A 57,445-nucleotide genomic window follows, 5' to 3' on the forward strand; every position below is an offset into this window, starting at 1 on the left:
GGGGATACTTCTTTGAGCCCATCAGGGTCATGTGCTCAAGATAATGCGCCAGACCCGGGTGAGAATCCGGGTCTTCCAGCGAGCCCACCGGCACCACCAGCGCCGACAGTGACTTTACGGCCTGGGGATCGGAAACCAGCAGCACGACCATCCCGTTATCGAGGCGTATCGCCTGATAGTCTCGGGTGTCTTTATCACTTTTGCGGATCGTTTCCTGAACGGGTTGCCAACCGGTATTTGCCTGACTGAGGGGGGCCCAAAGAGCGACGAACAAAACCAACGATTTCAACAAGGTGCTGCCTGGCATTCACTACCTCTTCATCACGGACATCATCATTAACAAGCTTCGTGCCGGGCAAGCCAGCATCTCTTTGTTTTGGTACATCAGTCCATGACAAGATGCGCATCATAAATGAATGCCCATGCCTGCGCAATTTTTATACAGACGTCAGGACTGATTAAATTTATACAGCGGCAAAAGGTAGCGTCGGGCCTCGTCGGTAATCGCCTCAAAGTACTCGGGTTCAAGGGTTCGCCATAAGCGTTGATACCAGACGTCGTCGCCTTCTCCCCGCACCATCATGTTGCCTTCGTAAGCCTGCAAAAATTTACTGCGCGCTTTTTGCAGGGTTGCGTCATCCGTTAACATGGCATCATTTGTGGCGTCGTAACAGGTTTTAATCCACGCCCCCCCACTTTCTGGCAGCAGCAGCAGCGGCTTATTCATCCCCTGCAGATACCCCTCAACCAGCTGCGACAGAGAGTTCATTGCCTGTTCAGCGGGTAACGCCGGGAAACGCCATTCACCGTCTTTGCGTACAAACAACCGGCTCTCACCTTCGCCACCGCTCGCACAGTAGACAAGGTGTTCCAGCCAAAGTTGCAAACCTTGTGAAACGCTGAGCATTGACGGCCGCCAGCGCAGGAGTCCGTCAGGCTGCACATGCTGCAGCCAACCCGTCAGATTTATACCGTTGCAGTTGAGATCGATCTCCATGCTCGTACCTGGCTGACGGCACTCAATCACCCGGTCAGCCAGCGCCTGCATCTCCTGATACTGCGCGTCCCACACGATCTCACCGAAGGCGCCATAGGGCAGTTGCCCCGCCGCGCGGTAGTGACGGAACAGCTTCTGGGCATCTTCCTGTTCGACCAGCGCATTCAGCAGTTGCTGGTTAAGCTGATAGCGGCTTAACCCATCCAGCGTAAAGGGCTCGGCATCCGGGATTTCGCTCTCTTCGGAGCGGAAGTTCACCTGCAAGCGCATCTGGAAAAAGGCCCGCACCGGGTGGGCCCAGAAGCGCTGGAGCTGTTCGAAGGGAACAGTCTCGTGCGCTAACGGCTTCAGGGTCTGGATAAAGTCGCCATGGGCAACCCCTTCTCTCTTCGCGGCAGGCAGCCATTCCCGGGCGTAGCTCTGCTGCTCGTTGTCCTCGTAGTTAACGGCATCAAACGGCATGCGGCTGTGACAGCAGGTGATATGCGCCTTCACGCGCTTTTCGCTTTCATCGCAGTTGAGCTGCTCATCGCCCGGCAGATAATGGCTCTGCCCGATGTAGTCCACCAGCTCCTGCACCAGCACCGAGGGGAACCGTTCGCTGTTATCCTGAATCGAGCGGCCGATATAGCTGATATAGAGCTTCTGTTGCGCGGAGATTAGCGCCTCAAGGAACAGATAGCGGTCATCATCACGACGGCTGCGGTCACCGCGCTGCGCATTCTGACTCATTAAATCAAAGCCCAGCGGCGCCAGCGCGCGCGGGTAAATACCGTCATTCATGCCCAGCAGGCAGACAACTTTAAACGGAATGGAACGCATCGGCATCAGGGTGCAGATGTTCACCGGCCCGGCGAGAAAACGCTGGCTGATACGTTCCTGATCGAGACGCTGGGTGAGTTCATCCCGCAACAGCGACAGGGGTATCGCTTCGCCATAGTGCGAGGAGATACCCTCGTCGATAATGGCCTGCCACTGCTGCTCGATTAACGCCATTGCCGCTTCGGTTTCCTGGTCCGGCAGGAAGAAATCATTGAGCATCTCCCGGCATACCGGCATCCACTCGTCGAGCGGGCGGGCCTTCATCAGCTCCCGACGCCAGCGGTTGAGCTGCATCAAGAGTGAAGCCAGGTGCCCGACCAGCTCGGCGATCAGGCCGCTGGATTCATCATAAGGCAGAACGTCATTCCACTCGCCCTGACTGCTCTCCATGGCGTAGCCGAGCAGCATACGCGTCAGACCAAACTGCCAGGTGTGCTGACCGGTAACAGGCAGCTCAAATTCCTGCACGTTGTCATCGTCGATCCCCCAGCGCACGCCCGATTCATTGACCCACTGGCGCAGATAGCGCAGCGCGTCTTCATCGATTTCAAACCGGGCTGCCAGCACCGGGACATCCAGCAGAGCTAGTACATCTTCAGGAACGAAGCGGCTATCCGGCAGGGAAAGGAGGCTGACAAACGCCTGCAGCGCCGGGTGAGACTGGCGAGCACGACGGTCTGAGATCGCAAATGGCACATAGCGATCGCCCGTCGCGCTGCCAAATACCGCCTGAATATAGGGGCTGTAGCTGTCAATATCCGCCACCATCACCACGATATCGCGCGGCGTCAGGTCAGGGTCCTCTTCCAGCATGGCCAGCAGCTTATCGTGCAGCACTTCCACTTCCCGCTGCGGACTATGGCACAGGTGAACGGTCACGCTGCGATCGTCAGGATCAAGCAGGCGCTTGCTGTCGCTACGGGCAAATTCCGCGGCGGTGATCCCGGTGACCGCGCGGTTTTCCAGCTCCAGAATGTCCCGCTGGACGTTGTGCAGCAGGCTGTCAGAAGTGACATCCGCAAAGGCGTCTACGTCCCCTTCACCGGAGGCGGTCAACTCTGAGAGCATGTAGATGTAGTCACGCCCCAGCTTGCCCCAGGAGGCCAGCAGCGGGTTCGGTAAGTCCTGTATCCCCTGTTCGTCAAAGAGCTCAGACGCCGTCTCGCTGTCTTTAAAGAGCGGCACCGTCCCCTCGTCAAACAGGCGTCGACGCTGGCGCGTCACCATGCGGGCCAGCCAGCGGGCATCCTGAATATCCCCCCAGTAATGGCGGCAGGGATTGGTAAACAGAATATGGATATCAATGTGCCTGCCCAGCGCATTCAGCGCCTTCAGGTAGACCGGCGGCAGGGCTGATATGCCGCAGATAAAGACCCGGGACGGCAACCCGGCGGGCGTCTCGGTGGCGGATTCCAGGGTCGCGATAAAGCGTTCATAGAGGTTCGCACGGTGCCACTGCGGCTGGCCCAGCATTTCAGTGTGCTCAACCAGCGCCTTCCACAGCGGTGCCTGCCAGATTTGCGCCTGGTCGAGGCCGTCGACGAGTTCCCCCGCTTCCCAGCGCGTTAACCACTCCGGCCGGTAAACCAGATACTGGTCGTACAGATCCGCCGTCCTCGACGCCAGCTGGAACAGTTTTCGTTTATCGGTATCGTCATTCAGATAGTGGCGCAGCATGACAAACTCGTCATGGGTCAGCATCTCAGGCAGCAGCGACATCAGCTTCCAGCTCATGCTCTGTTTGGTGAATGCGCTCTGTTTTGGGATCTCCGGCAGCACGCGGACAAACATATCCCAGATAAAGCTGGCCGGCAGCGGGAAATCGATGTTGGCGGCAATACCAAACTTTTGCGAAAGGGACATCTGTAGCCACTGTGCCATACCGGTGCTCTGAACCAGAATCATCTCCGGTTCAAAGGGATCGTCGAGGCGCTGCTGCTCGACAATAAACTCCATCAGTGCTTCCAGCACATCAAGACGGTTTGAGTGGTAGACCCTTAACATCGCTACTCCCAACTACTGGCTAACCGGGCAGTGCAGGCGCGTCATTTGACCCTGCCGACCCAGAGGAGAAATAAGTTTGACCGAGATGCTGACACATCCAGCCTGTGTTGTCTGCATCCTGTTTAGCTGCCAACCGGCGGGAACATCCCCGGCGCTCAGCTGTGACTGGACCTGAATATGACGCCAGAGCTGGCGATACTGCTCAAGGGTGACAAACCGACTGGCTAAAACCCGATGGTAACCCGCCAGCGCGGTGACGACCATGACCATCAGCATCATTGCCAGCAGGACCTCCACCATGCTGAACCCCTTCTGTCTGGCTAGGGTTGCTGACATAGCGCCTTCTCCTTCATGGGACAAAAATCGCTCCAGCCGTGCGGTGAAAAACGCACGCCGTCTGCCGTGATCTCACCCTGCCGCCACAGGGTAATGCTTTCGCTGCTGGCGATCAGCAGCGCGCGTGCACCTGTCAGACGCAGACAGACCCGCCACGGCTGATGCGGATGCTGCTGGCATGCGGTGTCCGCCTGCGTTTGCCAGTGGAGCGTTCTTCCCCACTCCAGCGCGGACTGGGCTATCGCCTGATGTTCTGTCGCCTGGCGCTCTGCGCTGACGATACGCGCCAGTGAATCAAGCTGCTGATTGAGCCCGGCCAGCATCAGGCTGCCCAGAATTAACAGCAGAAGCACCAGCGCCAGCGATGACATTCCCCGCTCACGGCTCACAAATTAAATCCGGTCACGATGTGCTGCACCTCAACGCCGCCGTTACGCTGCCCGTTCAGGGTAGCCGCAAGCGCCAGGCTCAGCTCCGGCGCAAAGCCCGCGCGTGTCATTCGCTGCACCTGAAAGCGCAACACCGTGATCCTGCCGGGATCGGTCATTCTTTCCCATCCCTTTCCCTGGCACTGCGTCGCGCCGCGGAGTGTTTCCAGCGCGCCGCCGTTGAGGCGAAACCCCGTTTGTTCCGCCGCGGCAGCGGGAGCCGTTTCCCAGCGGCCATTGCTGTTTTCGTCCCATTGCACAATGACACATTCGCCACCCTGGCCAATTTTTAACGCCTCACCGGCGCACTCGCCTGCACAATACCCGGCGCGCTGCAGATGTTTACCGATACCGGTGATACGCAGCCAAAGCTCTTCTTTGAGCTCCTGCTGTTTCGTGAGCACAGCGACCGACTGCTGCAGCGCGGGTAGAAAACGCGCGGCGCTCAACAACAGCACGCTGCTTATCGCCATGGCTATCAGCACTTCCGTCAAAGAGAATCCCTGCTGCTTTAGCGACACGCGAACTCCCCCTTACCGTTGCACATGCGGATACGCCCCCAGGAGGAGATGACGATCAGCCACTCGCCCGCCTGGCTTTGCAGCTTTATCCTTCCGGCCCAGGCGGTATCCCGTAACCCATAAAACCCCAGCGCAGGCGTTAACTCGGTGATGCTGATATTTCCCCATTGCGGTATCAGCACGAAGGCGCTGTCTGCCTGACACTCAGCCATGTCCGTCTTTAACAGGCACCACCGTTTCCCGTCCTGTTTGAGGGTAACGACATGGTCACGGTTATTGCGCCAGGCATCATTGCGTAGCACCACCAGATAATCCCGCACCTGCCGCGCCGTCTGCCATAGCTGCTGTTGCTGCTGCCAGCTCCGCCAGCCGTACAACCCTGCGGCGCTCAGCGTCATGATGAGCGAGATGGCGATCAGCATTTCCATGAGGGTGAACCCTTTTGCCTTTTTCATGGCAGCAGTGTGCCGTGAGGGAAAAAGCAATTCGAGGGGCATTTGGGTGATTTGCGAGGCGCTTTCCGCGCTTATTGAAGGGTTGCAACAGGTTGCAATTCCTACGGAAACAGGCTCGCAAAACGCGACAACAGGCATAAAAAAACCGGCGCAGAAAGCGCCGGTTGTGTCAGGATTGCCGCATCAGATGGCGACAGGGGCTTTGATGCCCGGATGCGGGTCGTAACCTTCGATTTCGAAATCTTCAAAGCGATAGTCGAAAATGGAGTCCGGCTTACGTTTGATAACCAGCTTCGGCAGTGCGCGCGGCTCGCGGGTCAGCTGCAGATGGGTCTGCTCCATATGGTTGCTGTACAGGTGGGTATCCCCGCCGGTCCAGACAAAATCACCCACTTCGAGGTCACACTGCTGGGCCATCATATGCACCAGCAACGCATAGCTGGCGATGTTAAACGGCAGTCCGAGGAAAACATCGCAGGAACGCTGATAGAGCTGACAGGAGAGCTTGCCGTCCGCTACGTAGAACTGGAAAAACGCGTGACACGGGGCCAGGGCCATTTTATCCAGTTCGCCCACGTTCCAGGCCGAGACAATAATACGGCGTGAATCGGGATCGTTTTTCAGCTGGTTCATCACGGTGGTGATCTGGTCGATGTGGCGGCCGTCCGGCGTTGGCCAGGCGCGCCACTGTTTGCCGTACACCGGACCCAGGTCGCCGTTTTCGTCTGCCCATTCGTCCCAGATGGAGACATTGTTGTCACGCAGATAGGCAATATTGGTGTCGCCATTCAGGAACCAGAGCAGCTCATGAATAATTGAGCGTAAGTGGCAGCGCTTGGTTGTGACCAGCGGAAAACCTTCCTGCAGGTTGAAGCGCATTTGGTGACCAAAAATAGAGAGGGTACCGGTGCCGGTACGATCGTTTTTTGGCGTGCCCTCATCGAGCACTTTTTGCATCAGTTCAAGATACTGTTTCATGATTCCTCAGGAGACCTGTTGCTGTGGACGACGGTACGCCCAGACCATCATTGCAATACCCGCGACGATCATCGGCACAGAGAGGATCTGCCCCATGCTGATGTACTGCACCCACGCACCGGTAAACTGCGCATCCGGCTGGCGGAAGAATTCAACGATGATGCGGAACGCGCCATACCCAATCAGGAACAGGCCTGAAACGGAGCCCGTAGGACGTGGTTTACGGATGAACAGGTTCAGAATGATAAACAGCACTACCCCTTCCAGCGCCATTTCATACAGCTGCGACATATGGCGCGGCAGGACGCCGTAAGTGTCGAAAATTGACTGCCATTCCGGGTGCGACGGCAGCAGCGCCAGATCTTCGGCACGGGACTGCGGGAACAGCATGGTGAAGGATACGCTCGGATCGACACGGCCCCACAGCTCGCCGTTGATGAAGTTACCGAGACGACCGGCACCCAGACCAAACGGGATCAGCGGCGCGATAAAGTCAGCAACCTGGAAGAAGCTGCGTTTGGTGCGTTTCGCGAAGATGACCATCACAAGGATGACGCCAATCAGACCGCCGTGGAAGGACATCCCGCCGTCCCAGACGCGGAACAGATAGAGCGGATCGCTCAGGAAGACCGGGAAGTTGTAAAACAGCACATAGCCGATACGACCACCGAGGAAAACGCCGAGGAAGCCGGCATACAGCAGGTTTTCCACTTCGTCTTTGGTCCAGCCGCTGCCAGGACGTTTAGCGCGACGGCCAGCCAGCCACATGGCAAAGACGAAACCAACAAGATACATCAGTCCGTACCAGTGAAGCGCAACGGGTCCTACTGAGAAAATGACCGGATCAAACTCCGGAAAATGCAGATAGCCACTGTTCATCTGTCACCACAAGATGTTGTTATTCCGCTGAAAGTGGACAGCGGTAGGGAAGCGCGCAGAGGAATACCCTGCGCTCCAAAGTTGCGAATCATAGCACAAGCGAGCGTGGAGGTTGCGCCCGAGATGTAAAAGATGTGTATAGGGGTTTGTATCCCTCTGCCCGGAGGTCGAGGGATACCCGAGGCTTAACGCCCGCCGCGGATCAGCCCGCCCATGCCGCGACGTTCCATAAAGGCCGCCACCTGATGACGCACCTCCGTCGCCAGTTGTGCTTCAAGGCTGCGCTGCGCCAGCTGCCGGGCCTCTTCATAGTCAATATGGCGTAGCAGATACTTCACGCGGGCCACAGAACGGCCGTTCATGGAGAGATGACGGAAGCCGAGGCCAATCAGGATCGCCACACACATGGAGTCACCGGCCATCTCGCCGCATAAACGCAGATCGATACCGCTCGCCTCCGCCTCACGGGCAATCATCGCCAGCGCACGCAGCATCGCCGGATGCAGACTGTCGTAAATGCTCGCCACCCGGGTGTTGTTGCGATCGACCGCCAGCATGTACTGGGTGAGGTCGTTGGTACCCACCGAAACAAAGTCGACGCGAGCAGCCAGTTGGGGAAGCATAAAGACCATCGACGGAACTTCCAGCATCACGCCGATGCGCGGTTTCGGTATTTCGTAGCCGATCATCTCCTCGACTTCCCGCCCGGCACGTTCAATCAGACGACGGGCCTCATCGATCTCATCAATGCTGGTGACCATCGGCAGCAGGATACTGAGATTGCCCGTCGCCGCATTCGCACGCAGCATGGCGCGCACCTGGATCAGGAAGATCTCCGGCTGATCCAGGGTGATGCGGATCCCACGCCAGCCCAGGCACGGGTTCTCTTCGCTGATGGGCATATAGGGCAACTGTTTATCCGCGCCAACGTCCAGGGTACGCAACGTCACCGGTTTGTCGTTAAACATCTGCAACATGCCCTGATACTGCGCAACCTGCTCCTCCTCAGAGGGGAAGCCGCTTTGCAGCATGAACGGGATCTCCGTGCGATACAGACCGATGCCATCGATACGGCTGCCGAGCTTCTCTTCATGTTCCGGACTTAACCCGGCATTGAGCATCACCTTGATCCGCTCACCGCTTTTCAGGGCGGCGGGCTGGTTAACGTCATCTTCCGCCAGGCGGCTCAGCTCGTTCTCTTCGCTGATAAGCTTTTGATATTCTTGCAGCAGCACCGGTTCAGGATCGACCAGCAGCTCGCCGCGATAGCCGTCAACCACCAGCGTTCGCCGGTGCAGCGCAGAGGGCTGAATATCGGCGCCCATCACGGTCGGGATACCGAGCGCGCGCACCATAATGGCGGCATGGGAGTTAGCGGCACCATCGCGGACGACGATCCCGGCCAGCCTGTCCTGCGGTAATTCCGCGAGCGTTGTCGCAGAGAGCTCATCCGCTACCAGCACAAAGCGCGGCGGCCAGGTATTGGCTCCCTGGATGGTGTCATCAAGATGGAACAGCAGGCGCTGGCCCAGAGTGCGAAGATCTCCGGCACGCTCCTTCAGATAGCCATCGGTCAGGGCGGCAAACTGTTCGGCGAATTTTTCGATGATCTTTTTGACCGCCCACTCTGCCACGGAGCCACGGTCGACCTCGTCAAACAGTTCCCGACGCAGTCGGGCATCGGACAGCAGATGCGAGTAGAGATCGAAGATCGCCGCCGTCTCTTTTTGCGCACCGGCAGCAAAGCGCTTGCTGTAGCGACGAAATTCATTGGCGGCCTCTTCCAGCGCGCCGGTAAGGCGTTCGCGCTCAAGGGCAGTATCCAGCGTTGAGGCTTCGTAAACCTGCTCCATCAGCGGCAGCGTGGCGTCCATCCACCCTTCTGCGATCGCCACACCCGGTGAGGCCGGTAAGGCGCGGATGCGCGTCTGCCGGTACTGACCAAAGAGCGCAGCAAGCTGAGACTGAGAGAGGATCGCCGCCATTTGCGTGGCCAGCGTCACGAGGAATGACTCTTCGCTTTCGTCGTACTGACGCAGTTCGCGCTGCTGGACAACCAGCACGCCCAGCAGTTGACGGCGCTGGATGATCGGCACGCCGAGGAAGGCGCGGAAGCGCTCCTCTTTTACCGAGGGGATATATTTGAAGCTGGGGTGTTTTTGCGCATCGGCAAGGTTGATAGGTTCAGCCAGACGCCCGACCAGACCCACAACGCCTTCATCAAACGCCAGCGCAACGGTACGGCCACGCGGTTTTTTTAATCCGCGCGTGGCCATAAGGTAGTAGCACCTGCGGTCGTGGTCGGCCAGATAGACCGAACATACCTCGGTTTCCATCGCAAGGCAGATATCCGTGACCAGAATATCCAGCGCCTCGTTGAGCCGCGGGGCACTGGCCACCTTCTCGACTATTTCGCGCAGGCGGGTGAGCATAATGTGCGTAGCTTAACCTCTTTTACGTCGCCAGGCAGGTGCGCTCTGCGGCTTAGGAGGAGCCTCCTGAAGCATCATTACGGCACTTGCGAACTCTTTCATTACCCTTCGGTAAACATCGCGCTTAAATGACACGACCTGACGAACGGGATACCAGTAGCTGACCCAGCGCCAGCCATCGAACTCCGGCGTGCTGCTGGTTTGCATATTGATATCCGCATCGCTGCTCACCAATTGCAGGAGAAACCATTTCTGTTTCTGGCCGATACATACCGGCTTTGTGTCCCAACGCACCAAACGCTTCGGTAACTTGTAACGCAACCAGTTGCGGGTCGAAGCCAGAATGCGGACATCCTTGCGGCTTAAGCCAACTTCTTCGAACAGCTCCCGATACATCGCTTGCTCTGCGGACTCTCCAGGGTTAATCCCACCTTGGGGAAATTGCCAGGAGTGCTGACCATATCGCCGGGCCCACATAACCTGCCCCTGGCGATTACAAATTACGATACCTACATTCGGGCGGTAGCCATCGTCATCAATCACCGGACTACCCCAAAACTAAACCTTATATATGAACGATTGTTTCACACTCCAGAGAGGCGGTAAACCACTCTCTTTGTGGCCTGGAGCCGAATAACATTTGAATAACTCACAATTATCATCAGAGTTATAAACAGATGAGCGCTCAAAAGGGCAATTTTATTCACTTTTTCTGTGGATAGAGTTGTGAAGAAGTGTGGAATTACCGATGGACAACCCAGATCACTCTGAATATTGCAGAGATTGACGTTTTTTACAACCCTCTATATTTCATGCAGTTAAATTATGAATTATGTGAAACACAGAGCATAGTGTGATGCAGGTCACCCCAAAGATCTCCGCACTGATGAAAGATCGAGCAACGTTGGTTTTATCCACAGATTGTGCCAATAAGTTAGGCACATTTTGTCTGATTTTTCGATTTTCGTCCCACGTCAAGGCTGTAAATGGAAACAGTAGTAGGGGTTATTCCCAGTTATCCCATTTTTCTGTGGATAACTGGGTGTAAGATCCTGTTCATTGTCAGTGACCAGATTTGGACAACCTGGATATCCCCCTGACAGCACGGCAAAAAAACGGCATAAAAATACATATAAATCATTCACCTGGCACATACAAAAAGAAAAAGATAAACTCTCCCTGTGCGGTGGAAAACCACTGCTCATTTTTTAACCAAAAGGCAATAATCATGTATTCCCTCGTTCCCCTGACTTCTCCCCCGGCATCCGAAGCGGTGTTATTGCAACAGGCGCAGCGCCTGGCGGGATATTCGCTGGGTGAACTCGCCGCGCTGGCTGGCCTGCCTGTTCCACCCGATCTCAAGCGTGATAAAGGATGGACAGGCGTGTTGCTGGAGCTATGGCTGGGGGCCAGCGCGGGCAGCAAGCCTGAACAGGATTTTGCCGCGCTGGGGGTCGAGCTGAAGACCATTCCCATCGACAGCGCGGGCCGTCCGCTGGAGACGACGTTTGTCTGCGTGGCACCCTTAACCGGCAATACGGGCATCACCTGGGAGAGCAGCCACGTGCGGCATAAGCTCAAACGCGTACTATGGATCCCGGTTGAGGGCGATCGTGCGATCCCGCTGGCCGATCGTCGCGTGGGAGCACCCTTGATCTGGAGCCCAAGCGAGGAGGAAGATCGTCAGTTGCGTCTGGACTGGGAAGAGTTGATGGACATGATCGTCCTGGGCCAGGTTGAGCGGATCACCGCCCGTCACGGCGAAGTGCTTCAGCTTCGGCCAAAAGCCGCCAACAGCAAAGCGCTCACCGAGGCCATCGGCGCGCGTGGCGAACCGATCCTGACATTACCCCGGGGCTTTTATTTGAAAAAGAACTTCACTGGCGCATTGCTGGCACGTCACTTTTTACTGAATTCGTGACTTTTTATACGGAATCTTGCCGTTTATCACATATTTGCCTGTTTTTTCAGATTTCACCGCTTTCAGAAAACCCTCTGCGGAGTTATTACTAGACTAAGATGAGATACGAGCCAGGTGGAGGTCATAAAGATGAAAAAATGGGCAGTAATAATCTCGGCTGTTGGTTTAGCGTTTGCCGTTTCAGGTTGTAGCAGTGATTACGTCATGGCGACAAAAGATGGTCGCATGATCCTGACCGACGGCAAACCCGAAGTCGACGACGATACCGGTCTGGTCAGCTACCGCGATCAGCAGGGTAACAATATGCAGATTAACCGCGACGAAGTTTCACAGATTATCGAAAGATAATGATAAAGGTCAGCAGCTTGCTGGCCTTTTGATTTTTTGCTTCCCCTCTGTCATGTTTATAGTCCTTTGTCGGGAGTTTCCTGGCGCAAATAACATGTCAAATAAGGAAGCCGGCTATGCATTATCACCGTATCCCCCATAGCGCTCTTGAGATAAGCCAACTGGGGTTGGGCACGATGACATTTGGTGAACAAAATAGCGAAGCCGATGCCCATGCACAACTCGATTACGCCGTCAGCCAGGGCATTAACCTGATTGACGTGGCAGAGATGTACCCGGTCCCCCCGCGTCCGGAAACCCAGGGATTAACCGAAACCTACGTCGGCAACTGGCTGGCAAAACGCGGTAACCGCGAAAAGCTGGTTGTGGCCTCCAAGGTGAGCGGGCCCTCCCGCAATAACGACAGCGGCATTCGCCCGAATCAGGTCCTCGATCGTAAAAACATCCGCGCCGCGCTGGATGCCAGCCTGACGCGTCTGCAGACCGATTACCTCGACCTTTATCAGGTTCACTGGCCGCAGCGCGCGACAAACTGCTTTGGCAAGCTGGGCTACAGCTGGAGCGACAGCGCGCCCGTCGTCACGCTGCTGGAAACCCTGGAAGCATTAACCGAATGCCAGCGCGCGGGCAAAATCCGCTACATCGGCGTCTCTAACGAAACGGCGTTTGGCGTGATGCGCTACCTGCATCTGGCGGACAAGCACGACCTGCCGCGCATCGTCACCATTCAGAACCCGTACAGCCTGCTGAACCGCAGCTATGAGGTGGGTCTGGCGGAAGTAAGCCAGTATGAGGGCGTTGAGCTGCTGGCGTACTCCTGCCTCGGGTTTGGCACCCTGACCGGTAAGTATCTTAACGGTGCAAAACCGGCGGGCGCGCGTAATACCCTGTTCAGCCGCTTCACCCGATACAGCGGTGAGCAGACGCAGAAAGCAGTGGCGGCGTATGTGGATATCGCAAAACGTCACGGGCTCGATCCGGCTCAGATGGCGCTGTCGTTTGTACGCCGCCAGCCGTTTGTTGCCAGCACCCTGCTGGGCGCGACCACCATGGAGCAGCTGAAAACCAACGTTGAAAGCTTCCACCTTGAGTTAAGCGAAGAGGTGTTAGCGGAGATTGAAGCGGTGCATCAGGTGTATACCTACCCGGCCCCCTAGTAAAAGCAAAAAGGCAACGACAGTTGCCTTTTTTGGTGTTTGCACCCTCTCCCTGTGGGAGAGGGTCGGGGTGAGGGCATCAGGCCGCACCGTTTTTAAATCGCTCAGGCACCGCCTGATTGCCCGGCGGCGCTTCGCTTGAACGGGCCTACAAGGACAAAGGCGGGGTGTTGCAGGCCGGGTAAAGCGTAGCCGCCACCCGGCACTGCATCACCGCCGACGCTGCCACATCCACAGCGCCGCAATCGCCAGCGCGAACAGGCCGCCGAACCCGACGCCAATGCCCACCACCGGCACACCCACTTTTACCGCCAGCGAGTAAAGCCCGAGCATCAGCAGCATGGCGGCATTTTCGCCGAGGTTTTGCACCGCAATGGCGTTCCCTGCCCCGACGGTCTGCTTCCCGCGCTCCTGCAGCAATGCATTCAGCGGTACCACAAAGAAGCCCCCGCAGATCCCCATCAGGAACAGCAGCGCATAGGCCGGCAACAGCGCATGTTGCAGGGCGAAAATCAGCACCACCACGCCAATCAGGATCCCGGCGGGCATGCAGCGGGCAACGGTTTGCAGCGTCACCAGTTTTGCCGCCGCTCCCGCGCCCAACACGATCCCCACCGCCACCATGGCGTTGAGATAGGTTGGCGTGGCGTTATCGGTGATGCCCAGCGCCGTGGGGACCCACAGCACCAGCAGGAAGCGCAGCGTCACCCCCGCCCCCCAGAACATGCTGGTCCCCAGCAGCGAGAAGCGGGTTTCGCCGTTGTGCCACAGCACACGGCAGGCGTTGAAGAAGCTGGCTGTCATTGGCGTAAAGCGCCAGGACTGCCCCGGACGCGCCGCTGGCAGTTTCGGGATAAACAGGTTGGCGATCACCGCCCCGGCATACACCACGGCGCAGACGCCCAGCGCCGCCAGCACGTGCCAGTCGGCCAGCACGCCGCCCGCCATCGAGCCCAGCAGGATCGCCGCAATGGTTGAGGCCTCCATCAGCCCGTTAGCTTTAACCAGCTTATCCCCTGTAGTGAGTTCCCCGAGGATGCCGTACTTGGCCGGGGAGTAGGAGGCTGCCCCGATCCCCACCAGCGTATAGCCAATGAACGGATTGACGCCAAAGCAGATACTGGCCGCCCCCAGCAGTTTCAGGCTGTTGGCAAACATCATCACCCGCCCTTTGGCGAAGCTATCCGCCACCTGACCGACAAAGGGGGCAAAAATGATGTAAGCGCCCACAAACACCATCTGCAGGATCGGCTGGCTCCAGTCCGGGTAAAACTGCGATTTCAGCAGCGCCAGAGTGGCAAACAGCAACGCGTTATCACCAAAGGCAGAAAGGAACTGGGCGGCGATCACCGCCATCATCCCTCTCGACCAGATGGAGGTGTTAGTGGGTACTGACTCACTCATTATGCGGCTCCGCCTGTTCAACCATACCTTTGAGGGTGACAAAATCCGGCTTACCGCTGCCCAACACCGGAAGTTGTTTGAGATAACGAATATCGCGCGGCACGGCCAGCTCAGGAATGCCCTGTTCACGGGCATGCTGCAGAAGCTCCTCGCGTTTCAGCTCGCTGTCGGTGGTAAAGAGCACCAGCGCCTCACCTTTGCTGGCATCGGCTTTCACCGCGGTGGCGTGCATTTTTTCCGGAGATACGGCCAGCGCCAGCTGTTCGACCATCTCCAGCGACACCATTTCACCGGCGATTTTGGCGAAGCGCTTCGCGCGTCCCTGGATCTGCACGTAGCCCTGTTCATCGAAGCGCACGATATCGCCGGTGTCGTACCAGCCGGTTTCCACTTCGCCGTGGATGTTTTCCGCCGTCGGCGCTTCCAGCACGCCCGGGTTTTCTACCCGCAGGTAGCCGTTCATGATGTTCGGCCCTTTGAGTTGCAGGCGCCCGCCCTCTTCAATACCCGGTACGGCCAGCAGACGGGCGTCCATCCCCGGCAGAATGCGCCCGACGGTGCCGGGTTTTGCCGCCATCGGCACGTTAATGGAGACCACCGGCGCACACTCGGTCACGCCGTAGCCCTCCAGAATGCGCAGGCCAAACTTGTCCTGCCACAGCTGGCGGGTGCTCTCCTGCAGTTTTTCCGCCCCGGCCACCACGTAGCGCACGCGGTGGAAATCATACGGATTGGCAAAGCGGGCATAGTTGCCAAGGAAGGTCGAGGTGCCGAAGATCACCGTGCAGTTGCGGTCGTAGGTCAGCTCCGGCACCACGCGATAGTGCAGCGGGCTCGGGTAGAGGAATACTTCGGCACCGGTCAGCAGCGGCGTGAACAGCCCCACCGTCAGACCAAAAGAGTGGAACAGCGGCAGCGCTGACATAAAGCGATCTCGCGCGGTGAAATCGGCGATGGTTTTAATCTGCTCGACGTTAGCCAGCAGGCTTTTATGACTGTGAACCACCCCTTTCGGGTTGCCCTCGGAGCCGGAGGTAAACAGGATCACGGCGGCATCTTCCGGCTGCTGCTTCACCTGCGCCAGGTGCGGTGCCAGCAGGTGGGCAAAAATCCACAGCTTGTCACCGGCTGTCACTTCCGCCTTAAGATCTTCGAGGAATACCCAGCGCACCTGAGTGAGCTGCTCCGGCAGATGCCAGAGTTTGCCTTTATCGAGGAAGGTGCGGGAGGTGAACACCGTCTTGATCTGCGCGGCGGTGATGGCGCTACTCAACCCTTTCACCCCTGCGGTGTAGTTGAGCATCGCCGGAATACGTCCGCGGGAGACAGCGCCAAAGATGACCGCCGCACTGATCCCGGCATTCGGCAGCATCAGTCCGATCTTCTCCCCCTGTTGGCTGTATTTCTCAAGGATACGGCCAACAAACAGGGTTTTGGTCAGCAGCTTGTGATAGCTGTCAGGGGCAAAGTTAATGTCGTCGATGCACGGTTTTTTCGCGCCATAACGGTACATTGCCGACAGCAGCGATTCATACAGTGTTTCGCGCGGACGCACCGCCATCCGGGCTTCCATCATGATCTGATGGAGCATTTCGCCGGCGATTTTACGCCGGTCGCGGGCGCGAGGCGCGTCGGGCATCGGCAAGGTGGTTGGCGGCAGCAGATGCAGGGTGATGCGCGGGAACAGACGCTGTTTCACCAGCCCTTTCAGCCGGCTGAAAAAGGTGAGCTCCGCGCCTTCAATGCGCAGCGGCACTACCGTCGCCCCGGATTTCGCCGCCACAAAGCCAGCACCGTCATAAATTTTCATCAGCGAGCCGGTGATGGAGATACGTCCTTCCGGGAAGATCACCACCGGACGCCCCTGCCCAATCAGACGCACCAGATGTTTGATCATCATCGGTTTGGTAGGGTCGAGCGGGACAAAATCAATCAGCTTCGACAGCCAGCGCATGTACCACTGCTGGCTGACGGAGGTGTAGACCCCAAACACCGGGCGCACGGGTAAAAACAGCGCCAGCAGAATGCCGTCGATAAAGGAGACGTGGTTAGGGGTAATAAGAACGCGCTCAGCGTGCAATGGCTGGGTGTCGCCAGTCAGACGGACGCGAAAAAGGATACGAAAAAGCGTGCGGAAAAACCCAAATAGCATCTCAACTCCCTTTGCCTTTCAATTAGCCGGGTTGCGGTAAATTGTGGCAGATTACACGAGAAGTGCGGCAGGAGCGACAGCCGGATAGAGACAAAAAAAAACCTGCGCATCTGCGCAGGTTGGTGCAAGAGATGAGTACGCAGTACGTACTAAGAATTCTCACCAATCAATACCTCTGGGATCTTGATTGTGGCCCCGGGCCCTCCACTTCACCAGCGTTAAAAAGCAAGCGAATGAGCCGAAGTGCAACCAGGTGTGAATTTATATCGAGGGCTGTTACATATTGAACAACAAGCAAAAAAAACCTGCGTATGAACGCAGGCTGGTGTAAAGCGTGTCAGTTAACCGGGCGGTTAACTTCACCTATCAATACCTCTGGGATCTCAAATGTAGCAACGCCGCCTTAACATCTGCCAGCAGACAATCGCAACAGCCTGAGGCAAAGTGTAACCAAAGATTCAAATTCACCCGCTTCTGTCACGCTTCGCTGTGTAACGATTACACAGTTTTCGGCAACCTTTCTCACCTTTGTGAATTGCCTCACCGCCCTGCGCTTGAATACGCCTCACTTTTCCGCAACACTATTTGGTGTGTAAACGCTTACCCCAATAAGAAGGTAGAGAATGGCGACTATTAAGGATGTGGCCCGAATGGCGGGTGTTTCCGTCGCCACGGTTTCACGCGTCATCAACAATTCCCCTAAAGCCAGTGAAAACTCCCGCCAGGCCGTGCTGGCCGCCATGGAATCCCTGAACTACCACCCCAACGCCAATGCCCGCGCGCTGGCTCAGCAGTCCACCGATACTGTCGGACTGGTGGTGGGCGATGTCTCCGATCCCTTTTTCGGCGCGATGGTCAAAGCCGTCGAGCAGGTGGCCTACCAGACCGGTAACTTCCTGCTGATCGGCAACGGCTACCACAATGAACAGAAAGAGCGTCAGGCGATTGAGCAGCTGATCCGTCATCGCTGCGCGGCGCTGGTGGTGCATGCCAAAAAGCTGCCGGATGAGGAGCTGGTGCATCTGATGAAGCAGATCCCGGGCATGGTGATTGTGAACCGTATTATTCCCGGCTACGAGCAGCGCTGCGTGGCGCTGGACGATCGCTATGGCGCCTGGCTTGCCACCCGCCACCTGATCCAGCAGGGGCATACCCGCATCGGCTATCTCTGCTCTGACCATCCTATTTCCGATGCCGAAGACCGGCTGCAGGGCTACTACGATGCGCTGCGCGAAAACGACATTCCCTGCAACGATCGTCTGGTCACTTACGGTGAACCCGACGAGCGCGGCGGTGAGCAGGCGATGACCGAGCTGCTGGGACGCGGGCGTAACTTTACGGCGATTGCCTGTTATAACGACTCAATGGCCGCCGGGGCAATGGGGGTGCTGAACGATAACGGGATTGACGTGCCGGGGGATATTTCGCTGATCGGCTTCGATGACATTCTGATCTCGCGCTACGTGCGACCGCGCCTGACCACGGTGCGCTACCCTATCGTCACCATGGCGACGCAGGCGGCAGAGCTGGCGCTATCCCTGGCGGATAAACGCCAGCCGCCGGAGATCACCCACCTCTTCAGCCCGACGCTGGTACGCCGTCACTCCGTTGTACCGCCGGCAGAGTCTGCCAGCGAATAGCGGTAGAGATGCACGGTTTTGTCCGGGTATTCCAGACCGTCGCCGAGGTAGTGCCAGCCGTAGCGCTCATAAAAATCGCGGCAGGCAGACCAGAGATGCAGCTCGCGATACCCGAGCCCCGCGGCATGGTTCTGCACGTGCTGCTGTAATTTCCCCGCCAGCCCTTGCCCGCGCGCGGCTTCGTCAACGTACAGCGCCGCCAGCCAGGGGTGAAGATCCTGGCGGGTGATCAGGTCGCAGCGCCATAATCCCACCGTGCCGAGCAGGCGCTCGCCCTCGGTGGCAATAAAGGTGAGCGGCAGCGCGCCAGGGGTCTGGCTGTGGTTCACGATGCTTGCGAAAAACGGGCGCGGCACGCCCTCGCCAAAGGCCTGCCACAGCCAGTCGGTCACCTGCTCCGCGTGCTGCGGGGCAGCGTACAGCGGTTGGATATTCACACCGGCTTCCCCTGGAAAATAGGGACCGAATCAAAAAGATAGCCGTCAAAGTCCGGGGCATCCTCGTCGGAGAGCTCCAGCAGGCTCTTTTTGACATTTTCCAGATGCTGGAACATCGCCTGCCAGGCCCCCATTACGTCGCGACGGCGCAGGGCGGCGAGAATGGTCTGACGGTCGCCCAGCCACTTCAGGCGATACGCCCGGCTGGCAATGTGGGCATTAAACTGCTGCCAGAGCGGGCTGCTGTCCATGTTGTGCCAGACGCTTTCGACGGTCGCCAGCAGCATCTGATTCTGCGTGGCGCCCGCCAGCACCAGATGAAACATCTTGCTGTTGTCCTGGCTGTTGTCGTTGGCGGCGATGGCCCGCTGCTCCTGCTCGATGATGCGGCGCAGATTGTCGATGTCCGCCCGGGTCGCCATTTTGGCAGCAAAGGCGGCGATGTTGCTTTCCAGCAGCTGGCGCGCCTGCAGGATCTCGAACGGGCCGACGTCGCTTTTTAACAGACGCTCTTCCTCGTTCTCATGCTCTTCGGGAATGCGCATCACATAGACCCCGGAACCCTGACGAATATCCACGGTACCCTGCAACTCCAGCATCAGCAGCGCCTCACGCACGATGGTGCGGCTGACGCCGTAGGTCTCTGCGATATTCCGCTCCGGCGGCAGACGTGAGCCCACGGGATAGTGCCCCTGGATGATCTGGGCGCGTAAATCCTCGCCAATCTCCTGGTACTGCTTCTTTTCCGCCGGGACGACAGCCTTATCCACGTTATCACCTGTACTGTGAGTTAATGCGCGGGCCGGGCATCCTCCCGGCCAGTTTGTGCACTATGTTACCAGAAGCGTCGCGATCTTCGTCTACTTCCATTCATCGTCGAGGGTCAGGGTCAGCACGCGCTCATCGCGCAGTTGCCGGAACCAGCTGGCCGATTTTTTGGCGCGTCGGGCGCGGTTGTCCGCCAGATCGATCTCAATCAGACCGTAACGGTTTTTAAAGGCGTTCATCGGCGAGACGTTATCGGTGAAGGCCCACAGCATGTAGCCGTGGCAGTTGGCCCCCTCCTCCCGCGCCAGCAGGGTGTAATAGAGGTGTTCGCTGATGAAATTGATGCGGTAGTTATCCTCGATTATCCCGTCGCTGTTGCGGAACTGGCCTTCATTTTCGACCCCCATTCCGCTTTCGGCAACGAACCAGTCGATGTTGCGATAGTCGTTTTTGATGCGCATCGCCATGTCGTAAATAATGCGCGGGGCGATCTCCCATCCGCGGGAGGTGTTCATCCGCCGCCCGGGGAGTTCGAACGGCTCGTAGTAGTACGCCGGATGGAATGGCGTGTCGGGATGCCAGGCCCGGGACGGCGCCTTCACCCGGTGCGGGTAATAGAGGTTAATCCCCAGTTCGTCGACGGTGTTATTGGCAATCAGGGCCAGCTCGTCGTCGCTGTACTCCCACTGCACCTGATGTTTTTCCAGCAGGGCAAAGAGTTCCTGCGGATAGCGCCCGTGCACCAGCGGATCGAGGAACACCCGGTTGTAGAAGAGATCGTAGATCTCCGCAGCCCTGACGTCGTGGGCGGCGCGGGAGCGGGGATACGTCACTTCCGGGTTGAGAATGCAGCCCACCGTGCCGCGATAGCCCTTCTCGCGGAACAGTTTTACTACCTTCGCGGTGGCCAGCACTTTGTGGTGGTTCCACTGCATCCAGGTGTGGGTGTTCTGCTCATAGGGCCAGCGCAGGGCATCAAGGTAGACCCGGGTCTGCACCACAATCGGCTCATTGAAGGTAAACCAGCGCGTCACCACATGGTGATAGCGGGCGAAGACCTTTTCGGCGTAGCGGGTGAAAAGCTCCACCACGTGCTTCGATGCCCAGCCGCCGTAGGTTTCCAGCAACGTGCCCGGCAGCTCGTAGTGTTCAAGGCAGATCATCGGCTCAATGCCCTGACGGTGCATCTCGGCGAACAGGGCGTCGTAATACGCGGCGTACTCCTCATCCACCGTCGCGTTTTCATAGTCGGTAAGAAAACGCGACCAGTTGATGGAGGTGCGGTAGTGTGTCAGCCCGGCCTGCTTCATCAGCGCGACGTCTTCACGGAAACGGTTGATGAAATCGGTGGCCACCGCCGGACCGTAGCCGTTATGCCACACCTGACGATCGTTTTTGTACCAGAGGTCGATCCAGGAGTCCTGTCCGGCTTTCTTGCCGCTCCAGCCCTCGGTTTGCCAGGCGGAGGCCGCGGCCCCGAGGATAAAGTCCCCGGGGATAGTCATCTGTTTAATGCTCATGCGTTATTCGTCGCCTCCTGGTTTGCGGCCTGCATCGCGGCCTGTTCTGCACGGCGTGACGCGATCTTCACAAACGGCAGATAGATAAGAACGGCAGTAATGATGCAGATACCCTGGGTGACTACCGCCCCCATCGAACCGGCGGTTGAGAGCCAGGCGTTGATCAGCGGCGGGGTTGTCCAGGGCACCATCACCACGGCTTTACCGGCGAAACCGGTGACGGTGGCGAAATAGCCGATGGAGCCTGTCACCAGCGGGGTGATGATGAATGGGATGGCCAGAATCGGGTTGAGCATGATTGGCATACCGAAGATCACCGGCTCGTTGATGTTGAAGATCCCGGGGCCGATAGAGAGCTTGGCGATCTCCTTCATCTCTTTGCGTTTGGTGCCGATCATCACGGCGATCAACAGGCCGATGGTTAAGCCCGAACCGCCGATGCTCATATAAACATCCCAGAACGGCATGGTGATGATGTTCGGGATCTCTTTGCCCTGCTCAAAGGCGCTCATATTGACGGTGATCGCCCCCAGCAGCAGCGGCTCGCGGATCGGTTTGATCATCTGGTTGCCGTGGATACCAATCACCCAGAACAGCTGGGCGACAAACATCAGCAGCAGAATGCCGGGCAGGCTTTGCACCACGCGCTCCAGCGGCTGCTGCACCACCTGGTATACCGCATCGTAGAGGTACATGCCGGTGACCTGATGGAACACAAAGCCGAAGGTGGCGATGGTGGTGGTGGTGATGATCGCCGGGATCAGCGCCGAAAACGAGGCCGAAACGTTCGGCGGCACGGTGTCCGGCATCCTGATTTTCAGTCCCGGACGCCCCTCCAGCCAGCAGTAAATTTCCACCGACAGGATGGCGATAAACATGCCCAGGAACAGGCTGCGGGTGTCGGAGAACTGGCGCAGGAGCACATCTTTGACCATGTGCATTTCGCCATCGACCATCATCTCCACGGTAGTGGGCGTCACGCAGATAAAGCAGATCACCGCCAACAGCCCGGGGAACAGCGACTTGATGCCGTTGATCCGTCCAAGCTCAATACCAATCAGGAACACGGCCCCGATATTGAGGAAGTTGAGCGTGGCGTAGTTCAGGGCGCTGGTGATGGGCTTCAGCGTGGCAAGAAACGAGAGCGACTGGAAACTGGCTAAGCCGTTTTTCGGATCCAGCACCATGTTGGAGATCAGCACCGAAAATGCGCCAACAATAATGACCGGCATTAAGGTGATGAAGGCGGACTTTATCGCCATGATATAGCGATAACTGTTGAACTTCGTGGCGAAACTGCCCAGAGAGTTGATCAGTTTTTCCTGTAATGCCATAGGGTAATACCTCAGTAAAAGGGCCTTTATTGGGATAAGGTGTTCAGCCGGCTTCTATTGGCATACCAAAAATAGCTTCTGGTGAAGATTTGTTCTGTGATTAAGCTCCCAACGCGGTAAGAGGTATCCCGGAGTGTGAATAATCGCCACTTTGGTATGCCACTTTCCGCAACTCACTGACCTGTTACCAGAAAGCGTGATCCTGGTGGGGGTTTTCCCCCTCCCGCCCGGCTTATGCCCCTGAACGTCTGTGATAAACTTGCGAGCATAACGTGGAAGCAGGAATATCGAATGGCAACAATGCTGGATGTCTCACTGCGCGCGGGCGTGTCGAAAGCCACGGTGTCGCGCGTACTGAACGGCACAGGTCAGGTAAAAGAGAGCACCCGTCAGCAGGTCTTTAACGCGATGGAAGAGCTGGGCTATCGTCCTAACTTCCTGGCGCGGTCGCTGGCGAACCGGACCAGCAACAGCATTGGTCTGGTGGTCTCGACCTTTGACGGTTTTTACTTTGGCCGCCTGCTGCAGCAGGCCTCCCGGCAGACCGAAACGCACGGGAAGCAGCTGATCGTTACCGACGGTCACGACACCCCGGAGCGGGAAGAGGAAGCGGTACAGATGCTGGCGGATCGCCAGTGCGATGCCATCGTGCTCTACACCCGCTACATGAGCGAAAAAGCGATCATGTCGCTCATCAACAGCGTGAAGATGCCGCTTATCGTCATCAACCGTGACGTCAGCCAGGCGCGGGAGCGCTGCGTCTTCTTCGAGCAGCAGGAGGCGGCCTTCAACGCGGTGGAGTATCTGATAAGCCAGGGGCACCGGGAGATCGCCTGTATGACCGTGCCGATCCACACCCCTACCGGCAAGGCGCGACTGATGGGCTATCGTCAGGCGCTGGAAAAGCACGGCATTCCCTGGGATGAGAACCGGGTGAAGTATGGTGATTCGGGGATGACGCGCGGGTACGAGCTGTGCCAGGAGCTGCTGAACGAGAAGGTGCCGTTCAGCGCCCTGTTTGCCTGTAACGACGATATGGCGCTGGGCTCGTCGAAAGCGCTGCACCAGGCCGGGCTGCGCATTCCCGAGGATATTTCGTTGTTCGGCTTCGATGACGCGCCCTGCGCGAAGTGGCTGGAACCGGCGCTCTCTACCGTCTACCTGCCCATCGACAACATGATCACTACCGCTATCGATCAGGCCATCCGGCTGGTGAAAAACGAGCCGATTGAAGCGATCCCGCCCTTTACCGGCACTCTGGTATTACGCGATTCGGTGGCGACGGGACCCTGGTTCGATCAGAAGAGTTCGAGGGCGAGCAGTTCCTGAATGGTCTGACGGCGGCGGATCAGACGTGCCGCGCCGTTATCAAACAGCACTTCCGGCAGCAGCGGACGGCTGTTGTAGTTGGATGACATGGACGCACCGTACGCGCCGGTATCGTGCAGCACCAGGTAATCTCCCGGCACGACCGGCGGCAGCGCGCGGGTTTCCACTTTCCCGCCTTCCTGCTGGGTAAACACATCCCCGGATTCGCACAGCGGGCCGGCGACGACCGTTTCCACTAATTCAGCCTGCGATAAATCCCGTCCGTCAGCGGCCAGCGCCGAAATGTGGTGATAGCTGCCGTACATCGCCGGGCGCATCAGATCGTTGAAGCCTGCGTCGATCAGCACGAAGTGACGGCTACCCATCGCCTTCACGCTACGCACCTGCGACACCAGCACGCCCGACTCGGCGACCAGGAAGCGGCCCGGTTCGATCTCCAGCTTCACCGCATGACCCAGGTGGGCAGCAATTTTGTCGCGGGCGCCATTCCACAGGCCGTAGTAGTGATCGGTATCGATCGCCTCTTCGCCTTCACGATACGGAATGGACAGCCCACCACCGGCGGAGATCGCCTCCAGATCCTGACCAAACTCGACCACCTGGCGTACCATCGCGCCGCACACCTGCTCAAGATGACCGTAGTCCACCCCGGAGCCAATGTGCATGTGAATGCCTACCAGCTTCAGGTTATAGCGCTGCAGCACTTCCAGCGCGGCAGGCAGATCGCTGTACCAGATACCGTGTTTGCTGTTTTCGCCGCCGGTGTTGGTCTTCTGGCTGTGGCCGTGTCCAAAGCCCGGGTTGACGCGCAGCCAGACGCGGTGGCCCGGTGATACCTGGCCCAGCTGTTCCAGCATGTCCACGGAACCGGCGTTGACCGGGATCTGCAGCTCATGCACCCGGGCCAGGGTGGCGCTGTCGATCAGGTCAGCGGTAAAGACAATCGCATCGCTGTCGGCCTTTGGATCGTAGCCTGCCGCCAGCGCACGCTCGATTTCACCCAGCGATACGGAGTCAACCTTCACGCCCTGCTCGCGCATCAGACGCAAAATATGGATGTTGGAGCAGGCTTTCTGGGCAAAACGCACCACGTCAAACTGATGCAGGGCCGCAATCTTGTCGCGAATAATCTGCGCGTCGTAAACCCAGACAGGGCAGCCAAATTCCGCAGGCAGGCGCAGCAGGTTGTCGGCATTCAGATCGGTATCGGTGTTGTTCAGCGGGCGTGGCATGGTGCTCTCCGGGAATGCAATTTTTACTGATTACGCCACAGCACGAAGAGAATAAAAAATATCGTTTTATCGCCAGTCTATGCAAAAATGATATGGATTACCTTATCTCAGGTCGCCGCCATGCCCGCTGTGAATTTACGCCATATTGAAATTTTCCACGCCGTGATGACGGCCGGGAATCTGACCGAAGCCGCGCGTCTGCTGCACACCTCCCAGCCGACGGTGAGCCGCGAGCTGGCGCGCTTCGAGAAGGTCATCGGCCTGACGCTCTTTGAACGCAGCCGCGGGCGTCTGCACCCGACGGTGCAGGGGCTGCGTCTGTTCGAGGAGGTGCAGCGCTCCTGGTACGGGCTGGACCGCATCGTCAGCGCCGCCGACAGCCTGCGCGAGTTTCGCCAGGGCGAGCTCTCTGTCGTCTGCCTGCCCGTCTTTTCCCAGTCCTTTTTGCCTGCCCTGTTGCAGCCGTTTCTCGCCCGTTACCCGGACGTGAATCTCACCATCGTGCCGCAGGAATCCCCTCTGCTGGAAGAGTGGCTTTCGGCCCAGCGCCACGATCTCGGCCTGACCGAAACCCTTGCCACCCCGGCGGGCACCGCCCGCCATGAGCTGCTGTCATTAGATGAGGTGTGCGTCCTGCCCGCCGGGCATCCGCTTGCGGAAAAAGCGGTGCTGACCCCGGCGGATTTTCAGGGCGAGAACTACATCAGCCTGTCGCGCACCGACAGTTACCGGCAGCTGCTGGATCAGCTTTTTGCCGAACATCAGGTGAAACGGCGGATGGTGGTGGAGACGCACAGCGCGGCCTCTATCTGCGCCATGGTGCGCGCGGGGGTAGGCATTTCGGTGGTCAATCCGCTGACGGCGCTGGATTATGCCGACAGCGGGATTATTATTCGCCGCTTCAGTATTTCGGTGCCCTTTACGGTGAGCCTGATCCGCCCCCTGCACCGCCCGGCCTCGGCCCTGGTGGACGCCTTTAGCGCCCATCTGCAACAGGAGCTGACGACCCTCACCGGCCCGCTGGAGCAGTTACTGGCCTCGCCCGTTACGAAAGCATAAATTCCACCGCATCGGCGGCGTGGATTGCGGCGGTATCAAATACCGGGATCGGGCTTTTATCCGCCGGAACCAGCAGGCCAATCTCGGTGCAGCCGAAGATCACCCCCTGCGCCCCCCGATCGGCCAGTTTCTGGATCACCTCAAGATAGTAACGGCGTGACGCCTCGCTGAAGATGCCGAGACAGAGCTCGTCGAAGATAATCTGGTTGATGCGCGCCCGGTCCGCCTCGTCCGGGATCAGGCTCTCAATGCCGTACTGCGCCGTCAGCCGCCCGCGATAGAAATCCTGCTCCATGGTGTAGCGCGTGCCGAGCAGCGCCACGCGGTTCATGCCCGCCGCCGTAATGGCCCGGCCCGTGGCATCGGCGATATGCAGGAACGGCAGCGAACAGCGGGTTTCAATTTGCGCCGCGACTTTGTGCATGGTGTTGGTACAGAGCAAAATGGCCTGGGCCCCTGCCCCCTGCAGGCCCAGCGCCGCCGTCGCGAGGATCTCCCCGGCCTTCTCCCAGTCGCCGCTGGACTGGCAGGCTTCGATCTCGTGGAAATCGACGCTGTGCAGCAACAGGCTCGCCGAATGTAACCCCCCGAGGCGCTGTTTTACCCCTTCGTTGATCAGACGATAATAAGGAATAGTGGATTCCCAGCTCATTCCCCCCAACAGGCCAATCGTTTTCATGGTGCTCTCCTTTCCGGTTTCATCCAGTGAAGCAAACTTGTGATCGAGTTTCCAGTTCTCTGGTTCGACATTTCTTTTTAGCCCTCTCTGGGATAAATTAAATGAAACGATGTTTCACTATATAACAGGACATGAGCATGTTTATTTTCCACAAAGAGACGCAGCTTGAAGATCTGGGTAACGGCGTGACGCGACGTATTCTGGCGCACGACGGCAAAATGATGGCGGTAGAGGTCAATTTTGAACAGGGCGCCGTTGGCCCCATGCATAACCATCCGCATGAGCAGCTGACCTATGTTTTGTCCGGTGAGTTCGAATTTACCATCGGTGAAGAGAAACATGTCGTCACCGCCGGGGATACGCTTTATAAGCAGCCGCATATTATGCACGGCTGTGTTTGCCTGAAACCGGGCACCCTGCTGGATACCTTTACGCCGGTGCGGGAAGACTTCCTCAAATAAATGAAAAAGGCGATGCTCCGGCATCGCCTTTTTTCTGCTTAAGCGCAATTGCGCTTTATCTCCGCCGCTAATCATTCAACAAGTTAATTATATCCTCGCTACCTTAATTCCAATGTTACAGTTTTGCTACAAATATTAGTAGTTTGTTTCTACTGCCAAAAATTTCCAGAATACGTCAGCAAAGTCTTCTGTTTAGCCGGTCCTTACTCGCCTGCCATTGCGCGCATACCGATAAAAATGCCACCCATCTCACCTTATTGAAACGCTGTTTCGACCTTGATCACATTTCCACTATTTATCGAATGACGTGGATTTTAATCGCAATAAAATAAATTAAAACGACGTTTTACAATTTGAAAACGATGGTTCATTAGTTTTAAAAAATTGAAACACCGGGTCGCTCCAGGCGTAAAGATTCCGTTTTAAACCCTTAATTACCAGGTAGGTATGTATGAATGAAAACAAGATGTTGGGGCTGGCGTGGATATCACCCTACATAATTGGGTTGATACTTTTCACCGCCTTCCCCTTTGTCTCATCGTTCTTCCTCAGTTTTACTGAGTACGATTTGATGAGCCCGCCGGTATTTAACGGCATCGAAAACTATCGCTACATGTTTACGGAAGATACCCTCTTCTGGAAATCCATGGGCGTGACCTTTGCCTACGTATTTTTAACTATCCCCTTAAAGCTGGCCTTTGCGCTGGGTATTGCGTTTGTTCTGAACTTTAAATTGCGCGGCATCGGCTTCTTCCGTACCGCTTATTATATTCCGTCCATCCTCGGCAGCTCCGTTGCTATTGCCGTTCTGTGGCGTGCGCTGTTCGCCATTGATGGCCTGCTTAACAGCTTTATTGGCGTGTTTGGTTTTGACGCCGTGAACTGGCTTGGGGAACCCTCTCTGGCGCTGATGTCCGTAACCCTGTTGCGCGTATGGCAGTTCGGCTCTGCGATGGTTATTTTCCTTGCGGCCCTGCAGAACGTGCCGCAGTCGCAGTACGAAGCCGCCATGATTGACGGTGCTTCTAAATGGCAGATGTTCATGAAAGTAACCGTGCCGCTGATCACGCCGGTTATCTTCTTCAACTTCATCATGCAGACCACTCAGGCGTTCCAGGAGTTTACCGGTCCGTATGTAATTACCGGCGGTGGACCAACCTACTCCACCTACCTGTTCTCACTGTACATCTACGACACCGCATTCAAGTACTTTGACATGGGTTACGGCGCGGCGCTGGCCTGGATCCTGTTCCTGGTGGTCGCTGTCTTTGCCGCTATCGCCTTTAAGTCTTCGAAATACTGGGTCTTCTACTCCGCCGATAAGGGAGGCAAAAATGGCTGATATTCAACAACTCTCCACGGCGAGAAGCATCGCAGAGCGTGAAGTGGCGCGTACCCAGCGTCGTGAAAAAATTAGCGCCAGCATTCGCTATGTGATCCTGCTGTTTGTTGGCCTGCTGATGCTCTACCCGCTGGTGTGGATGTTCTCGGCGTCGTTCAAACCGAACCACGAGATCTTCACCACCCTGAGCCTGTGGCCGGCACACGCCACCTGGGACGGCTTTGTCAACGGCTGGAAAACCGGGACCGAGTACAACTTCGGCCATTACATGCTGAACACCTTTAAGTATGTGATCCCGAAAGTGATCCTGACCATTATCTCCTCCACCATCGTGGCGTACGGCTTTGCCCGCTTCGAGATCCCGTGGAAGAAGTTCTGGTTCGCGACGCTGATTACCACCATGTTGCTGCCAAGCACCGTACTGCTGATCCCGCAGTACCTGATGTTCCGTGAAATGGGCATGCTGAACAGCTATATGCCGCTGTACCTGCCGCTGGCCTTCGCCACGCAAGGGTTCTTCGTCTTCATGCTGATCCAGTTCCTGCGCGGCGTACCGCGTGACATGGAAGAGGCGGCGCAGATTGACGGCTGTAACTCCATTCAGGTGCTGTGGTACGTGGTGGTGCCCATCCTGAAGCCAGCCATCATCTCCGTGGCGCTGTTCCAGTTCATGTGGTCAATGAACGACTTTATCGGGCCGCTGATTTATGTCTACAGCGTGGATAAATACCCGATTGCACTGGCTCTGAAAATGTCCATCGACGTTACCGAAGGTGCGCCGTGGAACGAAATTCTGGCAATGGCGAGCATCTCCATTCTGCCATCCATCATTGTCTTCTTCCTGGCACAGCGCTACTTCGTACAGGGCGTAACCAGCAGCGGAATTAAAGGTTAAGAGGGAAATATCATGGCTGAAGTTATTTTCAACAAACTGGAAAAGGTTTACTCCAACGGCTTCAAAGCGGTACATGCTATCGACCTGAAAATCGCTGAAGGTGAATTTATGGTCATCGTCGGCCCGTCCGGCTGCGCCAAGTCCACCACCCTGCGTATGCTGGCCGGTCTGGAGACCATCAGCGGCGGCGAAGTGCGCATCGGCGAAAAGATCGTGAACAACCTCGCGCCAAAAGAGCGCGGGATTGCGATGGTGTTCCAGAACTATGCGCTCTATCCGCACATGACCGTGCGGGAAAACCTGGCCTTCGGCCTGAAGCTGAGCAAGCTGCCAAAAGCGCAGATTGAGAGCCAGGTGAACGAAGCGGCAAAAATCCTTGAGCTGGAAGAGCTGCTGGACCGTCTGCCGCGCCAGCTCTCCGGTGGCCAGGCCCAGCGTGTGGCCGTAGGCCGTGCGATCGTGAAAAAGCCAGACGTGTTCCTCTTTGACGAACCGCTGTCCAACCTCGACGCCAAACTGCGTGCGTCGATGCGTATCCGTATCTCTGACCTGCACAAGCAGCTCAAAGCCTCGGGCAAGCCGGCGACCACCGTCTACGTCACGCACGATCAGACCGAAGCGATGACCATGGGCGACCGCATCTGCGTGATGAAGCTCGGCCACATCATGCAGGTCGATACCCCGGACAACCTCTACCACAAACCGAAAAACATGTTCGTGGCGGGCTTTATCGGCTCACCGGAGATGAACATTCGCGCCAGCAAACTGGTGCTGGAGGAGGGTCAACTGGCACTGACTATCGGCAACCAGACCCTGCCGTTAAGCGCTGAGCTGAAAGAGAAAGTCGCCAGCTACGCCAACCAGGACATTTTCTACGGCATTCGCCCTGACTTTGTCTCTGTCTCCGACGCGCCCTTTGCCGAAGGTTGCTGCACCGGCGAGATGGTCCGCGCTGAAAACATGGGGCATGAATTCTTCGTGTACCTGAAAGTTGGCGAATATGAACTGACAGCCCGAATCCCTTCCGATGAAGCTAAACCCCTGATCAACAAGGGTCTTCACCGTAAGGTTTACTTTAAGTTCGATATGAATAAGTGTCATATTTTTGACGCAAAAACTGAACAGAACATCTCTCTTTAATGGAGTTATAAAAATGAAAAAAGTGCTTTTAAGCGCCGTTATCTCCGCTACCTTTGGAATGAGTGCCCTACCCACTTTTGCTGCGGACAGCACCGATTTACGTATGTCCTGGTGGGGCGGCAACGGCCGTCACCAGGTCACCCTGAAAGCGCTGGAAGAGTTCCACAAACAGAACCCGGATATTAACGTTAAAGCGGAATACACCGGCTGGGATGGTCACCTGTCGCGTCTGACCACGCAGATTGCGGGCGGCACCGAGCCGGACGTGATGCAGACCAACTGGAACTGGCTGCCGATCTTCTCCAAAAATGGCGACGGCTTCTACGACCTGAACAAAATGAAGGATGTGATCGACCTGTCTCAGTTCGATCCAAAAGAGCTGCAGTCCACCACGGTAAACGGCAAGCTGAACGGTATTCCAATCTCCGTTACCGCGCGCGTCTTCTACTTCAACGATGAAACCTGGAAAAAAGCGGGCGTTGAATACCCGAAAACCTGGGATGATTTGATGGCGGCGGGTAAAACCTTCGAGAGCAAACTGGGCAAACAGTACTACCCGGTGATTCTGGAGCACCAGGATACCCTGGCGCTGCTGAATTCCTACATGATCCAGAAGTACAACATCCCGGCGGTTGACGAGAAGACGAAGAAATTCTCCTACACGAAAGAGCAGTGGGTTGAGTTCTTCCAGACCTACAAAAAGCTGATCGACAGCCACGTTATGCCGGACACCAAGTACTACGCGTCGTTCGGTAAGAGCAACATGTATGAGATGAAGCCGTGGATCGAGGGTGAATGGGGCGGCACCTATATGTGGAACTCCACCATCAAAAAATATTCCGACAACCTGAAGCCGCCAGCGAAACTGGAGCTGGGCAGCTACCCAATGCTGCCGGGTGCAACGGATGCCGGTCTGTTCTTTAAACCAGCCCAGATGCTCTCTATCGGTAAATCGACCAAAAATCCGGAAGCTGCAGCGAAAGTCATCAACTTCCTGCTGAACAGCAAAGAAGGCGTTGAGACTCTGGGTCTGGAGCGTGGCGTTCCACTGAGCAAAGTGGCAGTGAAATACCTGACCGAAGACGGCACCATCAAAGAGGACGATCCGGCGGTTGCGGGCCTGCGTCTGGCGCAGTCTCTGCCAGCCAAACTCTCCGTATCGCCATACTTTGACGACCCGCAGATCGTGGCCCAGTTCGGTACTTCTCTGCAGTACATCGACTATGGCCAGAAAACCGTTGAAGAGACTGCGGCTGACTTCCAGCGTCAGGCTGAACGTATCCTGAAACGCGCAATGCGCTAATTCCCTTACGTTATCAATACCCTACCGCGCCTGCGGTGGGGTATTTTTTTATCCGAAGGAACATACTATGAAAGGAAAAATCATTCCCCTGAGTTTCCGAACCCGTCAGGACAGTGAAACCGGACACGAGGTGATCCGCCTGACGCCGCCGCACATCATCTGCCACCGCAACTACTTCTATCAGAAATGTTTCACCCGCGACGGCAGCAGGCTGATCTTTGGCGGCGCCTTCGAAGGCCACTGGAACTACTACCTGCTGGATATCGCCCGGCAACAGGCGACCCAGCTCACCGACGGCGCCGGGGATAACACCTTTGGCGGCTTCCTCTCCGCAGACGATCGTTCCCTGTGGTATGTGAAAAACAGCCGGGAGCTCAGGCGCGTCGATCTTGAGAGTCTGGAAGAGTATGTAGTGTATGAGGTGGATGACGAGTGGGTCGCCTACGGCACCTGGGTGGCGAACGCTGACTGCACGAAGCTGGTGGGCATTGAAATTAAAAAAAGCGACTGGCAGCCGCTCACCGACTGGAGCAAGTTCCGCGCGTTTTACTTCACTAACCCGGAATGCCGCCTGATCAATATCGACCTGCAAACCGGCGATCGCCGGGTGATTTTGCAGGAAAAACGCTGGCTCGGACACCCGATTTACCGTCCGTTCGACGACAACACCGTGGCGTTTTGTCACGAAGGCCCGCGCGATGCCATCGACGCCCGGATGTGGCTGATTAACGAGGACGGCAGCAATCTGCGCAAGGTGCGCCAGCATGCCGAAGGCGAGAGTTTTACCCACGAATTCTGGGTGCCGGACGGCTCGGCGCTCTGTTACGTGGCCCACAAGGAGAACGATCCTAAGCGCTATCTGTTCAGCGCCGATCCCGCCACGCTGGAAAATCGCCAGCTGATGGCGATCCCGCCCTGCTCCCATCTGATGAGCAACCAGGACGGGTCGCTGATCGTGGGCGACGGCGCGCCGCACAACACCGGCGATATCAGCCTGAACGATCCCTTTATCTGGGTGTTCGATATTCAAAGAGGGACGCAGACGGCTATCTGCCAGCACAACACCAGCTGGAAAGTGCTCGACGGCGACCGTCAGGTGACCCATCCGCATCCGTCGTTTTCCCCGGACAATAAGTGGGTGCTGTATACGTCAGATGAAGAAGGTATGCCGGCGCTCTATCTGGCGCAGGTATGAAAAAAGCCGGGTGGCGGCTTCGCCTTACCCGGCCTACAAAATCTCACCTCGTCCTCTTCCACAGGGCTGAGAAATCCCCGGTAATTCTCTTTCCTTTAAAGCAATGAAATTACTACATGATTATAAAGGGCTTACAGCGGCTTCCTGGTCCGTCTGACAGATAAGTACAGAACGTAAGGTGAACGGAACCACCACCTCTGTCGCATGTTCCCCCTCACCCCAACCCTCTCCCTCAGGGAGAGGGGGCCGACCGTGCCACTTTTTTGTGGGATTCCGCCCCCCCACAGGGAGAGGGAGAAAACCGCAGGCCCGGCAAGCGAAGCGCCGCCGGGCAATACACTACACCCCAATATTGCGTAACTTTTCCCCTGCCATCAGCTTGCGTTCGATGTGCTCCAGGGTGACGCCTTTCGTTTCCGGGATCATCCAGAAGGTGATGCCGATAAAGACCACGTTCAGTACCGTATACAGCCAGAAGGTTCCCGCTGCGCCGATGGCGTCCAGCAAGGTCAGAAAGGTGGCGCCAATGATCATATTTGACACCCAGTTAGTGGTGGTGGAACAGGTGATCCCGAAGTCGCGGCATTTGAGAGGCTGAATTTCAGAGCACAGGATCCACACCACTGGCGCGGCGCTCATCGCGTAACCGGCAATGCACATCATCGTCATGCCCACGGAGAGCCAGGACAAGCTGCTGGACGCAGTACCGTTATCAAACTGCATCAGGCAATAGCCGAGGATCAGCGTCCCCAGCGCCATCACGCTAAAACCAATTTTGAGAGCCGGCTTACGGCCCGCTTTATCTACGGTAAAGACCGCAATAAAGGTAGCGAACATAAAGGTCAGCCCCACCACCAGGGTGGCGATCATCTGCTGTTCGGTGGTGGTGAATCCGGCCATTTTGAAGATACGCGGGGCGTAATACATGATGATATTCATGCCGGTAAACTGCTGCATCGCCTGCAACAGCATACCGAGAAATACCGCGCGACGAACGTTGCGGTTGATTTTGAATAACGACCAACCGCCCTGCTTAAGCTTGAGGCTTTCGCGAATCTCGTTCAGCTCTTCACGCGCTTTTTCAGAGGTATCGCGCAGCATGCGCAGCACCTCTTCCGCCTCGACGTGACGCCCTTTTTGCGCCAGCCAGCGTGGGCTATTGGGTAAAAAAATCACCAGTACAATCAGCAAGATCGCCGGTAATGCCAGAACCCCCAGCATCGCGCGCCAGTTGCCGCTGTAGCTGAAATACGTGTCAGAGAGAAAGGCCAACACGATACCGAGCGTCACCATCAGCTGGTACATGCTGATCATCTTGCCGCGCACGTTCTCGCTCGCCATCTCCGAGAGATAAAGCGGTGCGGTGTAGGAGGCGATCCCCACCGCCACCCCCAGCAGCACGCGAGAAAGGAGTAACGCCTCAACGCCCGTGGCAAACGCGGAGCCCAGCGAGCCGGCCACGAACAGAATCGCGCCCACCATCAGGCTGTATTTTCGGCCAAGGCGGAAGGAGAGCCAGCCGTTGAACAGGGCCCCCACTGCCGCGCCCAGCATCATGCTGCTGACCACCCACTCCTGCAGACGGTTGCTGAGCGTAAAGTGATCGGTGATAAAGGGGAGCGCACCGGCAATGACGCCGATATCCAGCCCAAACAGTAAACCGGCCACCGCCGCGGAAACAGACACAAACAGGTTCATCCTGCGGGTATCGCGCAGGGCACGGGGCATAAAGGTTGAGTCATTTATAGATGTCATATTTTCCTGCCAGAACAGCGTAAGACGTTAAATGAAATTACGAGATACCCTGAAAAAGTGTCAGGTCGTATAACGTGAAAATATGGATTTATTGGCTGGCAGGGGTCGATCTGTGATGGACATTACAATTTAAAACAAGGATGAATATTCCACACTTTTTATTAATCAAATGATTTATAACAAATAAATATGTGATACGCGTCATTTTTGCAAAACAACCATGGATTTTTCTCTTTTATCCATATGGACAATGGCTAATCCAGGTCAAAAAAAACCTCCGCCCGGGGGCAGAGGTCTTTTGACAGCGGCGGGAATTAACGCGCCAGCCAGCCGCCGTCAACCGCTACGGTGTAGCCGTTGATGTAGTCAGATGCGCTGGACGCCAGGAACACTACCGGCCCCATCAGATCGCTTGGCAGACCCCAGCGCCCCGCAGGGATACGCTCAAGGATTGCCGCACTACGCTCTTCGTCAGCGCGCAGCTGCTGGGTGTTGTTAGTCGCCATGTAGCCCGGCGCAATGGCGTTCACGTTGATATTGTGCTGCGCCCACTCGTTCGCCAGCAGACGGGTTACGCCCATTACGCCGCTTTTGGATGCGGTATAAGAAGGAACACGGATGCCGCCCTGGAAGGAGAGCATGGAAGCGATGTTGATGATTTTGCCGCCGTTGCCCTGGGCGATGAAGTGCTTCGCCGCCGCCTGAGACATGAAGAACACGCTCTTGATGTTCAGGTTCATGACGTCATCCCAGTCCTGCTCGCTGAAGTTGATCGCGTCTTCACGACGGATCAGACCGGCGTTGTTCACCAGAATGTCGATTTTACCGAATTCAGCCACCGCACGATCCAGCAGCTCAGGGATCGCGTCGATTTTACGCAGGTCAGCGGTCAGGCTCAGGAAACGACGGCCCAGCGCGGTCACACGCTCAATGGTCTCCTGCGGCTCAACGATGTTGATACCCACGATGTCGCAGCCCGCTTCCGCCAGACCTACCGCCATGCCCTGGCCGAGACCCGTGTCGCAACCGGTCACAACCGCCACTTTACCTTGCAGAGAAAATGCATCCAGAATCATTTTTAATCCTTATCTTTCAGCGCCTGAACGAACAGGCAAGTTTATGCTTAACTGTCCGCGACTAGCGCAGATCCTTAACGGCAACGTGGTCCATATCATCGAAGACCTGGTTTTCACCTACCATGCCCCAGATGAAGGTATAGGCACGCGTGCCTACGCCGGAGTGAATAGACCAGCTTGGAGAGATGACTGCCTGCTCGTTATGCATAACGATATGGCGCGTCTCCTGCGGCTGGCCCATCATATGGAATACACAGGCGTCTTCTTCCATATTGAAGTAGAAGTACACTTCCATGCGGCGCTCGTGGGTATGGCACGGCATGGTGTTCCACAGGTTGCCCGGCTCAAGCTCGGTCAGCCCCATGCTGAGCTGGCAGGTTTCCAGCACGTCGGGAACGAAGTATTTGTTGATGGTGCGGCGGTTACTGGTGAGGTTGTCACCCAGCGTGACCGGAGAAACCTCCGCCGGGGTCACTTTTTTGGTTGGATAGGTGGTGTGTGCCGGGGCGCAGTTGTAGTAGAACTTCGCCGGTTTGCCGCTGTCCACGCTGGCGAACACCACTTCCTGCGCGCCTTTACCGACGTACAGCGCATCGCGATGACCAATCTCATAGCACTGGCCGTCAACGGTGATGGTGCCCGGTCCGCCGATGTTAATTACGCCCAGCTCGCGACGCTCCAGGAAGAAGCTTACGCCCAGCTGTTTGCCCACTTCGCCACCAACAGAAACCGTTTTAGCAACCGGCATAATGCCGCCAACGATAATGCGGTCAATGTGGCTGTACACCATGGTGTATTCATCTGCGACAAACACTTTCTCGACTAAAAACTCATCGCGCAGTCCCTGGGTATCCAGCGTTTTTGCATGCGCACTGTGGATGCTTTGTCTGACTTCCACATTAACCTCCAGAATTTATCGGCCCCAAGGGCCAGGATAATTAACAAAACGGTGTTCCGTTTTCATGATGGGCACATATTATCTGCTGTGAAATAGGTTTTCAATTACATTCAAAACGATGTTTCACTTTTTCTGCGAGTTAATCTCAAAATTGCAGTTGTGATCACGATTGTCAGGGAGTTGACAACGCTTTTCTTAAACATTTTTTAAATCAACTCGAATTAATTTATAGAATAAACAGTAGTTTATAATTGATTTGCACATTAATGCTGCGATGAGATAAAACTCAAAGAATTTAACGAATCTGCTGAATTTGCCGGGTTTTCCTTCAGAAGTGCGCCACCAGTCACACACACTGAAACGATGTTTTGATATTTTAACACCCAGTTTTTAAACTCATATTTTACCGATCGGAGCGCAGGCGCGATCCTGCCGTCGAATTCAAGGAGTGCATCATGGCAAAAGGTATGCGGGTCAAACTGAACTATGAGGTCAGCCGCGATCCGGATACAGGCGTGGAAGTGACCCGCCTGACCCCCCCTGAAGTTACCTGTCATCGTAACTACTTCTACCAAAAGTGCTTTTTCAACGATGGTAGCCACCTGCTGTTTGCCGGTGAATTCGATGGCCACTGGAACTACTACCTGCTGGATCTGAAAAACGCCGAAGCGGTGCAGTTAACCGAAGGCGCGGGCGATAATACCTTTGGCGGCTTCCTGTCGCCGGATGACAAATCCCTCTATTACGTTAAGAACGATCGCACCCTGCGCGAAGTCAATCTGACCACCCTTGAAGAGCGGGAAGTGTATCGCGTCAGCGACGACTGGGTTGGCTACGGCACCTGGGTGGCGAACAGCGACTGCACTAAACTGGTCGGCATCGAAATTGCGAAAAGCGACTGGACACCGCTGAACGACTGGAAAATCTTCCACGACTTCTTCCATAAGGGCCCACACTGCCGTCTGCTGCGGGTGGATCTGCAGACCGGTGAAAGCAGCGTGATCCACGAAGAGAAAAACTGGCTCGGCCATCCGATTTACCGTCCGTTTGACGACAATACCGTCGCGTTCTGCCACGAAGGTCCGCACGATCTGGTGGATGCCCGCATGTGGATGGTCAACGAAGACGGCAGCAACGTGCGTAAGGTAAAAGAACACGCCGAAGGCGAAAGCTGCACCCATGAATTCTGGGTCCCGAACGGCTCGGCGCTGGTGTATGTCTCTTATCTGAAAGGCCAGCAAGGGCGTACCGTGTACAGCTTCAACCCGGACACCGGCGAGAACAAAGCGGTCATGAAGATGCCAGCCTGTTCGCATCTGATGAGCAACTTTGACGGCACGCTGCTGGTGGGTGACGGTTCCGGTACGCCGGTAGATGTGAAAGATACCAGCGGCTACACCATCGACAACGATCCCTATCTGTACGCGTTTGACGTGGCGCAAAAGGCTTACTTCCGCATCGCCCGTCACGATACCTCCTGGGCAACGGTGGCGAACAGCCGTCAGGTTACCCATCCGCATCCGTCCTTTACCCCGGATGATAAAGCGGTTCTGTTTAGTTCCGATAAAGACGGCAAACCTGCTCTCTATATTGCGAAGCTGCCTGAGCAACCTGAATTATTGCGTGAATAAATGTTTGTGTTTGTGTTCCTGTAACTGGCCTTGCCCTCCTTTATGGAGGGCTTTTTTTATTGCCTGTTTTTTTTAGCACCGCCAGATAATAGATATAAAAAAACCGGCTCATCAGAGCCGGTTTATCCCGGAGGTACTGCTTGTTATCAGAATGAATATGCCACGCCGACACGCAGACGGGTCTGGCGTTCATCGGTCTCTTTCACACCGACGTTACCCACTTCGCCGTACGGTGCCCAGTTTTTATCGATTTTATACGCCAGCTTGACGTTATATTCCTGGGAGTAATCTTTATTATTGTTACGAATATTCCCTTCGGAGCTTTTCGCATAGACGTAGTTCAGCTCGGTGCGCCAGTCGCCCATTACCCAACCTACCCACGCATCACCACGGTTTACTTTATCGTCGTCTTTATTCGAGCTTGATGGATAACGGGTGTAGTCATAGCGGTAACGGGCAGCGACATAGAAGCCATTGTCAAAGCTATATTGCGCGTGCAGATACGGTTTATAAATGGTGAAGCTGTCTTTACTTTCGAGCGTAAAACCTGGTGTTAACGCAATGTTCTGGTTCGCTTTCCAGCGCCAGCTGATCTGATCTTCGTGACCGTTGCCTACAATATCCGAAAATGGCTGATCGGCTTTATCACCGCCTGACTTCCATTTCGCTTCTACAGAAAAACCAAAACCATTTTCGAAACGGTGCGAAACCGCAACACGGTCTGCGTTCGAGCCGCTATCGATGTATTCGTGACGCAGATCCACGGTGACAGCCTGAGCTGCGAAAGAAGCGCCAATAAGTGAAGCAAGGACCAGAGATTTCTTAAACATGGAAAAACCCTCGTTTAAAATGATGTTTCGTTTTTATGGAATTGCATTTTATTTTTTTAAATACGTAATTTTAGTGATCATGATCGTAATTATTTGTTTCATTTTTTTTGGCAAAGCCAGCCGTGAGCAATATCAACAAAAGAGGGTTTTTAAAGGGAATTTAACGGATCGCGATCACACTAAATCGTTATTACCGATTCAGCGAATGCGTTAAATATTTCGCGGAAGTTTGAGAATCTACTGACGAGGGTAAAAATATGACATGGGTCACAAACAAATAAGCCCCCGGAGTCGGAGGCCTGTTTGGTTGATATATATCAACGCGAATTATCTTTCAATGGCTAATGCCACGCCCTGTCCGCCGCCGATACACAGCGTTGCCAGTCCTTTGCGGACATCGCGTTTCACCATCTCATGCACCAGCGAGACCAGAATACGGCAGCCTGAGGCACCGATAGGGTGGCCCAGGGCGATGGCGCCACCGTTGACGTTGACCCGGCGTTCATCCCACTCCAGCATTTTGCCCACCGACAGTGCCTGAGCAGCAAAGGCTTCATTCACCTCGATCAGATCAACGTCCGCCAGCTCCCAGCCCGCCCGCTCAAGACAGCGGCGGGTGGCGTGTACCGGGGCGATACCCATTAAGGCAGGATCGACGCCGACGCTGGCAAAGGCTTTGATCCGCGCCAGTACCGGCAGATTCAGCGATTCGGCTTTGCTCTCACTCATCATCATTACCGCGGCGGCACCGTCGTTAATAGAGGAGGCGTTTCCGGCAGTGACCGAGCCGGTGAGCTCAAAGGCAGGATTGAGCTGGGCCAGCCCTTCTGCGCTGGCGTCGGTGCGCGGCTGCTCGTCGGTATCCACCAGCAGGCTCTCCCCGCCCTGCTTCCGGGCGACGACCGGCACAATCTCATCCCGGAAGCGGCCCGCGTCGATAGCGGCCCGGGCCTTATGCTGGGAACTCAGGGCATAGGCGTCCTGGAGTTCACGGGTGATGCCATATTCACGCGCCAGGTTTTCCGCGGTAACGCCCATATGGTAGTCGTTGAAAGCGTCCCACAGGCCGTCATGCACCAGGCTGTCGATAAGCTGGCTGTTGCCCAGCTGCGCCCCGGTGCGGCTGTCGGTTAGCACGTGCGGCGCCCGGCTCATGTTCTCCTGGCCACCTGCGATCACCACATCGGCTTCACCGCACTGGATCGCCTGGGTCGCCAGATGCAGCGCCTTTAAGCCGGAGCCGCACACGTCGTTGATGGTAATGGCAGAGACGGTGTTGGGTAATCCGCCCTTCAGCGCGGCCTGGCGGGCAGGGTTTTGCCCGGCGCCAGCGGTCAGCACCTGACCGAGGATCACTTCGTCGATCTCGTGTGCTTCGATGCCGCTGCGCTCCACCAGCGCACGAACCACCACGCTGCCTAACTCAACCGCCGAGTGGCGTGAGAGCGCTCCCTGGAAACAGCCGATTGCGGTACGCAATGCACCCACTATCACGACGTCTTTCATCTCTACCTCTGTGCAAAATGACACCGCTCATAGTAGAGGGGTTGTTATCAACTAATGATGTAATTGTTTAAAAAAAGTGAGTTTTATCACAAAGAATCCGTGAGCCAGCTTTAAGGCCCTGGCACATATTCACGTAACTGATAATTTTCACGGTAATTATTAGATAACGCGTTGGCAATACGACCGGCGTGGCGATAAGTTAGGAATGCAAACACGCGTTAACACTGGAGTAACAAATGTCCGACTGTATCATTCCAGAAATCAAAGAATCAGAAGAAGAAATCATTGCTATTCGCCGTCATTTACATGCCAATCCCGAATTAAGCCTGGAAGAGTTTAATACCAGTAATCTGGTTGCCCGCCAGCTCGAAGGCTGGGGCTATAAGGTCACGCGGGAGATCGGCAAAACCGGCGTGGTCGGCTCGATCACCAAAGGCCAGGGCACAAAATCCATCGGCCTGCGCGCCGATATGGATGCCCTGCCGATCCTCGAAGCCACCGATTTACCCTGGGCCAGCACCGTACCGGGCAAAATGCACGCCTGCGGCCATGATGGCCATACGGCCATCTTATTAGCCGCCGCGAAATATATCGCCTCCGACGCCTGCCAGTTTAACGGCACCGTGCACCTTATCTTCCAGCCTGCCGAAGAGGCCATTGGCGGCGCGGATCTGATGATCAAAGACGGGCTGTTCGATCGCTTCCCCTGCGACCGTATTTTTGCCCTGCACAATATGCCTTACCTGCCGACCGGGAAATTTGGCTTCTATGAGGGCAACTTTATGGCCTCTGCCGATACCGTGAAAATCACCCTGAAAGGGTACGGCGGGCATGGCGCGCACCCGGAACGCACCGTGGATCCCATTGTGACCGGTGCGGCGCTGATCATGTCCCTGCAGAGCATTGTGGCGCGTAACGTGCCGCCGGGTGAAACCGCGGTTGTCACCGTGGGCACCTTCCAGTCGGGCATTGCCTCCAACGTGATCCCGGACAGCGCGGTGATGGAGCTGACGGTGCGTTCGATGAAGCCGGAGATCCGCGACCTGCTGATCCGCCGTATTCAGGAGATCGCCGACTTTACCGCCCGCAGCTACGGCGCCACCAGCGACGTGGAGATCTATGATTCCTATCCGGTACTGGTGAACGATGCGGAACAGACCGCCTTTGCCCGCCAGCTGGCCGTGGAGTTCTTTGGTGAAGAGGCGGTACTCGACAGCGTCTCCCCGTCCAACGGCAGCGAAGATTTTGCCTTTATGCTGCAGCAACGCCCGGGAAGCTACTTCCTGCTCGGCAACGGCGTGAAAGGGGAAAAAGGCGGCTGCATGGTGCATAACCCCGGCTACGACTTCAATGACGAGATCATTACTACCGGGGCCTCCTTCTTTGCCCGTCTGGTTGAAAACTATTGCCGTTAAGACAGGGACTGAATAATGAAAAAATACCTTTTACCCCTGGTGGCCCTGCTGGCTGCCTCATCCGCCTTCGCGGCCGAAACGAAAGCGCTGCGTTTTGGCGTGGATCCGACCTTTGCGCCCTTTGAGTCCAAAAGCCCGCAGGGTGAAGTCGTCGGGTTTGATATCGATCTGGGGAATGCCATCTGTCAGCACCTGCAGGCGAAATGCGTCTGGGTTGAGAACAATTTCGACGGCATCATCCCTTCCCTTAAAGCGCGTAAATTTGATGCCATTCTTTCGGGGATGTACATCACCGAAAAACGTAAAGAGCAGATTGCCTTCAGCGATAAAATTTACAGCGGCCCGGTGTTCCTTGTGGCGCGCAAAAACACGCTTCCCGGCAACAGCCTGGCGCAGCTGAAGGGGAAAACCATCGGCGTGGAGCAGGGTTCCGCTCAGGAAACCTATGCCAACCAGAAATGGCGCGGCGAGGGCGTTAACGTTGTGGCCTATCAGGGTGCGGACCAGGTGATCCGCGACCTGGAATCCGGCCGTATCGATGGGGCGGTGCTCTCCGGGGTGATGGCAGAGTACAGCTTCCTCAGCCAGCCGCAGGGCAAAGAGTTCGCCTTTGTCGGCGGCGCGCTGCAGGACGATGCCCTGTTTGGCGCCGGGGCTGCCATCGGTCTGCGTAAAGAGGATGAGCAGCTGCGTCAGGATCTGAACGGCGCCATCGCCGCGATCCTGGCCGACGGCACCTATAAAAAGCTCGCCGCGAAATACTTCAGCTTCGATATCTATACCGGCAAATAGCGTTGCTCCGCCCTTCACTGGCTGGAGGGCGGCAATTTCCAGTGCTGGGTTAAGGGGGGCGAGCCGCCGTTCACCGGGTCCCGCTCAGGAAACGGCAGGGCAACGATCCGCGCCAGTATCGCTGGCGTCGCCGCCTGCTTGCAAAGATCGAATTCCATTCCCGGCGGATAGGCTCCCACCACCATAAAATCGAGAGAGGCAGATAAGCGGCAGTGCCCGGTTCCCGCAGGTAATAGCAGTGCATCCCCTGCTTCGACGTCTATCTCCTCACCACCAGGCCCGCCAATGACCAGCCGCGCTGTCCCCCGGGCAATGCCCAGGACTTCATGGGCGGTAGTGTGGTAATGGTGATAATCAAAAATCCCATCGCGCCACTGAGGTGGCCAGCCGTTGTCGGCAAACCGTTGTTCGAACTGGCCGGCAACGTCGCCATCCGTTATCACCCCTTTATAAATCAGTACCGGCAGATGGGGATGATTCGGCACCCAGTCTTTAGACGAGAGCATCAGCTCCCGGGGCGTAATGGTATCGTTAACGGTCATGGCTCTTCTCACTCAGCAGTGACATTCCGTTAAGTGTAGTGCGTTTTTGTTTCGCTACTGCTACAGCCATTCTCACAACGGATCCGCTTTTAGCTGCAGCCAGTTCCGCAGCCAGTTGCCTGCCGTTCCCGGCGGGGAGCGCTTGTTCCAGAGCAGATCGATGGCCACCGAGCGCGGCCAGCCCGACACGTTGAGCTGCACCAGCGCCTTTGCCGGGGCAAACTCCTCCACCAGCGCACAGGGCAGCGCGCACCAGCCGAAGCCCTGTACCGCCATGCTGAGCAGCATCAGGTAGTTGGGCGCCGACCACACCGGCCCCTGCGCCAGCACCGGCTCCCGCTCCAGATAGGTGTTAAGACGCAGCTCCCGCCAGCCGTGCAGTTCGTCCGCGTCAAGGCGTTGTTGTCCTGCCAGTGGATGGGTGGCCGAGGTGTAGATCGCCATATGGGTCTGCATCGGCAGGCGAACGGCGGCGATGTCGGTGGGATAGCTCTCCCGCGCCCCGGTAAGGCCGATTTGCGCCCGCTCTTTTTGCAGCAGGTCGATGACGTCTTCCTCTTCACCAATCAGGCATTCGAATTCGGTATGGGGAAAACGCTCATCAAAACGAAACAGCATATCTTCCAGCACGTCGGGGTGCAGGGTATCAGAGAGGACGAACGTCAGCCGCGCTTCGGTCTCTTCGCTGAGAGAAACCGCCAGCTCATCCAGCCGCGCGCTGGCTGCCAGAATCGACTGAACATAGCCAAGGACCTGCCTGCCCTGGGCGGTAAGCACCGGCTGGCGGGCGCTGCGATCGAAAAGGGCGAAGCCCAGATCCTCTTCAAGATGGGCGATGGCGGTACTGATGGTGGACTGGCTTTTCCGCAGGCGTCGCGCGGCGGCAGAGAACGATCCTGCCGCCACCGTCTCGACGAACGCGGTTAACGCTTCGGGGGAGTAGCGCATGATGTATCTACTTTATCGATGGAATCTAACTTTTATATATCAATAATTGCGATAAAAATAGCCGGATTATTTGCCCATCCTGGCATTTTATGAGGTAAGACGTTATGCAGCACAACGATGTTCAGCGCAGAAAACTGCCGGAACGTATTTTTCACGCCGTCTGTTTCGAGGGTATTGCCACAGCAATTCTTGCACCGACTACCGCATGGCTGATGCAGCGCCCGGTGCTCGAAATGGGCGGATTAACCATTATCCTCGCTACCACGGCGATGATCTGGAACATCATCTTTAACGCTGTGTTTGACAGGCTGTGGCCGCGGCATAAGGTGCCCCGCACCGCAAAAGTCCGCGCCCTGCACGCCCTTGGCTTTGAAGTGGGGTTCATCTTTATCGGGGTCGGTATTGTGTCGCTGGTGCTGGGCGTGAGCCTGCTTCAGGCCTTCACGCTGGAGATTGGCTTCTTTATTTTCTTCCTGCCTTACACCATGGTTTATAACTGGGCGTATGACACCCTGCGGGATCGCATTGTGAAGCGACGCCAGCAGCGAGACATTATCACCCCGTAATCCTTCCGGCCGGAAATGCTTTCCGGCCCGCCTTCGGTAGCGTCAACTGCGACCCCAACTCCTCAATGTGGTAAAATAGTCTCCTTTTTGTTGGTTTTATAGTTGATACGTTTCTCTCATGTCGAAAATCTGGTCTAAAGAAGAGACCCTCTGGAGCTTTGCCCTCTACGGCACTGCCGTGGGCGCAGGAACCTTGTTTCTGCCCATCCAGCTCGGGTCTGCAGGGGCTATCGTCCTGCTCATCACCGCCCTTGTGGCTTATCCATTCACATACTGGCCCCACAAAGCCTTATGCCAGTTCATCCTCTGTGCTAAAACCAAAAGCAGCGAAGGGATCACCGGAGCGGTGACACACTACTACGGGAAAAAGATCGGCAATCTGATCACCACCCTCTACTTTGTCGCCTTTTTTGTGGTGGTGCAGATTTATGCCGTGGCGATCACCAACTCGCTTACCGAACAGCTGGCGAAGCATATAACGGTGGATACCACCGTACGTGTGCTGGTCAGTCTGGGCGTGGTACTGACGTTAAACCTGATCTTTTTGATGGGGCGGCATGCCACCCTCCGGGTGATGGGCTTTCTGGTCTTCCCACTGATTGCTTACTTCCTGCTGGTGTCGCTCTATCTCACCCACAGCTGGCAGCCCTCGCTGCTCACCAGCCAGATGACCTTCGATCAACATACGCTGCACCAGGTGTGGATCTCCATTCCGGTGATGGTGTTCGCCTTTAGCCATACGCCGATCATTTCGACCTTTGCCGTCGACCGGCGGGAGAAATATGGCGACGCCGCCATGGGCAAATGCACCCGCATTATGAAAGTGGCCTACCTGATTATCTGCCTGAGCGTGCTGTTCTTCGTCGTCAGCTGCCTGCTGTCGATCCCGCCGTCGTACATCGTCGCCGCCAAAGAGCAAGGGGTTACTATTCTCTCGGCACTCTCCATGATGCCCTCCTCCCCTTCGTGGCTTGGGATCTCCGGGATTGTGGTCGCCATTGTCGCCATGTCGAAGTCGTTTCTCGGGACCTATTTCGGGGTGATTGAAGGAGCGACGGAGATGGTGAAATCATCATTAAATCAGGTTGGGGTGAAGAAAAGCCGGGCCTTTAACCGGGCCGTGTCGGTGATGGGCGTATCATTAATCACCTTTGCGGTGTGCTGCATTAATCCCAATGCCATCTCGATGATCTATGCCATCAGCGGGCCGCTTATCGCCATGATTTTGTTCATCATGCCGACCCTGTCGACCTTCCTCATTCCGGCGCTGAAGCCCTACCGCTCCGTCGGCAATGTGCTGACGCTGATTATCGGGGTGTTGTGCGTGTCGGTGATGTTTATCGCTTAAAAATGAGAACCTGCAGCACGCTGCAGGTTCAGTATCAGGCGCGGATATCGTCGTATTCGCGGGTATTATCAAATTCATGTTTGGCGAAAGGACAAAGAGGAATGATTTTGCGGTTTTCTGCACGCATCTTCTCCACCACTTTTGCCACCAGCTGTTTACCCACCCCCTGGCCTTTCAGGCTGGGATCGACATCGGTATGCTCAATAATGCTGAGATGTTCGCCGGTAGGAACAAAGACGATCTCCGCGACCTGGTTGCCTTCGGCATCGTTGACATAAAACTTGTTATGGCCTTCCTGAATTTCCATGGTGTCTCGCTTATTTGTGGCGGTACTTGAGGGCGCCGCTTGGGCAGGAGTCGATCACACGCACAACCGTATCGGTATCCACTTCATCGGGGATGATCCAGGGTTTGCGTTTCAGGTTGAAGAGCTTAGCGCTGCCGCGCACGCAGTTTCCCGAGTGCTGACAGATACCGGTATTGAAGTAGACGTCAATTTTCTCACCGGTATAGGCCCGGTATCCCGCCTCCAGCAGTTCGTTATCCATGACATTGCCTCTGTGGTTATTATGGTTGGGATCAAGCATAGCGCGATATCTCCATTGAACCTGTTCGTTTAAAAATAAACAACATTTATCTGCAATCTGTCTATCCAGGCTGGATAATTAACGCTGTTTTTAAGTAATACAGGTCAGATAATGAGAACCATACCGATATTCATACTGGCATTAAGTATGATTTCAGTCGCCGGCTGTAGCACACCGAAGCCAGATAAAGTAGAGCAGATCAACAGATTGCACATTCCTTTAGTCCTCCCTGGCGCAAAAACGCTACCGGCTCCGACATCACATATTGCTACGCTGTACAATACCAATAAACGGGATATTGAGACGCTTACCGACACGCTTAAAAAAGAATATTTACAGGATGTAAATCCTAAAGAGATATTTGAAATGGACAGTGATGTACAGCCGGTTTACGCCTCTCTTTCCAGATTAGAAGCATTAGCTTCAATGAACCAGCAATACCTTAAAGATAAAAATGAAATGGGGTTACAGCAGATACATATTGTACTTAAACCTGTCATCACAGGTTAATCTCCCATACAAAAAACCCGGCAGGTCAGTGCCGGGTTCTACGAGAGCATGGGTTATCAGCGTATCAATCGTGCTGCCCGAAACGGTAGGTCAGCCCGGCCGTAACCGTACTGATATCACCGCTTACACCAATCTGATTGGCATTGCCCACGTTGCTTACCCACTGATATTCAAGGCGACCTGCCCAGTTTTCGTTAAAGGCATACTCGGTACCTACCGCAGCCAGCGGGCGAACACCCGTTTCAAAGCGATTGTGCCCACTGATATCTGATTCCGCACGGTATCCCATTGCCCCGGCGCGACCATACAGGTCCCAGTCTGGCGTGAGGGCATAGCTTGCCTTCAGGGACATCTGAATCCCCTGGCTTTTCATTGTGGCACCCGCGCCGCTGTGACGACCTTTAATCTGCATATTACCTAAATAATCGTAGCCGCCTTCAACAGCAAGCCATGAGTTAATCTGGTAACCGGTATAGATACCTCCACCGACGTTGTCCTGATCCACGTTAAAATGGCTGGAGCCACTATTATTATCCAGTGCTTTACTACCCGTATTGGTATCGAAATAGTGTGTCCATCCGAACTTTCCACCACTGTACCAGGTTCCGGCATCGCCCGCGGCAAACGCTGCGGAAGAGGTGAAAGCACTTACGATAATTAAAGCAACAACGGTCTTTTTCATAATAATCTCGTCCACATTTACTGTAGGTAAATCTCTTTATTTCTCAGTAGTGAAACGATATACAAAAACCGCTTTCAGGTTAATTATCATTCTGTTTAAAATTAAATTTTCAATCAAAAACTCTCAGGCAGATCCTTTATTTCCAGGAGATAGCCGCCACGTTTAAAGTCGATATATCCCTCTTTTTTCAGGGAAGAAATGACATTCAGAACACTACTGCGTGAGAGTAGCGTTCTGTCCTGAATATAATCCAGAATAGAGATGCGCATGCGGGTCTGTTCCGGCAGCGTTATCATCTCCAGCAGGTGGTTACGGATCACCGAATAGGTTCGCTGCTGGACGACCAGTGCGTCACGATAAAACAGATAAGCGGTATGGTACGACAGCACCGTTGCCACGTCCGCCCACAACCCTCGCTGGGTGATGATCTCCGACGCCTGGTTTGCATCAATCCGTAACATCGTCGATTCAGACTCGGTACGCAAAATATGGCCTTTCGTCGGCTGAATCATCTCTGCAATGCCAAAAAGATGCGCTTCATACACTGTGACGATCAGCAGCCCATCGGAGGCACGCAGTATGGATAGCTCCCCTTCCAGAAAGAAGTAGAGCTGGGGACGGCCTTTGTAGTTCCAGGTCATTCTTTTACGCGGGATCACCTGGATTTTCTCCGCAATCGGCTCAAGCGCCTCCAACAGACGTTGCATGGACTCTTCGGGGCGAACGGGTGAAATAAGATGCATAGTATGACCTGATAACTTTGGGTAGTAGTCAGAGTAGCCTGGAGAGTAAAGCTATAGACGCATTTCGGCTTTCAGATATAGCAACGAATAAACGATGGGTAAAATTTAAATTGTTTATTTTTAAATTTTTACGTCAGGACATGCTGATGGAAGGATGAAGCTGGAGCGGGCGAAGGGAATCGAACCCTCGTATAGAGCTTGGGAAGCTCTCGTTCTACCATTGAACTACGCCCGCTTTGAGGTGCGTAAAGCATTATAGACCTTACACCCCTTCTGACAAGACTCCCTTACGCTAACCGGCGATAAAATAACCACTTAGCACTTAGGTTTACCGCCCGGTGCGGGTAAATAGCGGATCGGATCGATGGCCGTCGCCCGATAGCGGATCTGGAAATGCAGCGCCACGGTATTGGATCCGGTGCTGCCCATCGTGGCGATCTTCTGTCCGGCCTTCACGTTTTGTCCGTTATTCACCAGCGTCGTGTCGTTATGGGCATAGGCGGTGATGTAATCCTCGCCATGCTTAATCATGATCAGGTTGCCATAACCGCGCAGCTGATTGCCGACATAAACCACTTTACCCGCATCGGAGGCATATACCGGTGCGCCACGGGTGCCCGCGATATCAATGCCTTTGTTTCCTCCTTCTGCGGTGGAGTACGGGAGCACCACTTTACCGCTGGCAGGCCAGACCCAGCAGCGCTGCCCGACGGGCGGCCAGGATGATTTAGGCACGACGTAAGAAGGCGTGACCGCGGCGGTTTTCCCGCGGCTTTTTGAGGAGGATTTTTTGCCCGCGGTGCTGGTGCCGTTGACCTTCAGCTTTTGCCCTATTTCGATGGTGTAAGGCGGAGAAATATTGTTCAGGCGCGCCAGATCCTTCACGCTAGTGCCGGTCGCACGCGAGATGCGGTACAGCGTATCGCCGCGTTTAACGGTATACACACCAGAATCCGATGAGTCACTGCCCGCACATCCCGCCAGCAGCAGGGCCAGGATCAGGCAAAACAGAGCAGAAACAGGTTTTTTCGTCGGGCTTCCTGCAAACAAAACAGTTCCTCGGTCAACGTGAATGGCCGCGCTATCATAGCAGTCTCATCCCGGATGCCCAAGAGCACCCTAAGCAACAAACAGTTTACTGACGATTACGTTATAATCGCCCCGGCCTGGCCGTGCTGAACTTAGCGGATAACAAGTCAGTATCGCCCGGCGATTTCAGCACGGGAGTGATAATGGGTACACACGAACACGTCATTTTGGTTAACGACCACGGAACGGCTATCGGAACAGAGGAAAAATACGCCGCACACACCTCGCACACCCCTCTTCATCTGGCCTTCTCATGTTGGTTATTCAACGACAAAGGGGAAACGCTGGTCACGCGTCGCGCAATGAGTAAGAAAGCCTGGCCCGGCGTCTGGACCAACTCGGTTTGCGGCCATCCACAACAGAATGAAACCCTGGAACAGGCGATGATCCGCCGCTGTCGCTATGAAGTGGGTGCAGAAATTATCGGCATCACACCGGTCGCCCCGGCATTTCGCTACTGCGAAACCGATCCTTCCGGGATTGTCGAAAATGAGATCTGTCCGGTCTTTGCGGTACGTGTTGTTAACAGTCTGGTTATCAATCCCGACGAGGTGATGGCGCATCAGTGGGTGAAGCTGGAGACCCTGCTCAGCGCGCTGGAGGCTACCCCCTGGGCGTTCAGCCCGTGGATGGTGATGGAAGCCCGGGCGGCCAGAGAAGCATTACTTCACTTCGCAGCAAACGCGAAGTAATAAAAAAGCCCCGGCGCATAACACGCCGGGGCTTTTTAGCAACGGTGACTTATTTTACCGGACGCATCGCCGGGAACAGAATCACGTCGCGGATAGTGTGGCTGTTAGTGAACAGCATCACCATACGGTCGATACCAATACCCAGACCAGCCGTTGGCGGCAGGCCGTGTTCCAGTGCGGTCACGTAGTCTTCGTCGAAGAACATCGCTTCGTCGTCGCCCGCCGCTTTCGCATCAACCTGATCCTGGAAGCGCTGCGCCTGGTCTTCTGCATCGTTCAGCTCGCTAAAGCCGTTGCCGATTTCGCGGCCACCGATGAAGAATTCAAAGCGGTCAGTGATCTCCGGGTTTTCGTCGTTACGACGCGCCAGCGGAGAGACTTCTGCCGGGTATTCGGTGATGAAGGTTGGCTGAATCAGGTGTGCTTCGGCCACTTCTTCGAAGATCTCGGTTACGATACGGCCCAGACCCCAGCTCTTCTCAACTTTGATACCGATGCTTTCAGCGATTGCTTTCGCGGAGTCGAAGTTATCCAGATCCGCCATCTCGGTTTCCGGACGGTATTTCTTGATCGCTTCGCGCATGGTCAGCTTAACGAACGGCTTACCAAAGTCGAACACCTCGTCACCGTACGGCACTTCGGTTTTACCCAGAATGTTCTGCGCCAGGGTGCGGAACAGGGATTCGGTCAGCTCGATCAGATCTTTGTAATCCGCGTAGGCCATATAGAGTTCCATCATGGTGAACTCTGGGTTATGGCGTACGGAGATACCTTCGTTACGGAAGTTACGGTTGATCTCGAATACGCGATCGAAACCGCCCACCACCAGACGCTTGAGGTACAGTTCCGGCGCGATACGCAGGTACATGTCCAGGTCCAGGGCATTGTGATGGGTGATAAATGGACGCGCTGACGCACCGCCCGGGATGACCTGCATCATCGGAGTTTCCACTTCCATAAAGTCGCGGCTAACCATGAACTGGCGGATACCGGCCATGATCTGGGAGCGAATTTTGAAGGTGTTGCGGGATTCATCGTTAGAGATGAGATCCAGGTAACGCTGACGATAGCGCGCTTCCTGATCCTGCAGACCGTGGAATTTGTCCGGCAGCGGGCGCAGGGCTTTGGTCAGCAGACGCAGCTCGGTGCAGTGAATGGACAGCTCGCCGGTCTTGGTTTTGAACAGTTTGCCTTTCGCGCCCAGGATATCGCCCAGGTCCCACTTTTTGAACTGCTCGTTGTAGATGCCTTCTGGCAGATCGTCGCGAGAAACATACAGCTGAATGCGGCCACCCACGTCCTGCAGCGTAATAAAGGACGCTTTACCCATAATACGACGGGTCATCATGCGGCCAGCAACGGCGACTTCAACGTTCAGCGCTTCCAGCTCTTCGTTCTCTTTAGCGTCGAAGTCAGCGTGCAGTTGGTCTGAGGTGCGATCGCGACGAAAATCGTTCGGGAACGGCACGCCCTGCTCGCGCAGTGCAGCCAGCTTCTCGCGGCGGGTTTTCAGTTCATTGTTAAGATCGGCTACCGCGTCAGCGCCCTGTGCGTGTTGTTCAGACATGTTGGTTCCTCATAACCCTGCTTTCAAACTTGCTTCGATAAATTGGTCCAGGCTGCCGTCCAGCACCGCCTGCGTGTTACGGGTTTCGACACCGGTACGCAGGTCTTTGATGCGGGAGTCATCAAGGACGTAAGAACGGATCTGGCTGCCCCAGCCGATATCAGATTTGTTATCTTCCATCGCCTGTTTCTCAGCATTTTTCTTTTGCATCTCCAGCTCATAAAGCTTCGCTTTCATCTGCTTCATGGCCTGGTCTTTGTTTTTATGCTGGGAACGGTCGTTCTGGCACTGTGTTACCAGCCCGGTTGGAATGTGGGTAATACGCACCGCAGATTCCGTACGGTTAACGTGCTGACCACCCGCGCCGGAAGCGCGGTAAACGTCGATACGCAGATCGGCCGGGTTGATGTCGATGTCGATATCTTCGTCCACTTCCGGATAGACAAACGCAGAACTGAACGAGGTATGACGGCGGCCGCCGGAGTCGAACGGGCTCTTACGCACCAGGCGGTGAACGCCGGTTTCGGTACGCAGCCAGCCGTAGGCGTAATCACCAATAATCTTGATGGTGACGGATTTCAGGCCTGCCACTTCGCCTTCAGACTCTTCGATGATCTCCGTCTTGAAGCCGCGGGCTTCAGCCCAGCGCAGATACATACGGGTCAGCATGCTGGCCCAGTCCTGTGCTTCTGTGCCGCCGGAACCGGCCTGGATATCCAGGTAGCAGTCGGCGCTGTCATACTCGCCGGAGAACATACGACGGAATTCCAGCTGTGCCAGCTTCTCTTCCAGCCCGTCGAGCTCGGCGACGGCTTCGTTGAAGGTCTCTTCGTCATCGGCCTCAACAGCCAGCTCCAGCAGCCCGGAAACGTCATCCAGACCCTGTGCCATTTGATCCAGCGTATCTACGATAGCTTCGAGAGAGGAACGCTCTTTACCCAGCGCCTGTGCGCGTTCAGGTTCGTTCCAGACGTCCGGCTGTTCCAGCTCGGCGTTTACTTCTTCAAGACGCTCTTTCTTGGCATCGTAGTCAAAGATACCCCCTAAGAACGTCAGAGCGCTCTGTGAGGTCCTGAATGCGGTTTTTTACCGGATTAATTTCAAACATGGTCTGTTTTCTTTTATGGACGAGTCAAAATGCGGTGTAAGGGCGGAATTGTACCGGATTCACGCCCTGTTTTATAGCGGAATAGTGATGCTAAAGTGGCCAGATATGGTCGATGATGATCTGCAGGGTACGGTTGCCGCGAAACTCGTTGATATCGAGTTTATAGGCCAGTTCGACTTCGCGCACGCCGTTGTCCGGCCAGATCGCGGTATCCACGTTAAAGGCGATGCCGTCCAGCAGCGGGCCGCCGCCTACCGGTTCCACCATCACCTTCAGATGACGCTCACCCACCAGACGCTGCTGCAGCAGGCGGAAACGCCCGTCAAACAGCGGCTCCGGGAACATCTGTCCCCACGGGCCGGCGTCGCGCAGCATCTGCGCTACCTCCATGGTCATATCCGCCGGGGCTAACGGACCATCGGTCACCACTTCGCCCTGCAACAGGGCTGGATCCAGCCAGTCGGTAACCAGTTCGCTGAACAGGCGCTGGAACTGGTCGAATTTCGCCTCTTCCAGCGACAGCCCCGCCGCCATGGCATGGCCGCCAAATTTGAGCATCAGCCCCGGATGCAGCGTATCGAGGCGCTCCAGCGCATCGCGCATATGCAGCCCCTGAATGGATCGGCCCGATCCTTTCAGCGTGCCGTCTCCGGCCGGGGCAAAGGCGATCACCGGGCGGTGAAAACGCTCTTTAATGCGCGAGGCTAAAATCCCCACCACGCCCTGATGCCACTCGGGATGGTACATCGCCAGCCCGCCGGGCAGGGTGTCGCCGCTGCGCTCGAGCTTTTCGCACAGGGTCAGGGCTTCGGCCTGCATCCCCTGCTCGATCTCTTTGCGGGTCTGGTTCAGGGCGTCCAGCTCGTTGGCCAGCACGCGCGCCTCGCCGATGTTGTCACACAGCAGCAGCGCCACGCCCACCGACATATCGTCCAGTCGGCCTGCGGCGTTCAGACGCGGTCCCAGGGCAAAGCCCAGATCGCTCGCCGCCAGTCGCTGCTGATCCCGGTTTGATATCTCCAGCAGCGCCTTAATACCCGGACGGCATTTCCCCGCTCGAATGCGGTTTAAGCCCTGCCAGGTCAGAATGCGGTTATTGGCATCCAGCGGCACCACGTCCGCCACGGTGCCCAGCGCCACCAGATCGAGGAATTCAGCCAGATTAGGTGCCGCGATGCCTTTCGACTCAAACCAGCCTTCATCACGCAGCCGGGTGCGCAGGGCCAGCATCAGGTAGAACGCCACTCCCACGCCCGCCAGCGATTTCGACGGGAAGTCGCAGTCGCGCAGGTTTGGGTTAATGATGGCTTCCGCCGCGGGCAGCGTATCGCCGGGCAGGTGGTGATCGGTGACCAGCACCGGGATCCCGAACTCGTGTGCCCGATCGACGCCGGCATGGGATGAGATCCCATTGTCCACCGTCAGGATCATTTGTGCGCCGCGGGCATGGGCCTGATCGACCACTTCCGGGCTCAGGCCGTAGCCATCTTCGAAGCGGTTCGGCACCAGGTACGAAACGTTATCGCACCCCATTGCCCGCAGACTGAGCACGCTCAGCGCGGTACTGGTGGCGCCATCGGCGTCAAAGTCCCCTACCACGATAATGCGCGTTCCTTCCCGCAGGGCGTTGTACAGCAGCTCCGTGGCGTCCTCGACGCCGCTCAGCTGCTGCCAGGAGAGCATACCCTTTACGCTGCGCTCAAGATCGTCTGCATGTCGCACACCACGGCTGGCGTACAGCCGACGCAACAGCGGCGAGAGATCCGCGGGTAACGCGGCGCTCTCGTCCACTTCACGACGACGAAGTTGTGTCGAAGATTTCACGCGAATTATTTACCGCCAAACTGTTTCTGGTGCGCGTCGAGGAACGCTTTCATCTCTTTCGGCCCCTGGTAGCCCGGCACGACGTAGCCGTTGCTCAGCACAATCGCTGGCGTCCCGGTTACGCCAAACTGCACGCCCAGCGCGTAGTGATTAGCGATGTCGATATCGCAGGAGGCAGGCTGAATGCCTTTACCGCTCATGGCGTCATCAAAGGCTTTGTTGCGATCTTTCGCACACCAGATGGCCTTCATGTCCTGCTCTGGCTGGCTCTGCACGCCCGCACGCGGGAAAGCGAGATAACGCACGGTGATCCCCAGCGCGTTATAGTCTTTCATCTCTTCATGCAGCTTGTGGCAATAGCCGCAGGTGATGTCGGTAAAGACGGTAATGACATGTTTTTCCTGCGCCGCTTTGTAGACGATCATCTCTTTTTCCAGCGCGTTCAGGTTTTTCATCAGCATCTGGTTGGTCACGTTGACCGGCTGCGCGCCGCTCACGTCGTACAGCGGCCCCTGGATAAAGTGCTTACCGTCTTCGGTCACATAGAGCACGCCGCTGTTGGTCAGTACCGTTTTCAAACCGGGTACTGGCGCAGGTTGAATTTCGCTACTGGTGACGCCGAGCTTCGCCAGAGACTGTTTGATGGCCGCATCATCAGCATGGGCCAGACCGGATAATGATGCCGCCAGCAGAGAGAACAGCACTAAAGACTTTTTCATATTGGTTCCTGTTACAAGACATCACGCACGCGGGTGATGCTGTTGGTGTAGCTGCCGCAGGCGTTCCGTCGCGACATGCGTGTAGATTTGCGTCGTTGAAAGGTCACTGTGCCCAAGCAGCATCTGGACCACGCGCAGATCGGCGCCATGGTTCAGAAGATGGGTCGCAAAAGCGTGACGCAGAACGTGCGGCGAAAGTTTTTCACTGTCGATACCCGCCAGTGTGGCGTAATGTTTGATGCGATGCCAGAAGGTTTGACGTGTCATTTGCTGTGCGCGCTGGCTGGGAAAGAGCACGTCAATGGAGACGCCGTTCAGCAACCACGGACGGCCATGCTGAAGATAGGTCTCCAGCCAGTAAACCGCCTCTTCGCCCAGCGGCACCAGACGCTCTTTATTGCCTTTGCCGATCACCCGTACCACGCCCTGACGCAGGCTGATATCGCTCATCGTCAGCCCTACCAGTTCAGATACGCGCAATCCTGTGGCGTACAGCACTTCAAGCATCGCTTTATCGCGTAACTCCAGCGGTTGGTCAACCACCGGCGACTGTAATAATCTCTCAACTTGTGCTTCGCTGAGATCTTTCGGCAGACGCTGGGGCAATTTTGGCGATGCCAGCGCCGCGCTGGGATCGTCGGGACGTACCTTCTCGCGATAAAGGTGCTGGAACAGACGCCGCATGGCGCTCAACAGCCGCGCGGAGCTGGTGGCTTTATATCCCCCCTCCATTCGCTCGGCAAGCAGCGCCTGCAAATCGTCGCTTTGCGCCGTGGCAAGAGAGAGACCGTGATGGTGTAACCAGCCCACCAGCATCGCCAGATCGCGTCGGTAGGCGCTGAGGGTATTCTCGGCAAGATTCTTCTCCAGCCAGAGCGCATCGAGAAACTGTTCGATGAGTGAGAGATCCTTTTCCACGTTCGCCTCTTTCGTTCTGCAATGGGGCATTATGCCTGAATGGGTGTGGTTTCTGGTACACTACTCGCAAAGTCATAGCAAGTATTGAGACATTTTAGCGATGAATATTGGTCTGTTTTATGGTTCCAGCACCTGCTACACCGAGATGGCCGCAGAGAAAATTCGCGACATTATCGGCCCCGAACTGGTCACCCTGCATAATCTGAAAGACGATGCCCCCTCGATGATGGAGCAGTATGACGTGCTCATTCTGGGCATCCCGACCTGGGATTTCGGCGAACTGCAGGAAGACTGGGAAGCCATCTGGGAGCAGCTGGATTCCCTTCAGCTTGAAGGCAAAATTATCGCAATGTACGGCATGGGCGACCAGCTGGGCTACGGCGAATGGTTCCTCGACGCGCTGGGTATGCTGCATGACAAGCTGGCACCGAAAGGGGTAACGTTCATCGGCTACTGGCCGACAGAAGGCTATGAATTTACCAGTAAGAAACCGATCATTGCCGATGGCCAGCTGTTTGTCGGCCTGGCCCT

General features: G+C 56.0%; 55 protein-coding genes and 1 tRNA gene (2 of these 56 cut by a window edge). 20 read left to right on the forward strand and 36 right to left on the reverse strand.

What is annotated here, in order from left to right:
• The 10 genes from ptrA to rppH all read right to left on the reverse strand — a co-directional run.
• Nucleotides 1-307, reverse strand: the 5' portion of a protein-coding gene (gene ptrA / locus NB069_RS17775) for a pitrilysin (protein WP_250585693.1). Its footprint begins 2,576 nt before the window's first position; the window shows 307 of its 2,883 coding nt (coding positions 1-307); it begins with the start codon at nt 305-307; its stop codon lies beyond the left edge, outside the window.
• 141 nt (nt 308-448) lie between these two features.
• Nucleotides 449-3,823 carry an exodeoxyribonuclease V subunit gamma gene (gene recC / locus NB069_RS17780; protein ID WP_250585695.1) on the reverse strand — a complete coding sequence of 1,125 codons (3,375 nt, stop codon included), beginning with the start codon at nt 3,821-3,823 and terminating at the stop codon, nt 449-451.
• Between the two features lie 12 nt (nt 3,824-3,835).
• The gene (locus NB069_RS17785; RefSeq protein ID WP_250585697.1) at nt 3,836-4,159 is read right to left on the reverse strand and encodes a prepilin-type N-terminal cleavage/methylation domain-containing protein; all 324 of its coding nucleotides are present in this window, start codon (nt 4,157-4,159) and stop codon (nt 3,836-3,838) included.
• Nucleotides 4,144-4,548 (reverse strand): DUF2509 family protein, encoded by a 405-nt coding sequence (locus tag NB069_RS17790; RefSeq protein ID WP_250585699.1) that lies wholly within the window; start codon nt 4,546-4,548, stop codon nt 4,144-4,146. Before NB069_RS17790 ends, NB069_RS17785 begins: the two co-directional genes overlap by 16 nt.
• Nucleotides 4,545-5,108, reverse strand: a complete 564-nt coding sequence (locus tag NB069_RS17795) for a prepilin peptidase-dependent protein (RefSeq protein WP_250585701.1) — start codon at nt 5,106-5,108, stop codon at nt 4,545-4,547. Before NB069_RS17795 ends, NB069_RS17790 begins: the two co-directional genes overlap by 4 nt.
• Nucleotides 5,099-5,563, reverse strand: coding sequence for a prepilin peptidase-dependent protein (locus NB069_RS17800; protein ID WP_250585702.1), 465 nt, complete (start codon nt 5,561-5,563; stop codon nt 5,099-5,101). The genes NB069_RS17795 and NB069_RS17800 overlap by 10 nt, the downstream gene beginning before the upstream one ends.
• Nucleotides 5,564-5,746: 183 nt before the next feature.
• On the reverse strand, nt 5,747-6,541 hold the full coding sequence (thyA, locus tag NB069_RS17805; protein ID WP_250585704.1) for a thymidylate synthase: 795 nt from the start codon (nt 6,539-6,541) through the stop codon (nt 5,747-5,749).
• A gap of 6 nt (nt 6,542-6,547) precedes the next feature.
• On the reverse strand, nt 6,548-7,420 hold the full coding sequence (gene lgt, locus NB069_RS17810; RefSeq protein ID WP_250585706.1) for a prolipoprotein diacylglyceryl transferase: 873 nt from the start codon (nt 7,418-7,420) through the stop codon (nt 6,548-6,550).
• A gap of 185 nt (nt 7,421-7,605) precedes the next feature.
• Nucleotides 7,606-9,852 (reverse strand): phosphoenolpyruvate--protein phosphotransferase, encoded by a 2,247-nt coding sequence (gene ptsP, locus NB069_RS17815; protein WP_250585708.1) that lies wholly within the window; start codon nt 9,850-9,852, stop codon nt 7,606-7,608.
• Between the two features lie 12 nt (nt 9,853-9,864).
• On the reverse strand, nt 9,865-10,395 hold the full coding sequence (rppH, locus tag NB069_RS17820) for an RNA pyrophosphohydrolase (protein WP_032613763.1): 531 nt from the start codon (nt 10,393-10,395) through the stop codon (nt 9,865-9,867).
• A 685-nt stretch (nt 10,396-11,080) separates the two neighbouring features.
• Here rppH and mutH point away from each other — a divergent pair.
• The 3 genes from mutH to NB069_RS17835 all read left to right on the forward strand — a co-directional run bounded on the left by mutH (nt 11,081) and on the right by NB069_RS17835 (nt 13,278).
• On the forward strand, nt 11,081-11,773 hold the full coding sequence (mutH, locus tag NB069_RS17825; RefSeq protein WP_250585710.1) for a DNA mismatch repair endonuclease MutH: 693 nt from the start codon (nt 11,081-11,083) through the stop codon (nt 11,771-11,773).
• 129 nt (nt 11,774-11,902) lie between these two features.
• Nucleotides 11,903-12,121 carry a YgdI/YgdR family lipoprotein gene (locus tag NB069_RS17830; RefSeq protein WP_039029896.1) on the forward strand — a complete coding sequence of 73 codons (219 nt, stop codon included), beginning with the start codon at nt 11,903-11,905 and terminating at the stop codon, nt 12,119-12,121.
• A 116-nt stretch (nt 12,122-12,237) separates the two neighbouring features.
• Nucleotides 12,238-13,278 (forward strand): NADP(H)-dependent aldo-keto reductase, encoded by a 1,041-nt coding sequence (locus NB069_RS17835; protein ID WP_250585711.1) that lies wholly within the window; start codon nt 12,238-12,240, stop codon nt 13,276-13,278.
• A 210-nt stretch (nt 13,279-13,488) separates the two neighbouring features.
• On the opposite strand, the gene lplT is transcribed toward NB069_RS17835, so the two are convergent.
• Nucleotides 13,489-14,682, reverse strand: a complete 1,194-nt coding sequence (gene lplT / locus NB069_RS17840) for a lysophospholipid transporter LplT (protein ID WP_250585713.1) — start codon at nt 14,680-14,682, stop codon at nt 13,489-13,491.
• Nucleotides 14,675-16,834: a bifunctional acyl-ACP--phospholipid O-acyltransferase/long-chain-fatty-acid--ACP ligase gene (aas, locus tag NB069_RS17845; RefSeq protein ID WP_250585715.1), complete on the reverse strand. Its 2,160-nt coding sequence runs from the start codon at nt 16,832-16,834 to the stop codon at nt 14,675-14,677. Before aas ends, lplT begins: the two co-directional genes overlap by 8 nt.
• 623 nt (nt 16,835-17,457) lie before the next feature.
• On the opposite strand from aas, the gene galR reads away from it, so the two are divergent.
• The gene (gene galR, locus NB069_RS17850) at nt 17,458-18,474 is read left to right on the forward strand and encodes an HTH-type transcriptional regulator GalR (RefSeq protein ID WP_250585717.1); all 1,017 of its coding nucleotides are present in this window, start codon (nt 17,458-17,460) and stop codon (nt 18,472-18,474) included.
• Here the strand turns inward: galR and NB069_RS17855 are convergent.
• From NB069_RS17855 to NB069_RS17870, 4 genes are all read right to left on the reverse strand, one after another.
• Nucleotides 18,435-18,911 (reverse strand): GNAT family N-acetyltransferase, encoded by a 477-nt coding sequence (locus NB069_RS17855; RefSeq protein ID WP_250585719.1) that lies wholly within the window; start codon nt 18,909-18,911, stop codon nt 18,435-18,437. The two genes, galR and NB069_RS17855, sit on opposite strands and share 40 nt — an antisense overlap.
• Nucleotides 18,908-19,681, reverse strand: a complete 774-nt coding sequence (locus NB069_RS17860; protein ID WP_250585721.1) for a GntR family transcriptional regulator — start codon at nt 19,679-19,681, stop codon at nt 18,908-18,910. Before NB069_RS17860 ends, NB069_RS17855 begins: the two co-directional genes overlap by 4 nt.
• Before the next feature lie 90 nt (nt 19,682-19,771).
• Nucleotides 19,772-21,199 (reverse strand): glycoside hydrolase family 1 protein, encoded by a 1,428-nt coding sequence (locus NB069_RS17865; RefSeq protein WP_250585723.1) that lies wholly within the window; start codon nt 21,197-21,199, stop codon nt 19,772-19,774.
• Nucleotides 21,196-22,533 (reverse strand): PTS sugar transporter subunit IIC, encoded by a 1,338-nt coding sequence (locus tag NB069_RS17870; RefSeq protein ID WP_250585725.1) that lies wholly within the window; start codon nt 22,531-22,533, stop codon nt 21,196-21,198. Before NB069_RS17870 ends, NB069_RS17865 begins: the two co-directional genes overlap by 4 nt.
• Before the next feature lie 291 nt (nt 22,534-22,824).
• On the opposite strand from NB069_RS17870, the gene NB069_RS17875 reads away from it, so the two are divergent.
• On the forward strand, nt 22,825-23,862 hold the full coding sequence (locus NB069_RS17875; RefSeq protein ID WP_250585726.1) for a LacI family DNA-binding transcriptional regulator: 1,038 nt from the start codon (nt 22,825-22,827) through the stop codon (nt 23,860-23,862).
• Here NB069_RS17875 and lysA read toward each other — a convergent pair.
• Nucleotides 23,832-25,094, reverse strand: a complete 1,263-nt coding sequence (gene lysA, locus NB069_RS17880; RefSeq protein WP_250585728.1) for a diaminopimelate decarboxylase — start codon at nt 25,092-25,094, stop codon at nt 23,832-23,834. The two genes, NB069_RS17875 and lysA, sit on opposite strands and share 31 nt — an antisense overlap.
• A 120-nt stretch (nt 25,095-25,214) precedes the next feature.
• Between lysA and NB069_RS17885 the strand changes: the two genes are divergently transcribed.
• The gene (locus NB069_RS17885) at nt 25,215-26,153 is read left to right on the forward strand and encodes a LysR family transcriptional regulator (RefSeq protein ID WP_250585730.1); all 939 of its coding nucleotides are present in this window, start codon (nt 25,215-25,217) and stop codon (nt 26,151-26,153) included.
• On the opposite strand, the gene NB069_RS17890 is transcribed toward NB069_RS17885, so the two are convergent.
• The gene (locus tag NB069_RS17890) at nt 26,140-26,832 is read right to left on the reverse strand and encodes an aspartate/glutamate racemase (protein ID WP_250585732.1); all 693 of its coding nucleotides are present in this window, start codon (nt 26,830-26,832) and stop codon (nt 26,140-26,142) included. The genes NB069_RS17885 and NB069_RS17890 overlap by 14 nt on opposite strands.
• A 137-nt stretch (nt 26,833-26,969) precedes the next feature.
• Between NB069_RS17890 and NB069_RS17895 the strand changes: the two genes are divergently transcribed.
• From NB069_RS17895 to NB069_RS17920, 6 genes are all read left to right on the forward strand, one after another.
• Entirely contained in the window at nt 26,970-27,293 is a 324-nt protein-coding gene (locus tag NB069_RS17895) for a cupin domain-containing protein (protein WP_039029883.1), read from the forward strand.
• 451 nt (nt 27,294-27,744) lie between these two features.
• On the forward strand, nt 27,745-28,635 hold the full coding sequence (locus NB069_RS17900; protein ID WP_039029882.1) for a carbohydrate ABC transporter permease: 891 nt from the start codon (nt 27,745-27,747) through the stop codon (nt 28,633-28,635).
• Nucleotides 28,628-29,530, forward strand: a complete 903-nt coding sequence (locus tag NB069_RS17905; protein ID WP_250585734.1) for a carbohydrate ABC transporter permease — start codon at nt 28,628-28,630, stop codon at nt 29,528-29,530. Before NB069_RS17900 ends, NB069_RS17905 begins: the two co-directional genes overlap by 8 nt.
• Before the next feature lie 12 nt (nt 29,531-29,542).
• A complete protein-coding gene (locus tag NB069_RS17910; RefSeq protein ID WP_250585736.1) occupies nt 29,543-30,670 on the forward strand; it encodes an ABC transporter ATP-binding protein in 1,128 nt (375 codons plus the stop codon).
• 13 nt (nt 30,671-30,683) lie between these two features.
• Nucleotides 30,684-31,973 carry an ABC transporter substrate-binding protein gene (locus NB069_RS17915; RefSeq protein ID WP_250585737.1) on the forward strand — a complete coding sequence of 430 codons (1,290 nt, stop codon included), beginning with the start codon at nt 30,684-30,686 and terminating at the stop codon, nt 31,971-31,973.
• 67 nt (nt 31,974-32,040) lie between these two features.
• Nucleotides 32,041-33,168 carry an oligogalacturonate lyase family protein gene (locus NB069_RS17920; RefSeq protein ID WP_250585739.1) on the forward strand — a complete coding sequence of 376 codons (1,128 nt, stop codon included), beginning with the start codon at nt 32,041-32,043 and terminating at the stop codon, nt 33,166-33,168.
• A gap of 339 nt (nt 33,169-33,507) precedes the next feature.
• Here the strand turns inward: NB069_RS17920 and araE are convergent, their stop codons facing one another.
• The 3 genes from araE to kduI form a co-directional block, all read right to left on the reverse strand.
• Nucleotides 33,508-34,923, reverse strand: a complete 1,416-nt coding sequence (araE, locus tag NB069_RS17925; protein ID WP_250585741.1) for an arabinose-proton symporter AraE — start codon at nt 34,921-34,923, stop codon at nt 33,508-33,510.
• A 314-nt stretch (nt 34,924-35,237) separates the two neighbouring features.
• Entirely contained in the window at nt 35,238-35,999 is a 762-nt protein-coding gene (gene kduD / locus NB069_RS17930) for a 2-dehydro-3-deoxy-D-gluconate 5-dehydrogenase KduD (protein ID WP_032613810.1), read from the reverse strand.
• Between the two features lie 61 nt (nt 36,000-36,060).
• On the reverse strand, nt 36,061-36,897 hold the full coding sequence (kduI, locus tag NB069_RS17935; protein WP_077227196.1) for a 5-dehydro-4-deoxy-D-glucuronate isomerase: 837 nt from the start codon (nt 36,895-36,897) through the stop codon (nt 36,061-36,063).
• Between the two features lie 455 nt (nt 36,898-37,352).
• Between kduI and NB069_RS17940 the strand changes: the two genes are divergently transcribed.
• Entirely contained in the window at nt 37,353-38,528 is a 1,176-nt protein-coding gene (locus NB069_RS17940; RefSeq protein WP_250585743.1) for an oligogalacturonate lyase family protein, read from the forward strand.
• 146 nt (nt 38,529-38,674) lie between these two features.
• Here the strand turns inward: NB069_RS17940 and NB069_RS17945 are convergent, their stop codons facing one another.
• Together NB069_RS17945 and NB069_RS17950 are read right to left on the reverse strand one after the other, a co-directional pair.
• Nucleotides 38,675-39,358, reverse strand: a complete 684-nt coding sequence (locus NB069_RS17945) for an oligogalacturonate-specific porin KdgM family protein (protein WP_250585745.1) — start codon at nt 39,356-39,358, stop codon at nt 38,675-38,677.
• Between the two features lie 327 nt (nt 39,359-39,685).
• Nucleotides 39,686-40,864 (reverse strand): acetyl-CoA C-acetyltransferase, encoded by a 1,179-nt coding sequence (locus NB069_RS17950; protein WP_250585747.1) that lies wholly within the window; start codon nt 40,862-40,864, stop codon nt 39,686-39,688.
• A 236-nt stretch (nt 40,865-41,100) separates the two neighbouring features.
• On the opposite strand from NB069_RS17950, the gene NB069_RS17955 reads away from it, so the two are divergent.
• Both NB069_RS17955 and NB069_RS17960 read left to right on the forward strand, forming a co-directional pair.
• Complete coding sequence (locus NB069_RS17955) at nt 41,101-42,279, forward strand: M20 aminoacylase family protein (RefSeq protein WP_250585749.1); 1,179 nt, start codon at nt 41,101-41,103, stop codon at nt 42,277-42,279.
• Nucleotides 42,280-42,294: 15 nt separating this feature from the next.
• Nucleotides 42,295-43,071 carry a lysine/arginine/ornithine ABC transporter substrate-binding protein gene (locus tag NB069_RS17960; protein WP_250585751.1) on the forward strand — a complete coding sequence of 259 codons (777 nt, stop codon included), beginning with the start codon at nt 42,295-42,297 and terminating at the stop codon, nt 43,069-43,071.
• Between the two features lie 14 nt (nt 43,072-43,085).
• Here the strand turns inward: NB069_RS17960 and NB069_RS17965 are convergent, their stop codons facing one another.
• Nucleotides 43,086-43,613 carry a cupin domain-containing protein gene (locus NB069_RS17965; RefSeq protein WP_250585753.1) on the reverse strand — a complete coding sequence of 176 codons (528 nt, stop codon included), beginning with the start codon at nt 43,611-43,613 and terminating at the stop codon, nt 43,086-43,088.
• Nucleotides 43,614-43,685: 72 nt separating this feature from the next.
• Nucleotides 43,686-44,561 carry a LysR family transcriptional regulator gene (locus tag NB069_RS17970; protein ID WP_250585755.1) on the reverse strand — a complete coding sequence of 292 codons (876 nt, stop codon included), beginning with the start codon at nt 44,559-44,561 and terminating at the stop codon, nt 43,686-43,688.
• 104 nt (nt 44,562-44,665) lie between these two features.
• Here NB069_RS17970 and NB069_RS17975 point away from each other — a divergent pair, with 104 nt between their 5' ends.
• Both NB069_RS17975 and NB069_RS17980 read left to right on the forward strand, forming a co-directional pair.
• Nucleotides 44,666-45,127, forward strand: coding sequence for a multidrug/biocide efflux PACE transporter (locus NB069_RS17975; RefSeq protein WP_250585757.1), 462 nt, complete (start codon nt 44,666-44,668; stop codon nt 45,125-45,127).
• 118 nt (nt 45,128-45,245) lie between these two features.
• Nucleotides 45,246-46,475: an amino acid permease gene (locus NB069_RS17980; protein ID WP_250585759.1), complete on the forward strand. Its 1,230-nt coding sequence runs from the start codon at nt 45,246-45,248 to the stop codon at nt 46,473-46,475.
• A gap of 34 nt (nt 46,476-46,509) precedes the next feature.
• Here the strand turns inward: NB069_RS17980 and NB069_RS17985 are convergent, their stop codons facing one another.
• Both NB069_RS17985 and yjdI read right to left on the reverse strand, forming a co-directional pair.
• Nucleotides 46,510-46,782 carry a GNAT family N-acetyltransferase gene (locus tag NB069_RS17985; RefSeq protein ID WP_039029866.1) on the reverse strand — a complete coding sequence of 91 codons (273 nt, stop codon included), beginning with the start codon at nt 46,780-46,782 and terminating at the stop codon, nt 46,510-46,512.
• A 10-nt stretch (nt 46,783-46,792) separates the two neighbouring features.
• Nucleotides 46,793-47,023: a 4Fe-4S mono-cluster protein YjdI gene (yjdI, locus tag NB069_RS17990; protein WP_250585761.1), complete on the reverse strand. Its 231-nt coding sequence runs from the start codon at nt 47,021-47,023 to the stop codon at nt 46,793-46,795.
• 186 nt (nt 47,024-47,209) lie between these two features.
• Between yjdI and NB069_RS17995 the strand changes: the two genes are divergently transcribed.
• On the forward strand, nt 47,210-47,572 hold the full coding sequence (locus NB069_RS17995; protein WP_250585763.1) for a hypothetical protein: 363 nt from the start codon (nt 47,210-47,212) through the stop codon (nt 47,570-47,572).
• A 64-nt stretch (nt 47,573-47,636) separates the two neighbouring features.
• On the opposite strand, the gene NB069_RS18000 is transcribed toward NB069_RS17995, so the two are convergent.
• The 4 genes from NB069_RS18000 to actS form a co-directional block, all read right to left on the reverse strand.
• The gene (locus NB069_RS18000; protein WP_250585764.1) at nt 47,637-48,254 is read right to left on the reverse strand and encodes an outer membrane beta-barrel protein; all 618 of its coding nucleotides are present in this window, start codon (nt 48,252-48,254) and stop codon (nt 47,637-47,639) included.
• 113 nt (nt 48,255-48,367) lie between these two features.
• A complete protein-coding gene (locus tag NB069_RS18005) occupies nt 48,368-48,997 on the reverse strand; it encodes a helix-turn-helix domain-containing protein (protein WP_250585766.1) in 630 nt (209 codons plus the stop codon).
• Between the two features lie 161 nt (nt 48,998-49,158).
• Nucleotides 49,159-49,232, reverse strand: a tRNA-Gly gene (locus tag NB069_RS18010).
• An 80-nt stretch (nt 49,233-49,312) separates the two neighbouring features.
• Nucleotides 49,313-50,047, reverse strand: a complete 735-nt coding sequence (actS, locus tag NB069_RS18015) for an amidase activator ActS (protein WP_250585768.1) — start codon at nt 50,045-50,047, stop codon at nt 49,313-49,315.
• Nucleotides 50,048-50,229: 182 nt separating this feature from the next.
• On the opposite strand from actS, the gene idi reads away from it, so the two are divergent.
• The gene (gene idi, locus NB069_RS18020) at nt 50,230-50,778 is read left to right on the forward strand and encodes an isopentenyl-diphosphate Delta-isomerase (protein WP_250585769.1); all 549 of its coding nucleotides are present in this window, start codon (nt 50,230-50,232) and stop codon (nt 50,776-50,778) included.
• 49 nt (nt 50,779-50,827) lie between these two features.
• Here idi and lysS read toward each other — a convergent pair whose 3' ends face one another.
• The 5 genes from lysS to xerD form a co-directional block, all read right to left on the reverse strand.
• Nucleotides 50,828-52,345, reverse strand: a complete 1,518-nt coding sequence (gene lysS / locus NB069_RS18025; protein WP_250585771.1) for a lysine--tRNA ligase — start codon at nt 52,343-52,345, stop codon at nt 50,828-50,830.
• Nucleotides 52,346-52,354: 9 nt separating this feature from the next.
• Nucleotides 52,355-53,453, reverse strand: a protein-coding gene (gene prfB, locus NB069_RS18030) for a peptide chain release factor 2 (protein WP_250585773.1) whose coding sequence is annotated in 2 segments (ribosomal slippage) — nt 52,355-53,377 and nt 53,379-53,453 — 1,098 coding nt in all. Because the reading frame shifts where the segments join, the coding sequence is not laid out codon by codon here.
• A 90-nt stretch (nt 53,454-53,543) separates the two neighbouring features.
• On the reverse strand, nt 53,544-55,277 hold the full coding sequence (recJ, locus tag NB069_RS18035; RefSeq protein ID WP_250585775.1) for a single-stranded-DNA-specific exonuclease RecJ: 1,734 nt from the start codon (nt 55,275-55,277) through the stop codon (nt 53,544-53,546).
• Nucleotides 55,278-55,282: 5 nt separating this feature from the next.
• Entirely contained in the window at nt 55,283-55,996 is a 714-nt protein-coding gene (gene dsbC / locus NB069_RS18040) for a bifunctional protein-disulfide isomerase/oxidoreductase DsbC (protein WP_250585777.1), read from the reverse strand.
• Nucleotides 55,997-56,017: 21 nt separating this feature from the next.
• Nucleotides 56,018-56,944, reverse strand: coding sequence for a site-specific tyrosine recombinase XerD (gene xerD, locus NB069_RS18045; protein WP_434543592.1), 927 nt, complete (start codon nt 56,942-56,944; stop codon nt 56,018-56,020).
• Nucleotides 56,945-57,014: 70 nt separating this feature from the next.
• On the opposite strand from xerD, the gene fldB reads away from it, so the two are divergent.
• Nucleotides 57,015-57,445, forward strand: the 5' portion of a protein-coding gene (fldB, locus tag NB069_RS18050) for a flavodoxin FldB (RefSeq protein WP_250585781.1). 91 nt of this gene lie beyond the right edge of the window; 431 of the gene's 522 nt are visible here — the first part of the coding sequence; its start codon is at nt 57,015-57,017; the stop codon falls past the right edge of the window.

The organism is Leclercia adecarboxylata (genome assembly GCF_023639785.1).
Lineage (GTDB): Bacteria > Pseudomonadota > Gammaproteobacteria > Enterobacterales > Enterobacteriaceae > Enterobacter > Enterobacter adecarboxylatus_D.

Bases quoted from the DNA above. Each gene is read 5' to 3' on its own strand.
- lplT (WP_250585713.1), bottom strand. From the start codon at position 14,682: ATGAGTGAGTCAGTACCCACTAACACCTCCATCTGGTCGAGAGGGATG.
- NB069_RS17920 (WP_250585739.1), top strand. From the start codon at position 32,041: ATGAAAGGAAAAATCATTCCCCTGAGTTTCCGAACCCGTCAGGACAGT.
- idi (WP_250585769.1), top strand. From the start codon at position 50,230: ATGGGTACACACGAACACGTCATTTTGGTTAACGACCACGGAACGGCT.
- NB069_RS17975 (WP_250585757.1), top strand. From the start codon at position 44,666: ATGCAGCACAACGATGTTCAGCGCAGAAAACTGCCGGAACGTATTTTT.
- NB069_RS17895 (WP_039029883.1), top strand. From the start codon at position 26,970: ATGTTTATTTTCCACAAAGAGACGCAGCTTGAAGATCTGGGTAACGGC.
- NB069_RS17995 (WP_250585763.1), top strand. From the start codon at position 47,210: ATGATTTCAGTCGCCGGCTGTAGCACACCGAAGCCAGATAAAGTAGAG.
- kduD (WP_032613810.1), bottom strand. From the start codon at position 35,999: ATGATTCTGGATGCATTTTCTCTGCAAGGTAAAGTGGCGGTTGTGACC.
- NB069_RS17960 (WP_250585751.1), top strand. From the start codon at position 42,295: ATGAAAAAATACCTTTTACCCCTGGTGGCCCTGCTGGCTGCCTCATCC.
- lysS (WP_250585771.1), bottom strand. From the start codon at position 52,345: ATGTCTGAACAACACGCACAGGGCGCTGACGCGGTAGCCGATCTTAAC.
- NB069_RS18005 (WP_250585766.1), bottom strand. From the start codon at position 48,997: ATGCATCTTATTTCACCCGTTCGCCCCGAAGAGTCCATGCAACGTCTG.
- NB069_RS17980 (WP_250585759.1), top strand. From the start codon at position 45,246: ATGTCGAAAATCTGGTCTAAAGAAGAGACCCTCTGGAGCTTTGCCCTC.
- lysA (WP_250585728.1), bottom strand. From the start codon at position 25,094: ATGCCACGCCCGCTGAACAACACCGATACCGATCTGAATGCCGACAAC.
- NB069_RS17915 (WP_250585737.1), top strand. From the start codon at position 30,684: ATGAAAAAAGTGCTTTTAAGCGCCGTTATCTCCGCTACCTTTGGAATG.
- NB069_RS17800 (WP_250585702.1), bottom strand. From the start codon at position 5,563: ATGAAAAAGGCAAAAGGGTTCACCCTCATGGAAATGCTGATCGCCATC.
- recC (WP_250585695.1), bottom strand. From the start codon at position 3,823: ATGTTAAGGGTCTACCACTCAAACCGTCTTGATGTGCTGGAAGCACTG.
- NB069_RS17885 (WP_250585730.1), top strand. From the start codon at position 25,215: ATGCCCGCTGTGAATTTACGCCATATTGAAATTTTCCACGCCGTGATG.
- NB069_RS17900 (WP_039029882.1), top strand. From the start codon at position 27,745: ATGAATGAAAACAAGATGTTGGGGCTGGCGTGGATATCACCCTACATA.
- NB069_RS17890 (WP_250585732.1), bottom strand. From the start codon at position 26,832: ATGAAAACGATTGGCCTGTTGGGGGGAATGAGCTGGGAATCCACTATT.
- NB069_RS17905 (WP_250585734.1), top strand. From the start codon at position 28,628: ATGGCTGATATTCAACAACTCTCCACGGCGAGAAGCATCGCAGAGCGT.
- thyA (WP_250585704.1), bottom strand. From the start codon at position 6,541: ATGAAACAGTATCTTGAACTGATGCAAAAAGTGCTCGATGAGGGCACG.
- NB069_RS17940 (WP_250585743.1), top strand. From the start codon at position 37,353: ATGGCAAAAGGTATGCGGGTCAAACTGAACTATGAGGTCAGCCGCGAT.
- NB069_RS17945 (WP_250585745.1), bottom strand. From the start codon at position 39,358: ATGTTTAAGAAATCTCTGGTCCTTGCTTCACTTATTGGCGCTTCTTTC.
- NB069_RS17785 (WP_250585697.1), bottom strand. From the start codon at position 4,159: ATGTCAGCAACCCTAGCCAGACAGAAGGGGTTCAGCATGGTGGAGGTC.
- araE (WP_250585741.1), bottom strand. From the start codon at position 34,923: ATGACATCTATAAATGACTCAACCTTTATGCCCCGTGCCCTGCGCGAT.
- NB069_RS17875 (WP_250585726.1), top strand. From the start codon at position 22,825: ATGGCAACAATGCTGGATGTCTCACTGCGCGCGGGCGTGTCGAAAGCC.
- NB069_RS17955 (WP_250585749.1), top strand. From the start codon at position 41,101: ATGTCCGACTGTATCATTCCAGAAATCAAAGAATCAGAAGAAGAAATC.
- aas (WP_250585715.1), bottom strand. From the start codon at position 16,834: ATGCTATTTGGGTTTTTCCGCACGCTTTTTCGTATCCTTTTTCGCGTC.
- mutH (WP_250585710.1), top strand. From the start codon at position 11,081: ATGTATTCCCTCGTTCCCCTGACTTCTCCCCCGGCATCCGAAGCGGTG.
- xerD (WP_434543592.1), bottom strand. From the start codon at position 56,944: ATGCCCCATTGCAGAACGAAAGAGGCGAACGTGGAAAAGGATCTCTCA.
- NB069_RS17985 (WP_039029866.1), bottom strand. From the start codon at position 46,782: ATGGAAATTCAGGAAGGCCATAACAAGTTTTATGTCAACGATGCCGAA.
- NB069_RS17865 (WP_250585723.1), bottom strand. From the start codon at position 21,199: ATGAGCATTAAACAGATGACTATCCCCGGGGACTTTATCCTCGGGGCC.
- NB069_RS17910 (WP_250585736.1), top strand. From the start codon at position 29,543: ATGGCTGAAGTTATTTTCAACAAACTGGAAAAGGTTTACTCCAACGGC.
- NB069_RS17965 (WP_250585753.1), bottom strand. From the start codon at position 43,613: ATGACCGTTAACGATACCATTACGCCCCGGGAGCTGATGCTCTCGTCT.
- NB069_RS17830 (WP_039029896.1), top strand. From the start codon at position 11,903: ATGAAAAAATGGGCAGTAATAATCTCGGCTGTTGGTTTAGCGTTTGCC.
- yjdI (WP_250585761.1), bottom strand. From the start codon at position 47,023: ATGGATAACGAACTGCTGGAGGCGGGATACCGGGCCTATACCGGTGAG.
- galR (WP_250585717.1), top strand. From the start codon at position 17,458: ATGGCGACTATTAAGGATGTGGCCCGAATGGCGGGTGTTTCCGTCGCC.
- NB069_RS17950 (WP_250585747.1), bottom strand. From the start codon at position 40,864: ATGAAAGACGTCGTGATAGTGGGTGCATTGCGTACCGCAATCGGCTGT.
- dsbC (WP_250585777.1), bottom strand. From the start codon at position 55,996: ATGAAAAAGTCTTTAGTGCTGTTCTCTCTGCTGGCGGCATCATTATCC.
- NB069_RS18000 (WP_250585764.1), bottom strand. From the start codon at position 48,254: ATGAAAAAGACCGTTGTTGCTTTAATTATCGTAAGTGCTTTCACCTCT.
- ptsP (WP_250585708.1), bottom strand. From the start codon at position 9,852: ATGCTCACCCGCCTGCGCGAAATAGTCGAGAAGGTGGCCAGTGCCCCG.
- lgt (WP_250585706.1), bottom strand. From the start codon at position 7,420: ATGAACAGTGGCTATCTGCATTTTCCGGAGTTTGATCCGGTCATTTTC.
- NB069_RS17970 (WP_250585755.1), bottom strand. From the start codon at position 44,561: ATGCGCTACTCCCCCGAAGCGTTAACCGCGTTCGTCGAGACGGTGGCG.
- NB069_RS17870 (WP_250585725.1), bottom strand. From the start codon at position 22,533: ATGGCATTACAGGAAAAACTGATCAACTCTCTGGGCAGTTTCGCCACG.
- NB069_RS17835 (WP_250585711.1), top strand. From the start codon at position 12,238: ATGCATTATCACCGTATCCCCCATAGCGCTCTTGAGATAAGCCAACTG.